The sequence below is a fragment of the Micromonospora matsumotoense genome (assembly GCF_050951065.1).
Classification (GTDB): domain Bacteria; phylum Actinomycetota; class Actinomycetes; order Mycobacteriales; family Micromonosporaceae; genus Micromonospora; species Micromonospora matsumotoensis.
In genome coordinates this window covers 2918736-2974212 of record NZ_CP192025.1, presented here as the reverse complement: position 1 = coordinate 2974212, position 55477 = coordinate 2918736, and the positions used below count along the sequence as shown (strand labels likewise).

General features: G+C 73.7%; 55 protein-coding genes and 1 pseudogene (2 of these 56 only partly in view). 23 read left to right on the top strand and 33 right to left on the bottom strand.

Features of this window, described 5'->3' with window-relative positions:
• The 5 genes in view from pcaB to ACQP1S_RS13100 are tightly spaced (at most 46 nt apart) and all read right to left on the bottom strand, a layout consistent with a single transcriptional unit that may run on beyond the window.
• Positions 1–893, bottom strand: partial view of a 3-carboxy-cis,cis-muconate cycloisomerase gene (pcaB, locus tag ACQP1S_RS13120; protein WP_432906658.1) — the 5' portion only. The gene continues 448 nt to the left of window position 1, outside the view; the window shows 893 of its 1341 coding nt (coding positions 1–893); it begins with the start codon at positions 891–893; its stop codon lies off the left edge, out of view.
• Positions 868–1440, bottom strand: coding sequence for a protocatechuate 3,4-dioxygenase subunit alpha (gene pcaG / locus ACQP1S_RS13115; RefSeq protein ID WP_432906656.1), 573 nt, complete (start codon positions 1438–1440; stop codon positions 868–870). Before pcaG ends, pcaB begins: the two co-directional genes overlap by 26 nt.
• Positions 1433–2185 (bottom strand): protocatechuate 3,4-dioxygenase subunit beta, encoded by a 753-nt coding sequence (gene pcaH, locus ACQP1S_RS13110; protein WP_432906654.1) that lies wholly within the window; start codon positions 2183–2185, stop codon positions 1433–1435. Before pcaH ends, pcaG begins: the two co-directional genes overlap by 8 nt.
• Positions 2182–2967: a CoA-transferase subunit beta gene (locus tag ACQP1S_RS13105; protein WP_432906652.1), complete on the bottom strand. Its 786-nt coding sequence runs from the start codon at positions 2965–2967 to the stop codon at positions 2182–2184. The genes pcaH and ACQP1S_RS13105 overlap by 4 nt, the downstream gene beginning before the upstream one ends.
• 46 nt (positions 2968–3013) lie before the next feature.
• Complete coding sequence (locus tag ACQP1S_RS13100) at positions 3014–3832, bottom strand: CoA transferase subunit A (RefSeq protein WP_432906650.1); 819 nt, start codon at positions 3830–3832, stop codon at positions 3014–3016.
• A gap of 259 nt (positions 3833–4091) precedes the next feature.
• On the opposite strand from ACQP1S_RS13100, the gene ACQP1S_RS13095 reads away from it, so the two are divergent.
• The 6 genes from ACQP1S_RS13095 (at position 4092) to ACQP1S_RS13070 (ending at position 9931) form a co-directional block, all read left to right on the top strand.
• A complete protein-coding gene (locus ACQP1S_RS13095) occupies positions 4092–5264 on the top strand; it encodes a 4-hydroxybenzoate 3-monooxygenase (RefSeq protein ID WP_432906648.1) in 1173 nt (390 codons plus the stop codon).
• Positions 5265–5558: 294 nt separating this feature from the next.
• The gene (locus tag ACQP1S_RS13090; protein ID WP_432906646.1) at positions 5559–6521 is read left to right on the top strand and encodes an ABC transporter substrate-binding protein; all 963 of its coding nucleotides are present in this window, start codon (positions 5559–5561) and stop codon (positions 6519–6521) included.
• 73 nt (positions 6522–6594) lie between these two features.
• The gene (locus ACQP1S_RS13085) at positions 6595–7395 is read left to right on the top strand and encodes an ABC transporter permease (protein ID WP_432906644.1); all 801 of its coding nucleotides are present in this window, start codon (positions 6595–6597) and stop codon (positions 7393–7395) included.
• Positions 7392–8216, top strand: coding sequence for an ABC transporter permease (locus tag ACQP1S_RS13080; protein WP_432906642.1), 825 nt, complete (start codon positions 7392–7394; stop codon positions 8214–8216). The genes ACQP1S_RS13085 and ACQP1S_RS13080 overlap by 4 nt, the downstream gene beginning before the upstream one ends.
• Entirely contained in the window at positions 8209–9054 is an 846-nt protein-coding gene (locus ACQP1S_RS13075; RefSeq protein ID WP_432906640.1) for an ABC transporter ATP-binding protein, read from the top strand. The genes ACQP1S_RS13080 and ACQP1S_RS13075 overlap by 8 nt, the downstream gene beginning before the upstream one ends.
• Positions 9041–9931, top strand: coding sequence for a PaaX family transcriptional regulator (locus tag ACQP1S_RS13070; protein ID WP_432906638.1), 891 nt, complete (start codon positions 9041–9043; stop codon positions 9929–9931). The genes ACQP1S_RS13075 and ACQP1S_RS13070 overlap by 14 nt, the downstream gene beginning before the upstream one ends.
• On the opposite strand, the gene ACQP1S_RS13065 is transcribed toward ACQP1S_RS13070, so the two are convergent.
• The 4 genes from ACQP1S_RS13065 to ACQP1S_RS13050 all read right to left on the bottom strand — a co-directional run bounded on the left by ACQP1S_RS13065 (position 9855) and on the right by ACQP1S_RS13050 (position 13787).
• Entirely contained in the window at positions 9855–11381 is a 1527-nt protein-coding gene (locus ACQP1S_RS13065) for an acyl-CoA synthetase (RefSeq protein WP_432906636.1), read from the bottom strand. The genes ACQP1S_RS13070 and ACQP1S_RS13065 overlap by 77 nt on opposite strands.
• Positions 11382–11428: 47 nt before the next feature.
• Positions 11429–11881, bottom strand: a complete 453-nt coding sequence (locus tag ACQP1S_RS13060) for a MaoC family dehydratase (protein ID WP_432906635.1) — start codon at positions 11879–11881, stop codon at positions 11429–11431.
• Positions 11878–12780: an amidohydrolase family protein gene (locus ACQP1S_RS13055; RefSeq protein ID WP_432906633.1), complete on the bottom strand. Its 903-nt coding sequence runs from the start codon at positions 12778–12780 to the stop codon at positions 11878–11880. The genes ACQP1S_RS13060 and ACQP1S_RS13055 overlap by 4 nt, the downstream gene beginning before the upstream one ends.
• 80 nt (positions 12781–12860) lie before the next feature.
• On the bottom strand, positions 12861–13787 hold the full coding sequence (locus tag ACQP1S_RS13050) for an SDR family oxidoreductase (protein WP_432906631.1): 927 nt from the start codon (positions 13785–13787) through the stop codon (positions 12861–12863).
• A gap of 82 nt (positions 13788–13869) precedes the next feature.
• Between ACQP1S_RS13050 and ACQP1S_RS13045 the strand changes: the two genes are divergently transcribed.
• Positions 13870–14337: a MarR family winged helix-turn-helix transcriptional regulator gene (locus ACQP1S_RS13045; protein ID WP_432906629.1), complete on the top strand. Its 468-nt coding sequence runs from the start codon at positions 13870–13872 to the stop codon at positions 14335–14337.
• 25 nt (positions 14338–14362) lie between these two features.
• On the opposite strand, the gene ACQP1S_RS13040 is transcribed toward ACQP1S_RS13045, so the two are convergent.
• Genes ACQP1S_RS13040 through ACQP1S_RS13025 form a run of 4 tightly spaced genes read right to left on the bottom strand, consistent with a single transcriptional unit; the run spans position 14363 to position 17354 of the window.
• Positions 14363–15091, bottom strand: coding sequence for an IclR family transcriptional regulator (locus tag ACQP1S_RS13040; protein WP_363670065.1), 729 nt, complete (start codon positions 15089–15091; stop codon positions 14363–14365).
• 54 nt (positions 15092–15145) lie between these two features.
• Entirely contained in the window at positions 15146–16099 is a 954-nt protein-coding gene (locus tag ACQP1S_RS13035; RefSeq protein WP_432906626.1) for a PDR/VanB family oxidoreductase, read from the bottom strand.
• Positions 16096–16314 carry a hypothetical protein gene (locus ACQP1S_RS13030; RefSeq protein ID WP_432906625.1) on the bottom strand — a complete coding sequence of 73 codons (219 nt, stop codon included), beginning with the start codon at positions 16312–16314 and terminating at the stop codon, positions 16096–16098. Before ACQP1S_RS13030 ends, ACQP1S_RS13035 begins: the two co-directional genes overlap by 4 nt.
• Complete coding sequence (locus ACQP1S_RS13025) at positions 16311–17354, bottom strand: Rieske 2Fe-2S domain-containing protein (protein WP_432906623.1); 1044 nt, start codon at positions 17352–17354, stop codon at positions 16311–16313. Before ACQP1S_RS13025 ends, ACQP1S_RS13030 begins: the two co-directional genes overlap by 4 nt.
• Before the next feature lie 165 nt (positions 17355–17519).
• On the opposite strand from ACQP1S_RS13025, the gene ACQP1S_RS13020 reads away from it, so the two are divergent.
• On the top strand, positions 17520–18314 hold the full coding sequence (locus tag ACQP1S_RS13020; protein ID WP_432906621.1) for a class I SAM-dependent methyltransferase: 795 nt from the start codon (positions 17520–17522) through the stop codon (positions 18312–18314).
• 227 nt (positions 18315–18541) lie between these two features.
• Here ACQP1S_RS13020 and ACQP1S_RS13015 read toward each other — a convergent pair whose 3' ends face one another.
• The 5 genes and pseudogenes from ACQP1S_RS13015 to ACQP1S_RS12995 form a co-directional block, all read right to left on the bottom strand.
• Positions 18542–19516: a nitroreductase gene (locus ACQP1S_RS13015; protein WP_432906620.1), complete on the bottom strand. Its 975-nt coding sequence runs from the start codon at positions 19514–19516 to the stop codon at positions 18542–18544.
• Positions 19517–20605 carry a GNAT family N-acetyltransferase gene (locus tag ACQP1S_RS13010; RefSeq protein WP_432906618.1) on the bottom strand — a complete coding sequence of 363 codons (1089 nt, stop codon included), beginning with the start codon at positions 20603–20605 and terminating at the stop codon, positions 19517–19519. It lies immediately after the preceding gene.
• The gene (locus ACQP1S_RS13005) at positions 20602–21042 is read right to left on the bottom strand and encodes a DUF4188 domain-containing protein (RefSeq protein ID WP_432906616.1); all 441 of its coding nucleotides are present in this window, start codon (positions 21040–21042) and stop codon (positions 20602–20604) included. The genes ACQP1S_RS13010 and ACQP1S_RS13005 overlap by 4 nt, the downstream gene beginning before the upstream one ends.
• Positions 21043–21044: 2 nt before the next feature.
• Positions 21045–22625, bottom strand: coding sequence for a phenylacetate--CoA ligase family protein (locus ACQP1S_RS13000; RefSeq protein WP_432906614.1), 1581 nt, complete (start codon positions 22623–22625; stop codon positions 21045–21047).
• 169 nt (positions 22626–22794) lie between these two features.
• Positions 22795–24178, bottom strand: a pseudogene (locus ACQP1S_RS12995) (FAD-dependent monooxygenase).
• 695 nt (positions 24179–24873) lie between these two features.
• Between ACQP1S_RS12995 and ACQP1S_RS12990 the strand changes: the two are divergent.
• The gene (locus tag ACQP1S_RS12990; RefSeq protein ID WP_432906612.1) at positions 24874–26337 is read left to right on the top strand and encodes an endo-1,4-beta-xylanase; all 1464 of its coding nucleotides are present in this window, start codon (positions 24874–24876) and stop codon (positions 26335–26337) included.
• Positions 26338–26593: 256 nt separating this feature from the next.
• Here ACQP1S_RS12990 and ACQP1S_RS12985 read toward each other — a convergent pair whose 3' ends face one another.
• Both ACQP1S_RS12985 and ACQP1S_RS12980 read right to left on the bottom strand, forming a co-directional pair.
• Positions 26594–26806: a hypothetical protein gene (locus ACQP1S_RS12985; RefSeq protein WP_432906610.1), complete on the bottom strand. Its 213-nt coding sequence runs from the start codon at positions 26804–26806 to the stop codon at positions 26594–26596.
• Positions 26807–26965: 159 nt separating this feature from the next.
• Positions 26966–27946, bottom strand: a complete 981-nt coding sequence (locus tag ACQP1S_RS12980; RefSeq protein WP_432906608.1) for a S1 family peptidase — start codon at positions 27944–27946, stop codon at positions 26966–26968.
• 119 nt (positions 27947–28065) lie between these two features.
• On the opposite strand from ACQP1S_RS12980, the gene ACQP1S_RS12975 reads away from it, so the two are divergent.
• On the top strand, positions 28066–28725 hold the full coding sequence (locus ACQP1S_RS12975; protein ID WP_432906606.1) for a response regulator transcription factor: 660 nt from the start codon (positions 28066–28068) through the stop codon (positions 28723–28725).
• Positions 28722–29834, top strand: coding sequence for a HAMP domain-containing sensor histidine kinase (locus ACQP1S_RS12970; protein WP_432906604.1), 1113 nt, complete (start codon positions 28722–28724; stop codon positions 29832–29834). The genes ACQP1S_RS12975 and ACQP1S_RS12970 overlap by 4 nt, the downstream gene beginning before the upstream one ends.
• A gap of 36 nt (positions 29835–29870) precedes the next feature.
• Here ACQP1S_RS12970 and ACQP1S_RS12965 read toward each other — a convergent pair whose 3' ends face one another.
• The gene (locus ACQP1S_RS12965) at positions 29871–31313 is read right to left on the bottom strand and encodes an RICIN domain-containing protein (protein ID WP_432906602.1); all 1443 of its coding nucleotides are present in this window, start codon (positions 31311–31313) and stop codon (positions 29871–29873) included.
• 631 nt (positions 31314–31944) lie between these two features.
• On the bottom strand, positions 31945–32418 hold the full coding sequence (locus tag ACQP1S_RS12960) for a septum formation initiator (RefSeq protein WP_432906600.1): 474 nt from the start codon (positions 32416–32418) through the stop codon (positions 31945–31947).
• Positions 32419–32635: 217 nt separating this feature from the next.
• Here ACQP1S_RS12960 and ACQP1S_RS12955 point away from each other — a divergent pair, with 217 nt between their 5' ends.
• Both ACQP1S_RS12955 and ACQP1S_RS12950 read left to right on the top strand, forming a co-directional pair.
• Positions 32636–33937: an ATP-binding protein gene (locus ACQP1S_RS12955; RefSeq protein ID WP_432906598.1), complete on the top strand. Its 1302-nt coding sequence runs from the start codon at positions 32636–32638 to the stop codon at positions 33935–33937.
• 76 nt (positions 33938–34013) lie between these two features.
• A complete protein-coding gene (locus tag ACQP1S_RS12950) occupies positions 34014–34508 on the top strand; it encodes a PepSY domain-containing protein (RefSeq protein ID WP_432906597.1) in 495 nt (164 codons plus the stop codon).
• Positions 34509–34604: 96 nt separating this feature from the next.
• Here the strand turns inward: ACQP1S_RS12950 and ACQP1S_RS12945 are convergent, their stop codons facing one another.
• Complete coding sequence (locus ACQP1S_RS12945) at positions 34605–35990, bottom strand: PQQ-binding-like beta-propeller repeat protein (protein ID WP_432906595.1); 1386 nt, start codon at positions 35988–35990, stop codon at positions 34605–34607.
• 223 nt (positions 35991–36213) lie between these two features.
• Here ACQP1S_RS12945 and ACQP1S_RS12940 point away from each other — a divergent pair, with 223 nt between their 5' ends.
• Both ACQP1S_RS12940 and ACQP1S_RS12935 read left to right on the top strand, forming a co-directional pair.
• Complete coding sequence (locus ACQP1S_RS12940; protein WP_432906593.1) at positions 36214–36414, top strand: hypothetical protein; 201 nt, start codon at positions 36214–36216, stop codon at positions 36412–36414.
• Complete coding sequence (locus ACQP1S_RS12935; protein WP_432906591.1) at positions 36411–37139, top strand: isocitrate lyase/PEP mutase family protein; 729 nt, start codon at positions 36411–36413, stop codon at positions 37137–37139. Before ACQP1S_RS12940 ends, ACQP1S_RS12935 begins: the two co-directional genes overlap by 4 nt.
• 63 nt (positions 37140–37202) lie before the next feature.
• On the opposite strand, the gene ACQP1S_RS12930 is transcribed toward ACQP1S_RS12935, so the two are convergent.
• Positions 37203–37643, bottom strand: coding sequence for a hypothetical protein (locus ACQP1S_RS12930; protein ID WP_432906590.1), 441 nt, complete (start codon positions 37641–37643; stop codon positions 37203–37205).
• A gap of 134 nt (positions 37644–37777) precedes the next feature.
• Between ACQP1S_RS12930 and ACQP1S_RS12925 the strand changes: the two genes are divergently transcribed.
• The 6 genes from ACQP1S_RS12925 (at position 37778) to ACQP1S_RS12900 (ending at position 42663) form a co-directional block, all read left to right on the top strand.
• Positions 37778–38287 carry an O-acetyl-ADP-ribose deacetylase gene (locus ACQP1S_RS12925; protein ID WP_432906588.1) on the top strand — a complete coding sequence of 170 codons (510 nt, stop codon included), beginning with the start codon at positions 37778–37780 and terminating at the stop codon, positions 38285–38287.
• A gap of 151 nt (positions 38288–38438) precedes the next feature.
• On the top strand, positions 38439–39008 hold the full coding sequence (locus ACQP1S_RS12920; RefSeq protein WP_218108226.1) for an RNA polymerase sigma factor: 570 nt from the start codon (positions 38439–38441) through the stop codon (positions 39006–39008).
• A complete protein-coding gene (locus tag ACQP1S_RS12915; RefSeq protein WP_432906585.1) occupies positions 39005–39808 on the top strand; it encodes a hypothetical protein in 804 nt (267 codons plus the stop codon). The genes ACQP1S_RS12920 and ACQP1S_RS12915 overlap by 4 nt, the downstream gene beginning before the upstream one ends.
• 76 nt (positions 39809–39884) lie before the next feature.
• Positions 39885–40685: an ABC transporter ATP-binding protein gene (locus ACQP1S_RS12910; RefSeq protein ID WP_432906583.1), complete on the top strand. Its 801-nt coding sequence runs from the start codon at positions 39885–39887 to the stop codon at positions 40683–40685.
• A 53-nt stretch (positions 40686–40738) separates the two neighbouring features.
• Positions 40739–42076: a hypothetical protein gene (locus tag ACQP1S_RS12905; RefSeq protein WP_432906581.1), complete on the top strand. Its 1338-nt coding sequence runs from the start codon at positions 40739–40741 to the stop codon at positions 42074–42076.
• On the top strand, positions 42073–42663 hold the full coding sequence (locus ACQP1S_RS12900; protein ID WP_091247106.1) for a hypothetical protein: 591 nt from the start codon (positions 42073–42075) through the stop codon (positions 42661–42663). Before ACQP1S_RS12905 ends, ACQP1S_RS12900 begins: the two co-directional genes overlap by 4 nt.
• Before the next feature lie 117 nt (positions 42664–42780).
• Here ACQP1S_RS12900 and ACQP1S_RS12895 read toward each other — a convergent pair whose 3' ends face one another.
• The 3 genes from ACQP1S_RS12895 to ACQP1S_RS12885 all read right to left on the bottom strand — a co-directional run bounded on the left by ACQP1S_RS12895 (position 42781) and on the right by ACQP1S_RS12885 (position 45998).
• Positions 42781–43623 carry an AfsR/SARP family transcriptional regulator gene (locus ACQP1S_RS12895; protein WP_432906579.1) on the bottom strand — a complete coding sequence of 281 codons (843 nt, stop codon included), beginning with the start codon at positions 43621–43623 and terminating at the stop codon, positions 42781–42783.
• Between the two features lie 471 nt (positions 43624–44094).
• Positions 44095–45453, bottom strand: coding sequence for an FAD-dependent oxidoreductase (locus ACQP1S_RS12890; RefSeq protein ID WP_432906577.1), 1359 nt, complete (start codon positions 45451–45453; stop codon positions 44095–44097).
• Positions 45417–45998, bottom strand: a complete 582-nt coding sequence (locus ACQP1S_RS12885; RefSeq protein WP_432906576.1) for a 4'-phosphopantetheinyl transferase family protein — start codon at positions 45996–45998, stop codon at positions 45417–45419. The genes ACQP1S_RS12890 and ACQP1S_RS12885 overlap by 37 nt, the downstream gene beginning before the upstream one ends.
• 404 nt (positions 45999–46402) lie before the next feature.
• Here ACQP1S_RS12885 and ACQP1S_RS12880 point away from each other — a divergent pair, with 404 nt between their 5' ends.
• Positions 46403–47422, top strand: a complete 1020-nt coding sequence (locus ACQP1S_RS12880) for a methyltransferase (RefSeq protein ID WP_432906575.1) — start codon at positions 46403–46405, stop codon at positions 47420–47422.
• Positions 47423–47465: 43 nt separating this feature from the next.
• On the opposite strand, the gene ACQP1S_RS12875 is transcribed toward ACQP1S_RS12880, so the two are convergent.
• Genes ACQP1S_RS12875 through ACQP1S_RS12860 form a run of 4 tightly spaced genes read right to left on the bottom strand, consistent with a single transcriptional unit; the run spans position 47466 to position 51583 of the window.
• Positions 47466–48401, bottom strand: coding sequence for an acyl-CoA thioesterase domain-containing protein (locus ACQP1S_RS12875; protein ID WP_432906573.1), 936 nt, complete (start codon positions 48399–48401; stop codon positions 47466–47468).
• A complete protein-coding gene (locus ACQP1S_RS12870; RefSeq protein WP_432906572.1) occupies positions 48398–49657 on the bottom strand; it encodes a glycosyltransferase in 1260 nt (419 codons plus the stop codon). Before ACQP1S_RS12870 ends, ACQP1S_RS12875 begins: the two co-directional genes overlap by 4 nt.
• The gene (locus ACQP1S_RS12865; RefSeq protein WP_432906570.1) at positions 49620–50552 is read right to left on the bottom strand and encodes an SDR family oxidoreductase; all 933 of its coding nucleotides are present in this window, start codon (positions 50550–50552) and stop codon (positions 49620–49622) included. The genes ACQP1S_RS12870 and ACQP1S_RS12865 overlap by 38 nt, the downstream gene beginning before the upstream one ends.
• A complete protein-coding gene (locus ACQP1S_RS12860) occupies positions 50549–51583 on the bottom strand; it encodes a ketoacyl-ACP synthase III family protein (RefSeq protein ID WP_432906567.1) in 1035 nt (344 codons plus the stop codon). Before ACQP1S_RS12860 ends, ACQP1S_RS12865 begins: the two co-directional genes overlap by 4 nt.
• 465 nt (positions 51584–52048) lie before the next feature.
• On the opposite strand from ACQP1S_RS12860, the gene ACQP1S_RS12855 reads away from it, so the two are divergent.
• Entirely contained in the window at positions 52049–52327 is a 279-nt protein-coding gene (locus ACQP1S_RS12855) for a phosphopantetheine-binding protein (RefSeq protein ID WP_432906565.1), read from the top strand.
• 190 nt (positions 52328–52517) lie between these two features.
• Here ACQP1S_RS12855 and ACQP1S_RS12850 read toward each other — a convergent pair whose 3' ends face one another.
• Both ACQP1S_RS12850 and ACQP1S_RS12845 read right to left on the bottom strand, forming a co-directional pair.
• Positions 52518–52787 carry an acyl carrier protein gene (locus ACQP1S_RS12850; RefSeq protein ID WP_432906563.1) on the bottom strand — a complete coding sequence of 90 codons (270 nt, stop codon included), beginning with the start codon at positions 52785–52787 and terminating at the stop codon, positions 52518–52520.
• Positions 52772–55477, bottom strand: partial view of an SDR family NAD(P)-dependent oxidoreductase gene (locus ACQP1S_RS12845; RefSeq protein ID WP_432906561.1) — the 3' end only. 3588 nt of this gene lie beyond the right edge of the window; only the last 2706 of its 6294 coding nucleotides appear in the window; the start codon falls outside the window, past its right edge; it ends in the stop codon at positions 52772–52774. Before ACQP1S_RS12845 ends, ACQP1S_RS12850 begins: the two co-directional genes overlap by 16 nt.

The window sequence follows — 55477 nt, the reverse complement described above, 5'->3', positions numbered from 1 at the left end:
CGGCGCGCGGCGGCGCCGATCAGGATCGAGTCCACCGGGTTGCGCTTGTGCGGCATGGCCGAGGAGCCACCCCGGCCGGTGCCGCCCTCGGCGACCTCACCGACCTCGGTCCGGGCGAGCAGCCCGACGTCGAGCGCGACCTTGCCGGTGGCCGTGAGCAGCCCACCGAGGGCGGCGGCCAGGTCGAGGCGGGGCTGCCGCTGGGTGTGCCAGGGCAGCGGGCTCGCGGGCAGCCCCAACTGTGCGGCGAACCGCGCGGCGATCTCGGGGCCGGCCGGGCCGAGCGCGGCCAGGGTGCCGACCGCACCGCCGAGTTGGGCGGGTTGCCCGTCCGCCGCCTGCCGCAGCCGGTCCCGGGCCTGCGCCAGGCCGGTCAGCCACCCGGCGGCCGTCAGCCCGAACGTGGTGGGTGCCGCCTGCTGCCCGAGGGTCCGGCCGACCAGCACGTCGTCGCGGTGGGTGGCGGCGAGCCGGGCGGCGGCGTCGACGGCCGCGTCGAGGTGGCGCAGCACCGGCCCGAGCGCCCGTACGGCCACCAGGCTCAGCGCCGTGTCCATGATGTCCTGGCTGGTCGCGCCGAGGTGCACCCATGGTCGGGCGGGCTCGGGCACGGCGGCGGTCAACTCCCGCACGAGGGGGACGACCGGGTTGCCGGCGGCGTCGGCGGCCCGGCCGAGCGCCGCCGGGTCGTACCGCTCGGCGCGGCACCGGTCGACGATCGCGTCGGCCGCCGCTGCGGGCAGCACCCCGGCCGCCGCACCTGCCCGGGCGAGCGCGGCCTCCGCGTCGAGCAGTGCCCGCAGCAGGGCCGGATCGTCGAGTTCCCGGTCCACGTCCGGGCTGCCGGACAGGCCGGAGAGCAGGCCGTCAGACGGCGAAGAAGACGGTCTCACGGTCGCCCTGCAGGTGGATGTCGAAGCGGAACCCGTCCGGCGCGGTGCCGGCCACCAGCGTGTCGCGGCGCCCGGCGTCGATGCCGGACAGCACCGGGTCGGCGGCGTTGGCCGTCCGCTCGTCGGGAAAGTAGAGCCGGGTGACCAGGCGGTGCAGCAGCCCCCGCCCGAGGACCGACAGGGTCAGGTGGGGGGCCTCGACGCCGCCGTCCGGGTCGGGCAACGACCCCGGCCGGACGGTGAGCAGCCGGTAGCGCCCCTGGTCGTCGGTCTCGCTGCGGCCGAATCCCCGGAAGCCCGCGAGTGCCGGCGGGTGGGCCCCGCGTGGGTCGTCCGGGTGGTCGAACCGGCCGTCCGGGTCGGCCTGCCAGCTCTCCACCAGCGCGTCGACCACCGGTGCGCCGGCGCCGTCGACGATCCGGCCCCGGATCCAGAACGCGCCGGGGGTGCCCTCGGGGACCACGTACGGGCCGTCGGGCCAGCGCAGACCGATGCTCAGGTACGGCCCGACGGTCTGCGCGGGGGTGACGGCCAGCCGTTCACTCATCGTCGTCGCCGTCCTCGAAGGGGGTGCTCTCCCGGCCGCGCAGCACGATGTCGAACTCGTAGGCCAGCGCCCACTCCGGCGCGGTGGCGGCGTGGTCGTAGCGGGCGATCAGCCGCTGCCGGGCCCCGGGGTCGCGGACCGAGTGCAGCACCGGGTCCTGGAAGAAGAGCGGGTCGCCGGGAAAGTACATCTGGGTGACCAGGCGTTGGGTGAACGCCCGACCGAAGAGGGAGAAGTGGATGTGCGCCGGTCGCCAGGCGTTGTCGTGGTTGCGCCAGGGGTAGGCCCCGGGCTGCACGGTCACGAACCGGTAGCGCCCCCGGTCGTCGGTGAGCGCCCGGCCGACCCCGTCGAAGTGCGGGTCGAGCGGGGCCGGCCAGGTGTCGCTCGCGTGGCGGTACCTTCCGGCGGCGTTGGCCTGCCAGATCTCGATCAGCGTGTGGGGCACCGGGCGGCCGTCGCCGTCCCGGACCCGGCCGTGCACGATGATCCGCTGGCCCTGCGGCGGCCCGTCGTGCTGGCGGGTCAGGTCGTGGTCGAGGTCGCCGAGCCGTCCCTCGCCGAGCAGCGGCCCGGTGATCTCGGTCAGCCGCTGCGGCAGGTGGGCCAGCGGCTGCCGGGGCGCCCGCGCCACGGTCGACCGGTAGTCGGGACTGAGCAGGGGCGGGTGGACGTCGACGTCGTCGCGCCGGTAGGTCGGCAGCACCGGTGCACGGTCGGCCCGGCGGGCGGTGTCCTCGGTCATCGTCGGCTCCCGTCAGTCGTCGCCTGCAACGCGCGCAGCACCGCCAACTCGTGAGCAGTCGGCGGGTCACCCGTGGTCAGTGACTCGGCGACGGCGAGGTCCCAGCCGGTCGCCGCCCGCGCCTGCTCCCGGGTCACCCCGGGATGCAGCCGGGTCAGCGTCAGCTCGCAGCTCACCGGATCGGGTTCGAGGACGCCGAGGTCGGTGATCACCAGCCGGGGGCCGCCGCCGCGCAGGCCGAGCCGCTGCCGGTCACCGGGGCCCGCCCCGTACCCGACGGAGGTGACGAAGTCGACCCGTTCGGTGAAGGTGCGGAGGTTCTGCCGGACGATCACCACGACCTCGCCGCAGGAGGCCGCGATCTCGGGCGCCCCGCCGGCGCCGGGCAGCCGGACCGCGGGGGTGGTGTAGTCGCCGCCGACGACCGTGGTGTTGAGGTTGCCGTACCGGTCGAGCTGCGCGGCGCCGAGGAACCCCACGTCGATCCGGCCGGGTTGCAGCCAGTAGTTGAACACCTCGGGCACCGACACCACCGCGTCGGCGGTGTCGGCGAGGATGCCGTCCCCGATGGACAGCGGGAGTCGGTCCGGTTTCGCGCCGAGGCAGCCGGACTCGTAGACGAGCACCAGGTTCGGGGCGTGGGTCACCCGGGCGAGGTTCGCCGCGGTGCTGGGCAACCCGATCCCGACGAAGCAGGCGGTGCCGTCACGCAGTTGCCGGGCGGCGGCGACGGTCATCATCTCGTCGGCGGTCCAGTCGGCCGGCGGGTGCGGACCGCTCACGTCGACGCCCCGCGGCGCGGCCGGTGACGGGGAACGACCGGCAGGGTCATGTCGTCGCCCCGGCCCGGTGCACGTGCCGGTCGAGCCAGTCGCGGAAGGTGTCGCGATCCCGGCTGACGGCGTCCCAGGCCCGGTAGAAGTCGTTGTCCCGCACCGAGTAGCCCTGGGCGTACGAGGGGTGGGCGCCCCCGGGCACCTCGGCGACGGCGGTGACCGCCCAGCCGGGCAGCACGACCTGGCCGGGCACCGGCGTCAGCTCGGCCACGATCTCCTCGACGGTGACCAGGGACCGGTGGGCGGCGAGCACCGCCTCCTTCTGCACCCCGGTGATACCCCACATCTGCACGTTGCCGGCCCGGTCGGCGCGCTGGGCGTGCACCACCGTCACGTCGGGACGCAGGGCCGCCACGGCGGTCAGGGTCTCGCCGGTGAAGGGGCAGTTGACCGGCCGGATGTTGGCCGTGTGCCGGGGCAGGTCGGTGCCGGTGTAGCCGCGCAGCACGGCGAACGGCAGCCCGGACGCCCCGGCCACGTAGCGGTTGGCCATGCCGGCGTGGCTGTGCTCCTCCAGCTCCAGCGGACCCGGCCAGGCGTGCTGCACGGCGTCGCGGAACCGGTGCAGCGACCCCACCCCCGGGTTGCCGCCCCAGGAGAAGACCAGCCGACGGGCACATCCCGCCCCGATGAGCTGGTCGTAGATGACGTCGGGGGTCATCCGCACCAGGGTCAGCTCCCGGCGACCCTGGCGGATGATCTCGTGACCGGCGGCGAACGGGATGAGGTGGGTGAACCCCTCCAGGGCCACCACGTCGCCGTCGTGGACCAGCTCCGCCACGGCGTCGGCCAGCGGGACGAGCTTCGCCATGGGCCTCCCGCCTCGGATGGGGCACGTGTTCGCCATGCGGACTGTCGTACTCATGTCGAACGTACGGCCGGCGGCGGCATCCGTCAATGTCCGCCGCCGGCCGTGGCACCGGAGGCGACCACCGTCCGGACCGGGCGTTGACGCGGGCCCGGCTACGTGCCAACGTTCAATGGGAGAACACTCGTTCGCTGAGCGAACACTTTCGGTGCCCGGCGCAGGTGCCCGGCGGCGGATCGGTGTCCAGAAGGGACGGACCGGGATGCGTACCCAGGTCGGTATCGTCGGCGCCGGGCCGGCCGGACTCATGCTGTCGCACCTGCTGCACCGGCACGGCATCGACTCGGTGGTGCTGGAGAGCCGCAGCCGGAACCACGTCGAGCACCGGGTCCGCGCCGGCGTCCTCGAACAGGGCTCGGTCGACCTGCTCTGCCGCACCGGCCTGGGCGAGCGGTTGCTCCGGGAGGGGTTGCGACACGAGGGCATCGAGCTGCGCTTCGCCGGGGAGTCGCACCGGGTGCCGATGACCGAGCTGACCGGGCGGGCGATCACCGTCTACGGGCAGCAGGAGGTGGTCAAGGACCTGATCGCCGCCCGGCTCGCGGCCGGCGGCACGATCCTGTTCGAGGCCGACGTGGTCCGCCTGGACGGCCTCGACTCCTCCTCGCCGGTGGTCCGCTACCGACGCGACGGCCGGGAGGAGGAGCTGCGCTGCGACTTCGTGGCCGGCTGCGACGGGTTCCACGGGGTGAGCCGGGGTGCGGTGCCCGAGGGGGTGCTGACCAGCTACGAACGGGCGTACCCCTTCGCCTGGCTGGGCGTGCTCGCCGCCGCCGCGCCGGCGGTGCAGGAACTCGTCTACGCCCACCACGACCGGGGTTTCGCCCTCTACAGCATGCGCTCCCCCGAGATCTCCCGGCTCTATCTCCAGGTCGCCCCCGACGAGGATCTCGCCGCCTGGCCGGACGCGCGGATCTGGGCGGAGCTGCGGGCCCGGCTGGAGACGGTGCCGGGCTGGTCGCTCACCGAGGGGCCGGTGCTGGAGAGGTCCCTCACCCCGATGCGCAGCTTCGTGGTGGAGCCGATGCAGTGGGAACGGCTGTTCCTGGCCGGGGACGCCGTGCACATCGTCCCGCCGACCGGCGCGAAGGGGATGAACCTGGCACTGGCCGACGTCGCGCTGCTCGGCGACGCCTTCGCCGCCTGGTACGGCCACGGGCGCACCGACCTGCTGGCCAGCTATTCGACCACCGCGCTGCGCCGGGTCTGGCGGGCCCAGCACTTCTCCTGGTGGATGACCTCGATGCTGCACCGGCTGGCGCACGACGACCCGTACGAGGCGAAGTTGCAGACCGCGACCCTGCGGTACGCCGCCACCTCCCGCGCCTATGCGACGAGCCTGGCCGAGAACTACGTGGGCCTGCCCGAGGTCTGACCACCTCGGACCCGCCCCGGCGGAAGCGCAGCCACCAACGTGGCCGCCGCGCGACACCCCCTGCCGCCCGGGTGCCGGCGGGAGCGACGCCACCACGACACAGCGTCGTTCAACTCATTCCTGACGGGCGTCAGAAATTCTTGACTTTCGATGCCGGGGTGGCTGACCATGGCCAACACAGCGGCGTGCGCCCCCACGCAGCGGTTGGTTCCCCCGCAGATCCGAGGCATCTCGCCGGCTTCCGACGCACCCCACCACCCCCGCCCAGGAAGGGCCTCGTCAATGAAGAAGGTCATGGCTCTCGGGTTGATCGCCGTCACCGCGATCGCCCTCACCGGATGCACCGACTCCGACGCGTCCACCCCGTCCCCCCAGACCTCGGGCGACCTGCGCAAGGTCCGGGTCGCGGCGCTGCCGATCACCGAGACCGCCGCGCTGTGGGGCGGCATCAAGGCGGGCATCTTCGCCGAGCGTGGGCTCCAGGTCGAGGTGCTTCCCGCCCAGGGCGGCGCGCAGGCCATCCCGGCGCTGATGAACGGCGACATCGACTTCGCGATCGGCCAGCCCTTCGGCCCGTTCCGCGCCGACCTGCAGAACCTCGGCGTCGTCATCATCGGCAACTACGCCTCGTCCTACGCCGACGGCGACGACATCAACGCCGTGGTGGCCTCGGCGAAGTCCGGAGTCACGCGGCCGGCCGACCTGGCGGGCAAGCGGGTCGCGGTGAACAGCCTGGGCGCGGCCGGCGATGTCACGATCATGGCGGCGGTGGAGAAGGACGGCGGCGACCCCAAGCGGATCAAGTTCGTCGAGGTGGCCTTCCCGGACGCCCCGGCCCAGCTCGCCGCCGGCAACATCGACGCCGCCTGGGTGCCGGAACCCTTCGTCACCCAACTCAAGGGCCGGGGCGACACCTTCGTCGTCGCGCCCTACCAGTCGGTCGTGCCCGGCCTGGCCACCCTCACCACGATCACCACCACCACCCGCATGGACAAGGACGCCAAGCTGGTCGAGGACTTCTCTGCGGCGATGAAGAAGACCCTGGAGTGGGCGCAGGACCCGGCCAGCATGCCGGCCGTGCGGCAGGCCATCAAGGACAACCTCCAACTGCCGCCGCCGGTGGCGGAGTCGGTCAAGCTCCCGGCGTTCGGTTGGGACGTCGACCGGGCGAGCCTGCAGAAGCTCGCCGAACTCGCGCAGAAACACCGGGTGCTCGACCGGCAGCCCGACCTCGACCGGCTCATCCGTCAGCAGTAGCCGAGGCGTTGCCGCCCCTCCCGGCCGGTGGGCCGGGAAGGCGGCGTCGCGCCCACGCCACCACGGAGGTGACATGCGCCCGTCCCCCACCCGACGCCTGCGCGCGGTACGCAGGGCGCTGCTGGGCGTCGTCGGCCTGGCCGGGTTCCTCGCCGTCTGGCAGACCGTCCCCACGCTGGGCCTGATCGACCCGCAGTACCTGCCGTACGTGACGGACGTGCTGGCGCGGCTGGCCGAGCAGCTCGTCGACCTGGCGTTCTGGCGGCGACTGGGCAGCACCATGACGTCCTGGGCGATCGGTCTGACGGTGGCGACGGTCGCCGCGGTCGGGCTCGGCACGGTCGTCGGCCTGGTGCCGTTCCTGCGGCGGGCGACCCACACGATGGTGGAGTTCCTGCGCCCCATCCCGTCGGTGGCCCTCATCCCGCTCGCCGTGCTGATGTTCGGCATCCAGCGGCAGGCCGCCCTGGTGATCATCGTCTACGCGTCGTTCTGGCAGGTGTTCGTGCAGGTGATCTACGGGGTGGCCGACGTCGACACGGTCGCCCGGGACACCGCGCTCAGCTTCGGCCTGCGCCGCCGGGAGCAGTGGACGCAGCTGGTCCTGCCGACCACCCTGCCGTACCTGATGACCGGTCTGCGGCTCGCGGCGGCGGTGGCGCTGGTCCTGGCCATCACCGCGGAGATGGTGATCGGCAACCCGGGTCTCGGCCGCATGATCGAGCTGTCCCGGTCCGCCGGGGACGCCGTCGGCCTGTACGCCCTCGTGGTGGTCACCGGCCTGCTCGGGCTGGTGGTCAACCTCGTCTTCCGGTTCGTCGAACGCCGGACGCTGTCCTGGCACCAGTCGGTACGAGGGGAGCAGACGCCGTGACCGCGTACCCCGGTCGGATCGCCGCCGCGCCGCGCCGCCGTGGGGTCGGCTCCCGCATCGCGGCGGCCGGGCGGCACGCGCTCGGGCTGCCGATGCTGCTACTGGTGGTCTGGGCCCTGGTGGCGACCAGGGCGACGAGCCGGTTCTTCCCCGACCCGGTCACCATCGCCGACGCCTTCGTCGACACCTGGGTCGGGCCCGCGTTCGTCGAGGACGTGCTGCCGAGCCTCGCCCGCCTCGGTCTCGGTGCCGCCGCGTCGATCGTGGTCGGCATCGCCGCCGGCACCGTCATCGGCCTGACCCCGTGGCTGCGGGAACTCCTCGAACCGCTGCTGGAGTTCCTCCGGGCCGTCCCGCCGCCGGTGCTGATCCCGGTGATGATGATCCTGCTCGGCATCACCGACACCATGAAGGTCGTGGTGATCGTCTCCGGCGCGGTCTGGCCGATCCTGCTCAACACGATCGAGGGGGTCCGGTCCACGGACAGCGTGATGACGGAGACCGCGCGGTCGTTCCGGGTCACCTGGTGGGAGCGGCTGTGGTTCCTGGTGCTCCCCGCCGCCAGCCCCCGGATCATGGCCGGGGTCCGGCAGGCCCTCTCGGTCGCGCTCATCCTGATGGTCATCTCCGAGATGTTCGCCTCGTCGTCCGGGCTCGGCTACCGGATCGCCTACTTCCAACGCAACTACCTCATCGCCGAGATGTGGAGCGGCATTCTGCTGCTCGGCCTCGTCGGCGTCTTCCTCGCCGTCGCCTTCGGCCTCGTCGAACGGCGCGTCCTGCGCTGGTACCACGGAATCAGGGAGGTCAACCGTGCCTGATCGGGGCACCCTGCTGCGGGTGGAGCAGCTACGCAAGGTCTACGAGTCCCCCACGGGCGACGTCGAGGCGATCGGGGACCTCAGCTTCACGATGGACGCCGGCGAACTCGTCTGCATCGTCGGACCGTCCGGGTGCGGCAAGACCACCCTGCTGAAGTGCCTCGCCGGCCTGCTGCGCCCCACCAGCGGCGTGGTCGAGATGCACGGCGCGCCGGTGACCGGACCCAGCCCCGCCATGGCCGTGGTGTTCCAGGAGTACGGCCGCAGCCTCTACCCGTGGCTGACGGTACGCGGCAACGTCGAGCTTCCGCTGCGGCACAAGAAGCTCTCCCGCGCCGACCGGGACACCCTGGTCGCCGACGCGCTTGACGCGGTGGGCCTGGCGCACGCCGCCCGCAGCCACCCCTGGCAGCTCTCCGGTGGGATGCAGCAGCGGGTGGCGATCGCCCGGGCCCTCGCCTACCAGCCCGAGGTGCTGATCATGGACGAGCCGTTCGCCGCGGTGGACGCGCAGACCCGGGCCGACCTGGAGGACCTGGTCCGTGAGCTGCACGCCCGTCGCCGGATCTCGGTCCTGTTCGTCACCCACGACATCGACGAGTCGGTCTACCTCGGCCAGCGGGTCCTGGTGTTGTCCCAGTCGCCGACCCGGGTCCGGGAGGATCTCGCGATCGATCTGCCGGCGGAACGCGACCAGATCAGCACCCGCGCCCTGCCCCGCTTCACCCACCTGCGCACGCACGTCTACGGCGAGATCCAGCGGGCCAAGCGCGGGCAGAATGTGGCCGCGCGGCCCGCGCCGGGCGACACACCCGTCGGAGGGGATGACTGTGGGTAGGCGTCAGCCGAAGCAACTGGTGCTGGCCTTCTTCGGCGAGCACGTCGTCGACGGCGACACCGGGCCGATCCGGGCGAGTGTGCTGATCACCGTGCTGGAGGGTGCGGGGGTGGCCGCCCCGGCGACCCGGGCCACCCTCGACCGGCTCGTCCGCAGCGGCGTCCTCGCCCGGGGCCGCAGCGGCCGGGAGACCCTGTTCTCGCTGACCGAGCACGGGGCGGCGGTGCTGCGTGAGGCGACGTACCGGGTACGCGGGCCGAGGCCGTTCGACCCGCAGGGCAGCGGGTGGACCCTGGTCACCTTCTCCATCCCGGAGGGGCAGCGGACGCTGCGGCACCGGCTGCGCTCCACCCTCACCTGGGAGGGCTTCGCGCCGATCCGCGACGGGCTCTGGCTGGCACCCGGCGAGGTCGACCTGGCCGGGTCGTTGGAGCCGCTGCGGCAGGACCTCGCGCCGCACGCCGTGGTCGCCTTCCACGCCCGTGAACTCGCCGGCTTCCCGATCGGCGAGAGCGTCCGCGCCGCGTGGGACATCGAGGCGATCCGGCGCGAGCACCTCGCGTTCATCGAGGAGTGGGCCGAGCCGGCCACGCCGACGGCGGCGAGCGCCCTGACCGTGCGGACGATGCTGGTGGCGGACTGGCTCGCGCTGTTGCGGGCCGACCCGAGGCTGCCGGCCGAGTTCATGGACGCGCAGTGGCCGGCCGCCCGGTCGGCGGAGACCTACCGTCAGGCACACCGGAGGCTGGCCGAGGCGTCCACGGCGGAGTTCGCCGCGCTCGTCGCGGCCCGGCCCACGGTCAGCGGGCGAAACGCGCCCGCAACTCGGCCTTCCGCACCTTCCCCGACGCGGTCCGCGGCAACTCGTCCACGATGACCACGTTCTTGGGCAGCTTGTAGCGGGCGATCCTGCCGTCCAGGTGTGCCCGCACGGCGTCGGTGTCCACGGCCGCCCCCTCCCGTACGGTCACGATCGCCCACGGCACCTCACCCCAGCGGTCGTCGGGCACCCCGATCACGGCTGCCGAGACGACTCCGTCGATCTCGCCGAGCAGCAGTTCGAGTTCGGCCGGGTAGATGTTCTCACCGCCCGAGATGATCATGTCCTTGAGCCGGCCGGAGACGTAGAGGTAGCCGTCGGCGTCCAGGTGCCCCAGGTCGCCGGAACGGAACCACCCGTCGGCCGTGAACGCCTCGGCGGTCGCCGCCGGCAGCCCGTGGTAGCCGGGGAAGACGTTGGGCCCGGCCACCTCGATCTGACCGATCTCGCCGGCCGGCAGCACCACCCCGGCCGGGTCGGTGATCCGCACGTCGGTGAAGAAGTGCGGCAGACCGACGCTGCCCTGCTTGGCCCTCGTCATCGCCGGGGGCAGCGCGGTCGCCCCCGGCGCCGCCTCGGTCATGCCGTACCCCTGGGAGAACGACAGACCCCGTTCCTCGTACGCGTGCAGGATGCGGGCCGGCACCGCGGAGCCGCCGCAGGTGAGCTTCGCCAGGGTCGACAGGTCGGTCGAGGGCCAGTCGGGATGGTCGGCCATCAACTGGTACGTGGTCGGCACGCCGCTGAGCATGGTGACCCTGTGCCGGGCGATCTGGGCGAGCGCCCGACCCGGCTCGAAGCCCTTCTCGACGACCATCGTGGCGCCCTTGAGGATGACGGGCAGCGCCCCCATCCCCAGCGAGGCGACGTGGAACAGCGGCGAGATCATCAGCGCCACGTCGGTCGAGACGACGTCGTAGTCGACCACACAGTTGAGGGCGACCCAGGTGAGGTTGCCGTGGGTCAGCACGGCACCCTTGGCCCGGCCGGTCGTGCCCGAGGTGTAGACGATCGCCGCCGGGTCCTGCGGGCCGATGTCGACCTGACCGGTGCACCCGGGCTCGACGGTCCGGGTCAGGTGGGCCAGCCCCGGCCGGTCCGGGGTGCCCTCGCCGGTGACGACGACGTGCGGGGGCCGGGCGGCCGGCAGGGCGGTGGCCACCGGCGTCGCGAAGTCCGGGTCGTGGATCAGCACCCGGGCGGCGCAGTCCGCCAGGACGTAGCCGACCTCGGGGGGTGCGAGCCGGGTGTTCACCGGCACGAAGACGGCACCGACCTGTGCCGCCCCGAACATCACCTGAAGGAACTCCGGACTGTTCTCACCCAGGTAGGCGACGGTGTCGCCGGCCCCGACCCCGTGCTCCCGCAGCACCGCCGACACCCGGTCCACGGCGTCGGCGAACTGCGCGTACGTCACGGTCGCGCCCGCGCCGTGGATGAGGGCGATCTTGTCCGGGGACCTGAGCCGACGCCGGGCCACCCAGGCGCCGATTCCGTGCTGGTGCATCAGCAGTCTCCTGGTGGTGGGGGTGGTGGTGGGCCACCCGGCCCGGCTCAGGCGTGGAAGCGGTACAACCCGCGCGCGACGACCGCCGGCTTGGCCGCCCCCTCGATCTCGATGGTCTGGTCGACGGTGAGCTGGTAGCCGCCCCGGACCTCGACCACCTCGGCGACGGTGGCCCGCATCCGCACCCGCGCTCCGACCACCACCGGCGCGGGGAACCGCACCCGGTCGAGGCCGTAGTTCACCTTGGTGGACACGCCCTTGACCTCCAGCAGCTCGGTCCAGAACGGCACCGCCAGGGACAGGGTGAGGAAGCCGTGCGCGACCGGCGCGCCGAACGGGCCGGCCTTCGCCCGTTCCGGATCGACGTGGATCCACTGGTGGTCGTCCGTGGCGTCGGCGAACAGGTTCACCTGGTCCTGGGTGACCGTCCGGTATCCGGTGTGTCCCAGATCGGTGCCGGCGAGGTCGGCGAGTTGCTCGTAGGTGATGGTCGTCGTCATGGCGCTTCCTCTCGTCGTTCCCGGGCGAGGCCCAGCAGCCGGACCGCGTTGTCCTTGAGGATCCCCGGGAGCACGTCCGGTCTGAGGTCCGTGGCCGCCACGTCGCGCAGCCACCGCTCGGGGGTGAGCAGGGGGTAGTCGGTGCCGAAGAGCACCCGGCGCTTGAGCACGGAGTTGGCGTGGCGCACCAGCTCGGCCCGGAAGTACTTCGGGCTCCAGCCGGACAGGTCGATCCAGGTGTTGGGCTTGTGCGTGGCCACCGACAGCGCCTCGTCCTGCCAGGGCACCGACGGGTGGGCCATGACGATCTGCAGGTCGGGGAAGTCGGCCGCGACCGGGTCGAGCAGCATCGGGTTGGACAGGCCGAGCCGCAGGCCGTAGCCGCCCGGCAGGCCCGCGCCGATGCCGGTCTGCCCGGTGTGGAAGATCACCGGGAGCCCGGCCCGCGCGATCAGGGCCCACAGCGGCGCGTACTCGTCGTGGCTGGGGTCGAAGCCCTGCACGGTGGGGTGGAACTTGAAGCCGCGTACCCCCTCCTGCTCGATCAGCCGGGCGGCCAGGTCGAGGGCCGCCCCGCCGGTGCGTGGGTCGACCGACCCGAAGGGGATGAGGACGTCGGCGTGGTCGGCCGCGGCGCGGGCGATGTCGACGCTGGACAGCGGCGGGTGCTTCAGTTGGGTGCCCGCGTCCACGGTGAAGACGACGGCGGCCATGTCGCGCTCGCGGTAGTAGCGCGCCACCGCGTCGACGGCGGGCCGGGGACCATCCGTCCGGAAGTACTTCGACACGGCCGCCACCAGCGGTGCGGGCAGCGAGGCGTGACCGTGGTCGTCGACCTCGATGTGCACGTGCATGTCGATCGCGGTGACGGCATCGAGGTCGATCGCGGGCCGGTACATGGGGTGGCAGCCTCCGTCAGGCGGGTCCGATCCGGCGGGTCGGGCGGACGGTCTCGTCGATCAGGTGCCGGTCGGCCGGGTCAGGGGTTCGCCGGCTGGAACCGGGCGGGGAGTTCCGGGAAGCGCTCACCGACGCTCTGCGCGGCCCCGTCGAACGTCGTCGGCCATGCCTCCAGCAGCGCGTCGTAGGTCCAGCCGCCCTCGCGGTACGCGGTCAACGCCGCCTCCGGGTGGGTCCAGATCTGGAGGCGGTCACCCCCCACCCCGAGCACCTGCCCGGTCACCCGGGCCGCCGCGTCGGAGGCGAGGAACGCGACCAGACCGGCCACGTCGGCGGCGGTGCCGAACCCGAGGTCGTGCCGGAAGAACGCGGGCATCGGTTCGCCGTCCGCCTCGGCCCGCACCGCTGCGGCGAAGTAGGGGACGGTGGCGGTCATCGCGGTGGCGGCGACCGGGACGACGGTGTTGGCGGTGATGCCGGCCCGCTTCAACTCCAGCGCCCAGGTCCGGACCATGCCGACGATGCCGGCCTTGGCCGCCGCGTAGTTGGTCTGGCCGAAGGTGCCCCGCTGACCGGTGGGTGAACCGATGCAGATGATCCGTCCGCCCCCGCCGGCCTGCCGCATGTGCTGCACCGCCTCGCGCACGCAGGTGAACGTGCCGCGCAGGTGCACGTCGACGACGGTGTCGAAGTCGTCGTCGGTCATCTTCCACAACACGGTGTCGCGCAGGACACCGGCATTGGTGACGAGGATGTCCAGCCGGCCGAAGTGCGCGACCGCCGTGCTGACGAGTTCCTTGGCGGTCTCGGTCGGGCCGACGGGTGCGGTCACCGCGACGGCCCGACCGCCGGACGCCTCGATCGCCGCCACCGCGTCGGCCGTGGCGCGCGCGTCGATGTCGTTGACCACGACGGAGGCCCCCCGCCACGCCAACTCCCGGGCGTAGGCCAGGCCGAGGCCGCGTCCGGACCCGGTGACGATGGCGACTTTGCCGTCCAGTGACATGGGCACTCCCTTTCGTCGATGCGATCTGAGCACGAACCGTTGAGAATGTCAATTATTCAGAAACCTTGCTACCATCGTCGCCATGGCCCCCGCCGAACGGACCCCGTCGACCGGACGCGACCGGCTGCGGGACAGCGTGCTCGCCGGCGACCTGAGCTTCCTGCTGGCCCGCGCCAACGCGCGCGCGCTCGCGGCGGCGAACACCGCCCTCGCCCCGCACGGCCTGAAGGCCCGTTCCTACTCGGTGCTCGCCCTGGCCGCCGACGAGGCCCGCCCGACCCAGCGGGAACTCGCCGAGTTCCTGCACCTCGACCCCAGCCAGGTCGTCGCCCTCATCGACGGGCTGGAGCAGCGCCACCTGGTCGAGCGGCACGCCGACCCCGCCGACCGCCGGGCGAACGTCCTCGTCGCCACCGAGGCCGGGCGGGCCCTGTTCGCCCGCGCCCAGGACGCCGTCCGCGCCGTGGGGCTCGACTCGCTGGCCAGCATGACGCCCCGGGACCACGAGCGGCTGGCCCACCTGCTGCGGCTGCTGGCCTTCCCCGACTGACACCACGACCGCGCCCACCCGGTGGTCACCGGTGCGCGCCGCCCAGCGCCCGGGACAGCACCCGGCCCGCAGCCTGCACCAGCGGGGCCAGCGCCACCGGGTCCGCCCGGTCGTGGGCGACCACCAACGACAGCGCCGCCACCACCCCCTCCGGGGCACGGATCGGCGCGGCCACCGACAGCGCGTCCAGGGTGACCTGACGGTCGCTGACCGCGTACCCGGCCCGGCGCACCTCGGCGAGACAACGGCGCAGCCGCCCCGGGTCGGTGACGGTCAGGTCGGTGTACCGCTCCAACGGCGCGGCCAACACCCGCTCCTGCACCCCGACCGGCGCGTGGGCGAGCAGGACCAGCCCGACGCCGGTGGCGTGCAGGGCGAAGCGGCCACCCACCCGGGTCAGCACCGGCACCGCGTGCCGCCCGGCGATCCGTTCGATGAAGACGAGTTCGAGATCCTGCCGGACGGCGAGCTGCACGTTCTCGTGGGTCACCTCGTACAGGTCCTCCATCACCGGCAGGGCCACCTCCCGCAACCCCAGCCCCCGCGGTGCCAGCGAACCCACCTCCCACAACCGCAGGCCGATCCGGTACCGCCCGTCGACGCCGCGTTCCAGCGCCCCCCAGGCGAGCAGTTCGGCCGCCCTGCGGTGCACGGTGGACAGCGGCAACCCGGCGCGACGGGCCAGCTCGCTCAGCGTCAGGGCCGGGCTCGCCGGGCTGAACGCGTCGAGCAGCGCCAGCACCCTGCTGGTCACCGACCGTCCCGGTTGCCCACGCATCCCGCCATCCTCCCCGCCCGCGCCGGCCGGTCACAGCTCCAGGACGAGCCGCGGCGTCCGGGCCCGGGAGACACAGATCATCATGGTGTCCCCGGCGGCCCGCTCCTGCGCGGTGAGCAGGCTGTCGCGGTGCTCCGGCACCCCGGCGAGCACCGGGGTCTCGCAGGTGCCGCAGGTGCCCTCCCGACAGGACGACAGGACCGGCACCCCGGCCTCCTCCACCGCCCGCAGGATCGGGATGCCCGGCGGCACGGTCACCGTCCGCCCGGAGAGCGCCAGTTCGACCTCGATCGCCGTCTCCGGCTCCCCCGTGTCGCCCCGAGGGGCGAACCGCTCGACGTGCAGTCGGCCGGGCGGCCAGTCGGCACAGTGTTCCTCCACCGCCCGGACCAGGGATTCCGGGCCGCAGCAGTAGACGAGGCCGTCGCCGGGCCGGCCCAGCAACCCGGCCAGGTCGAGCAGCCCGGTCTCGTCCTGCGGACAGAGGCGCACCCGGTCGCCGTACCGCTCCCGCAGGGGCGTGGCGAAGGCCATGGTGGCGCGGCTGCGTCCCCCGTACGCCAGTCGCCAGTCGGCGCCGGCGGCGTCGGCCGCGGCGACCATCGGGTGGATCGGGGTGATCCCGATGCCGCCGGCCACGAAGAGGTACCGCCGGGCCGCGACCAGCGGGAAGGTGTTGCGGGGCCCGTGCACCCGGACGGTGACCCCGACGGTGAGCCGCCCGTGCGCCCGCCGGGAGCCGCCGCGCCCGTCCGGTTCACGCTGCACCGCGATCCGCAGCACGGACCGGTCCGCCGGGTCGCCGCAGAGGGAGTACTGGCGGACCAGCCCCGGGCCCAGCGCCAGGTCGACGTGCGCGCCCGGGGTCCACCCGGGCAGGTCACCACCGTCGGGGCGGGCCAGGCTGAGTGCGACGACCTCCGCCGCCACCTGTTCCCGGGCCACCACCGTCAACTCCGTCCCGGCCAGCCCGTCGCCGGTCACGCCGGCACCGCCAGCCGGCCGGGCGGCCCGGACGCCGGCACGGCCGCCGCCGCGTGGCCCTGCGGGTGGCCGAGCAGCCACTCCCACAACACCACCGGCTCGTCGGCGAGGCGCTCCGCGCCACAGTGGCAGGTCCCGCGCAGGATGTCGGTGCCCGGCACCCAGTGCACCCGGTAGACCCGGTCGCCGCTGCGCCCGCCGGCCCGGGAGGTCACCGCGGCGCTCCCGCCGTCCCCGACCCGACCAGCCGGGCCAGCAGCCGCCGGGCGGCCAGCCCACCGGTGTCGATGTTGATGCTCAACTCCTGGTACCGCTCCGGCTCGGCCGCGATCACCCGCTCCAGGATGTTGAGCGCCGCCACGTCCTGCATCACCACGGTGTGGTTGCTCTGGTGCAGGTAGTCGCTGACCGACTCGTCGTCGACCGCGAAGTCGCGCGCCACCGCCCAGAAGTCGTACGTGGTGTGCGCGGTGGACGGGGTGATGGCGTAGACGATCTCGGCGTGGAAGGCGTCGCTGTCCTCCCCGTCGACCGGCGGATGGACGCCCTGCGGCGCGATCCGGCTGTGCAGCAGGTAGAGGCAGGGCGGGTGGTACTCGATGTCCTGCCAGCGGGTGATCCGGCCCTGGATGCCGGTCGAGCGGGCATAGAACGGCGGGCACTCGGCGTCGTCCATGTGCCGGCGGACGTGCACGATGCCCCGCTCCTCGTCCACCTCGGTGGTGATCGGGGTGTTCGCCACCTCCGGTGTGCCGATGTAGCCGCCGTGCAGGTAGGTCTCGTGGGACAGGTCCATCAGGTTGTCCACCAGCAGGCCGTACCGCGCGTCCAGCGGGGCCATGCCGCGGACCACCGCGTACCGGGGGTCGGCCAGCCAGGGCGCGCGGGGGATCGTGGCCGGGTCGGCCCGGTCCCGGTCGCCGATCCAGACCCAGACGAGGGAGTCCTGTTCCACCACGGGGTAGGCCGCGACCCGCGCGGTGCGCGGAATCCGCTGCTGACCGGGTACGAAGACGCAGGTGCCGGTCGGGTCGTAGGTGAAGCCGTGGTAGCCGCAGACGATCGTGTCCCCGTCGAGCCGGCTCTCCGACAGCGGGTAGCGCCGGTGCACACACCGGTCGGCGAGCGCCACCGCCTCCCCGGCTCCGGTGCGGTACAGCACCAGGGGTTCGCCGAGCACCGTCCGGGCGAGCAGGTCCCGGCCGACCTCACCGCCGTGGGCCGCCACATACCACTGGTCACGGGCGAACTCCATCCGAACGACCTCCCGCCGGGCGAACATCGATGGAGCCGAATCATCCCGTCCCACGCCCAGGACCGGGACGGGGGCTTTCACTGAGTGGAAGCTGGGGCGTCGAGGCCCCGCCCGCGGACGCGGACCGGGGCGCAACGGTGCCCGGATTTCCGGCAGGATGGTGGGGTGAGCACGAGGGGCTACGCGTTCGACAATGCGAGCGACCAGGCGGGCGAGCACCACGACGCGCTGGCCGACCTGCTGGACGAGCCGACCCGGGCCGCGCTCGGGCAGTGGGGTGACCTGACCGGCAGGCGGTGCCTCGAGGTGGCCGCCGGCGCGGGCAGCATCGCGGTGTGGCTGGCCGACCGGGCGGCCGAGGTGGTCGCCACCGACGTCGCCCCGCAGCACATCCCGACGCACCCCCGGCTCGTCGTGCGCCGCCAGGACATCGTCACCGACCAGCCGCCGGGCGCCTTCGACCTGGTGCACGCCCGCCTGCTCCTCGGCCACCTGCCCCGCCGCGGGGAGGCCCTCCGCCGGATGGTGGCCGCCCTGGCACCCGGCGGCACGCTGCTCATCGGTGAGTTCGCGCTCCCGCCCGGAGATTTCGTCTCGTCGGCGCCGGACGAGACGACCGCCGACCTGTTGACCCGTTACCTGGCGGCCCACACGGCAACTCTCGTCGCCAGCGGCCTCGACCTCACCTGGGCGCAGCGGGCGCCCGAGGTCTTCGCGGCGGCCGGCCTCGTCGAGATCGGGTCCCGCACCACGACGGGCCGCTGGCGCGGTGGCGATCCGGGTTGCCGGCTGCTGCGGGCCGGTATCCCGCAACTGCGCGCCGGTCTCCTGGCCCACGGGTTGACCGACGCCGACCTCGCGGCGACGATCCGGGCCTTCGACGACCCCCGGGTGGTCGTCGGGGGCTTCCACTTCGTCCAGGTCGGCGGTCGCATTCCCCGACGGTCCGGCCCCGCCTGACGACCGGGCCCCGCGCCCGGCCGGCATCCCCGGCGGCGGGATGCCGGGGAGATGGGCGACTCGGCGATGGTCCGGGTGGTGACGGACTCCTCGGCGACGGCGTGCGGCCGGGCGTCGGCGGGCGCACCCTCGACGGCGAGCCGGCGCGGCCACCGTACGCCGGCCGGCGAGGATGCGCGGTCGGCAACCGGACAGTGACCCGGGCCACCGGGCGGAGCGTGCCGTGGTCAGGCCCGCGCGCCGACGACCCGGCGGGCCGACCGGGGTGCGGGCCGGGTGGGCCGGCCCACCCGGGCGACGTGCAACAGGCGCTGCGGCGCGACGCCGAGCAGCGCGCCGAGCACCGTCCGGGTGGCGGGGACGTCGATGAGCTGGCTCAGCGGATGTGCCGCCAGCCCCGCCGTGTGCAGGACCAGCCAGTTGCGCAGCAGCACCCGACCGAAGTCGACCTGGCCGGGCTCGTCGAGCTGTTCCGGGGCGACCAGCACGAGCACGGTGCCACCGTGGGCGAGCGGGTCACCAGCGGCGGCGGCGAGCAGCCTCGGCAGGCCCAGCGGGCGCAGTGCCGGGTATCCGGCCAGCGCGACCCGCAGCCCGGCGGCGGCGGGGCGGGACAACCCGAGGCACCGGTCGGTGAGCCCGTCGGCGCGGTAGTCCGGGTGCGCCGGGTCCAGCCGCAGCCAGCGCCGCAGCTCGGCGACGACCGGCGGGTCCGCATAGAGCCGGCGGTCGGCGGCGCGCAGCAGGGCCCCGAGCCGGCCGGCGTCCGGCACGGCTCGTACGCTGCCGCCTGCCTGTCGGGCGACCGCGTCCACCGCCGCCAGCGTGTCCTGGTCCACGCCCCCGGCGAGGTGGCCCCGGTCGGTCCGGCGTTCCCACACGTCGGTGGTGCGAAACGGTGTCGGGTAGCGGTCCGGGGCGGGCCGCAGCCACCCCACCCGGCGGTGCCGTTCGTCGTGGTCGGCGGCGTACTCCAGGCGCAGCCCGGCGTCGGCCGCGACGATCAGGCAGGTCTCGACGAACGCGCCGAGGGACAGCCGCAGGTCCCGGCCGGTGGGGTCGGCGGCGGGCAGGGCGCGGGCGGGGTCCCAGCCGATCCGGATCGCGTCGGGCCCGTGGCGCAGCCGCCAGGGTTGGGTGTTGTGTGCGCTCGGGGCCCGCCAGCACCACGGTTCGAGCGCGCGGAACGCGTCGAGGTCCACCTAGCGCTCCTTGGCGTAGAAGGTGTAGCCGTGCAGCGGGCGACCGCCGAGCCGCCGGTACTGGGCGGCCGACGCGGCGTTGTCCCGCTCCACGTACGTGCTGCGCAACGTGGTGTATCCGGCGGTGTGCAGGTTGCGGTGCAGGTGCGCGGCGAGCAGTCGTTGGTAGCCCCGGCCCTGGTGCGGTGGGACCACCCCCTTGACGATCAGCACCGCCTCCCGCCGGTACCGGCGGCGGGCGGCCAGCAGCCGCGCCTGGTTGACCAGGTGCAGGTCTCCCCGGACGGCGACCAGGAACTCGCTGATGTCGGGCACGCAGAGCACGAACGCCACCGGGCGGTCGTCGCGGGTCAGGTAGAGCAGCAACGACTCGTCCAGCAGATAGGCCAGCCCGTCGGTCTGCCGCCGCAGTTGCGCGGCGGAGATCGGCGTGTAGTAGCCGAGCTGGGCGAAGGAGGCGTTGAGCATCCCGCGCAGCAGGTCGAGCTGCTCGTCGAGGCGTCGGACGTCGCCCCGGTGCAGCGCGATCCGCGCGCCGTCCGGGTCGACGTCGACCGGTGGGGTCGGCTCCGGCGGGACGGGCACCGGGCAGATCCAGGTGTCGGACTCGAACCGGCGGCTGAACCCGTACGCCTCGTAGGCGGTCGCGTACCACGGCGGGTTCCAGGCGCTGTCGATGAAGCCCCGCTCGGCGTGCCCGGAGGTGATCACCCCGCCGGCCTGGTTGGGCAGCAGCGCCACCGGGCCGAACAGCAGGTCCCGGTCGGTGTCGGCGTGTGCCGAGATCGCGTCGAACAGCGGCTGCGCAGCCGGCTCGGTGAACTCGGTGAGCCCGAAGAGCTGGCACCGGCGGCCGAGCTTGGCGTCGAAGTCCGCGTCGGTGTGCAGGGTGGTCCGGCCGACCACCGTGCCGACGGCGTCACGCAGCAGGTAGAGCGGCACGCCGGCCCGCCACCAGCGCCGGATCTGCTGTCGTGGCACGGGCACGTGGCGCGGCTCGCCGGCGTACAGCCGGTCGCCGAAGGCCAGGAACTTCCGCAGGCCGCGCCGGTCGGTGACCCGCTCGAACCGGTGGTCGGGCGCGCTCATCGGCGGACCACCGGCCCGGTCGTCTCCGTGCCCAGCGGGGTGAAGGTGTCGATGTGCCCCAGCTCGGGGCCTTCGGCCCGCCAGGCGCCGTTGGAGTAGCCGTCCGGGGCGGCGGTGTAGAGGCGGATGAAACCGGCGGTGGCGTTGCGGGTGCCGTCGGTCAGCCAGATCATCAGCCGGCGGTGGTGCCGGGTCCGGGCGAAGCGCAGCATCGCGTCGCGGTCGGTGAAGAACGCGATGGTGCCCAGCGTCAACGGGAACTGCCAGTAGACCGTGTGCCAGCAGTAGCCCTTCATCCGGCGCAGGTCGCGGACCATCCGGAACCAGGACGGGGCGAGCCGCAGCAGCACCAGCGGGTTGGCGTAACGGGTGCCGCCGATGAACATGGCGCCGGCACGGGCCTGCGCGGGGGCTCGGGAGAAGTCACGGGTACGCATGGTCACCTCACCAGGTAGCTGTTCTTGATCTTCTGTTGCCCGGCGAACGGGCCGGTGCCGGGTGCGTGCAGCTCCACCCGCAGGTCCCCGGCGGTCGAGTCCTCCACCAGGGACTGGGCGAAGTCCCGGGAGACCGAGGTCAGGTGTCGGCGCACGCCCCGGCGGCACGCGTCGGCGAGCGCGTCGCGTTGCGGGGCGGCCAGTGGGCGGCGCAGTTCCAGGTGGATCACCGGTCGGGTCTCCAGCGCCGTGTCCTCGACCAGGGCGAGACAGAACCGGCTGATCTCGGGGGCGTACGGGTTGCCGACGTAGAGGCCGTACTCGACGTCCTGCGGGTAGAGGTTCGCGCCGAGGTAGGAGATGGTGGAGTCGCTGCGGCCGAAGAGCAGCAGCAGCGGCAGGGTCATCCGCTCGGCGCAGACCGCGGTGCGCAGCTCGGCCCGGCGTACCGGGTCGGCGCACACCAGCTCGACGACCCGCTGGTACGACACGAGCAGCGCCTCGTCCCCGACGTTGTACCGCAGCCGGGGCTGGAGCACGTCACCGCCGGTGACCGTGCAGACCAGTTCCCGTCGTTCGTTGGTCTCCAGGTAGGTGGCGAACGGGTTGTACTGGAACACCATCGGCAGCCGTTGCTCGTCGACGCCGAGCAGCGCCGCCCGCAGCCCCCGGTCGGTCTGCAGCCGCCTGCGCAGCCACACCGTGAACCGGGTCTCCGCACCGATGCCGATGCTCAGGTCCGACGCCCCGTACGCGGACCGGACGAGGGTGAAGCGCTGCTCCAGGTAGTCGCGCAGCGCCTCGGTCATCCCCTCGCCGCCGCAGCTGGCGGAGACGCGGTAGCGCGACCAGGGGAAACCCTCGGCGTCGAGCCGGTCCCGCAGGTGCTTGAGGAACGGCGGGTAGGCGGTCACCAGGTAGTCGAAGTCGGGTCCGAACTCCCGCAGCGTGTCGATGATCTTCCCGAGGTCGGGGCCGGTGTTCTTCACCACCGCGATCCGGGCCATCGCCGCGCCGGTCGTCGTCCCGGTCGCCCAGGCCCCCATCGAGTAGGCGTTGATGACGAACGGCCGACGCATCGGGAAGACCAGCCCGGTGTAGCCGGCGATGTCCCGGTGCACGGCGCGCAGTTCCCGGTCGCTGCGGGGCCAGTTGAACGGCTGCCCGGCCGAGCCGGCCGACTCGTCGACCACCACCCCCCGGGTGGGGAACCGCCCGTGCCGGCAGCGCGCGGCGGCGTCGTGGGCCGTGACGTAGCTGGCCTTGTCGGTCTCCGGGAAGTCGGCGAGCCGGCGGCGCACGCCCGTCGGGCGGGCCCGCAGGAAGGCCCGGTAGGCGGGGACCTGGCGGGCGGCCCGCGCGCACACCGCTCGGGCGTGCGCGGCGGCCAGCCCGTCCAGCACCGGGTGGTGCCGGCGCGCCGTCCAGCGCCAGCCGGCGGGATGGCGACCGGCGAGCCGACCCAACCCGGCCACCGCGCGGCCGAGGGCGCCCAGGACGACCTGCCGGCCGTGCGCCACCACGGCCGGCAACGGCGATTCGACGGTACGCAGTGCGAGGGGGCGGTGCGGTAGCTCGGCCATGCGGAACACTCTGTCCGTGCCGCCGCGCCGAGTCCTGAGGCCGGGTGCGGGGCGTACCTGAGTATCCCTACTCGGTCGGCTCACCCGACCGCCCGTGGCCAGCGTGTCCCCGGTGTCGTGCCGGGGTGTTCCCGGCACGACACCCGCTGACCGGGCGGTGCGGCCGGGGTCAGGTGGTGGGTCTGCCGAACCAGCGGCTCAGCTGGTCGTCCAGGTCGGGTTGGTCGTCGCCGATCCAGGCGACGTGGCCGTCGGGGCGCAGCAGGACGGCCGGGGCGTCCAGCGCCGCCGTGGGGTCGGGGAGGTGGTCGACCCGGTCGGCCCAGCGGGCGACGCCGAGCCGTCCGGTGCGGTCCAACAGCAGGCCCCGGCCGTGGCGTAGCAGGTCATAGAGGCGGCCCGACCGCACGTCGATGTCGCGCAGCCGCCGGCCGAGCAGGTCGGGCCCCGCACCGAAGTCGTAGCGGACGCCGATCGCGGTGATCTTCTCGGTCAGGTGGCGGTTCACCGCGTCGAAGGCCATCAGTTCGGTGAGCAGCCTGCGGACGGCCTCCGGGCCGGGTCCGGTGGAGAGCAGCTCCGTCTGGGCGCGGGTGTTGTCCAGCACGTCCGCGGCGACCGGACGACGTTCCGCCTGGTAGGTGTCCAGCAGTGGGTCCGGTGCCCAGCCGCGGACCTGGGCGGCCAGTTTCCAGCCGAGGTTGACCGCGTCCTGCACACCCAGGTTGAGGCCCTGCCCGCCGATGGGCGGATGGATGTGCGCCGCGTCGCCGGCCAGCAGCACCCGCCCCACCCGGTACGCGTCGGCCAGCCGGGTGGCGTCGCCGAAGCGGGACAGCCACCGTGGGGAGTGCGCCCCGAAGTCGGTGCCGGCGACGTCGCGTAACCGCTGCCGGACCTCGGCGATGGTGGGCGGTCCGGCGCGGTCGGTGACCCCGGCGGCGGGGACCACGACGCGCCAGTTCCCGCCGCCGAAGGGGGTCAGGCTGAACCGTCTGTCGACCTCCCCGAGCCCGGCCAGGGTGGCCGTGATCTCCTGCGGCGACATGCCGACCGCCAGCTCCCCCATCAGCGTCTCGGTGCGTGCGGGCTCGCCGGGGAAGCCGACACCGAGCAGCTTGCGCACCGTGCTGCGCCCGCCGTCGCAGCCGACGAGATAGCGGGCCCGCAGGTGGTGCCCGTCGGCCAGCGTGACGGTCACCTCCTCGGCGTCCTGCCCGAGGCCGACCACCGTCGCACCATGGCGGATCTGCGCCCCCAGGTCGGATCGCGTGCTCTTCGAGCAGTTGCACGACGACCGGCTGCGGGATGCCCAGCAGGTAAGGGTGGGCGGTGTCCAGATCGGCGGGCGCGGGTGCGGCGATCGCGGCGAAGAAGCCGGCGGCCGGTCGTCGCCGGCCGTGTTCGTGCAGGCGCGTGAGCAGACCGCGCATGGCCATCAGCTCGACGCTGCGGACGTGCAGGCCGACGATGCGCACCATCGACGAGGGCTCGGTGTCCCGCTCCAGGACGAGCACCCGCACGTCGTGCAGCCGCAGTTCGGCGGCCAGCATCGCGCCGGTGGGTCCGCAGCCGGCAATGATCACGTCGGCGTCCCGGGGTGGCCGGTCGGTGCCGGCCGGGGGCGGAGAGCCGGGGGCGGTGTCCCCGACGGGGCGGGGCGCGGCCGGGCCGGCGGACGTGGTGGTGGTGAACTGCGACGGATGCACAGGGAGTGCCTTTCGGGAGAGCCTGGTGGGTGGGGCGCTCCCGGGCGACAGCTGCCTCGGTCACCCGACCGCGACGGAAAGAGGGAGCACCCACGTCGGTACGGCGTTCATGGGTCTCACCTCCTCGGGCGGTGTCACGGGCAGCAGCAAAGTACGCGCCCGGTCGGTGGCCTGTCCAGCGGCTTTCCCGCCGCCTGACCAGTGACCTGCCCGGGTTTCGAATGTTTCGCCGCCCGCCGCATCCACGGTGGCCCCTCCCGCGAGCCGTCCTGGTGGTGACGTGCGACCTCCCCCTCATCCACCTGCGAGAACCTGACTTCTGTCCGCCCCGGGCACCGGAACAGGTTTCCGGAATATTTCCGAAAGTTGTTGACAGTACGGTCGGCAGGTATCGATACTGACCCTTCGATAGGCATACACATGCATCGATTATTGGCGTCATGCAGCAAGGAGGGCCCGTGAGCAGCAGCCTGAGGCAGCGAATGAGAGTCAGCAGAATAGCCTTGCCAGCGGCGGTGTTGATGCTGGTCGGGGGTGCCGTGACGGTCCAGTCCATCACCCCGGCCGCCGCGGCCGAGACCACGCTGCGCGCCGCCGCCACCAAGGCCGGGTTGTTCTTCGGCACCGCGTCCTCGCCCAACCGGCTCTACCCGATCCTCGGTCAGGAATTCAGCCAACTGACCCCCGAGAACGACATGAAGCCCGACCGGATCGCCACGTCGAGCGGTGGGCTGCAGAACACCAGCGGCGCGGACCAACTGGTCAACCACGCGCAGAGCAACAACATGGTGGTCCGGGGACACACGTTGGTGTGGCACTCGCAGGCCGGCGCGCTCCAGGGTGCCAGCCAGTCCACGCTGAACACCTTCATCGGCAACGCCATCAACCGCTGGGGCAGCAAGATCGCCTACTGGGACGTGGTCAACGAGTCGCTGGAGGACAACAACACCGGCCGCCGCCGCAACCAGTGGCCACACACCATGAACCGGGACGCCAACGGTGACGGTGACTTCTTCGACGCCGGCGACACCGACGTCATCCGGGACTCGTTCATCCGGGCCAAGCAGGTCGTGCAGGCCGGCGGGTTCTCCACCAAGCTCTGCATCAACGACTACGACGTCGAGGGCCTGACCGTCAAGGGCGGCGGTCCGAACCGCAAGGCCAACGCGCTGTACGACATCGTCCGCACCTACCGGCAGTACATCGACTGCGTCGGGTTCCAGTCGCACTTCAACGACAACCCGAACAGCATCATCACCAACGACCTGCAGGCCAACATCCAGCGCTTCGCCGACCTCGGCGTCGAGGTGCACCTCTCCGAGGTGGACATCGACGACGACCTGAGCAACAACGACATCGGCGCGGGCCAGGCGGAGAACTACCGCAAGGTCGTCCGGGCCTGTCTGAACGTCGCGAAGTGCACCGGCATCACGGTCTGGGGCATCTCCGACAGCGAGTCGTGGCGCTCCTCCGAGCGGGGCCTGCTGTTCACCGGCAGCAACGGCAGTTACCAGAAGAAGGCCGCCTACCACGCGGTCCTCGACGAGCTGAACAAGGGCCGGGGCAGCACGCCGACCACCCCGCCGCCCACCACGCCGCCGCCCACCACCCCGCCGCCGACCACGCCGCCGCCCACCACGCCGCCGCCGACCACGCCGCCGCCGACGACCCCGCCGCCGACGACCCCGCCGCCGACCACCCCGCCGCCGACCACCGGCTGCACGGCGACGGTCTCGCTGAACTCGTGGACCGGCGGCTTCGTCGCCACCGTACGGGTCACCGCCGGCACCGCACCGATCCGCGGCTGGAACGTCCAGCTCACCCTGCCGTCGGGCGCCACGGTGACCAGCGTCTGGAACGCCGACCGCACCGGCACCAGCGGCAGCGTGCAGTTCAGCAACGTCAACTACAACGGCACGGTCAACGCCGGCCAGTACACGGAGTTCGGTTTCCAGGGCACCGGGGCCACCAGCGGCCTGACCCCGGTCTGCACCGCCTCCTGAGCACCGACTGTCCTGGACGGGCGCGGGTCGTCCGTCCAGGACAGGTCAGGGACCGGCCCTGACCCGTGTCGTCGGCCACGGCGACGCGGGTCGGCCGGTCCCGCTTCGCGTTCCCCGGCCGGCGGGCCGTCAGCCGAGTCGGGGGCGCGCGGCCGGGCTGCGGCACCCCGCCCACGGCCCGTCGGTACGGCGTCCGCCAGGTAGGCCCGCGCCGGGCCGACCGTCCGGCTGCCGCCGCCCGACGACACCCGGACCGTCAACTCGGCAGGGTGTCGCCCCCCACCGGCCCCGGGGCGACTGCCGTGGCCGTCGGCCAGCGCAGGTCGACCCCCCGCCGCGTCAGCGCGGACTGGAAGTCCTCAAGGGCCTTGGCACTGTCGCGGACCCCGTGCGGCGAGGTCTGCCGGTCCAGGCAGTAGGCGGCCAGCGCGCCGGCGGCCTCACCGATCGACCACTCCGCCTGGTGCACCCGCTAGCAGCCGTTGGTGATGTAGGTGGGCCTTGCCGGCGGCGATCACGTTGGTGACCCGCTCGGGCAGCAACGTGACCCGCTCGGGCAGCAACGCGCTGCACGCGGCTCCGACCTGCGGGATTGCGGAATCCGCCCGTACCGCATCGAGGTCGACGACTACCGCACCCGGCCGGCCCGCCGCCCCACCCGGTCGACGTCCTGCCCGGCCCGCGCCCGCACCGACGCCGCTCGTCGGCGTCGGCGGGTCACCAGCGCCACCGGGGTAAGCAGCAGGAGCGCCAGGGCCGTGCCGATGCCGGCCGACACCCAGCGGGACGGGCCGTTGGCCGGATCGGTCGTGTCGGTGATCCAGTCGCGGAGCGTGTCGGTGCGGGCGCTGAAGTCGGGGCCCGGGTGCGGGCATCCCGGGCCGGTGCTGACCACGGCGACCAGGACGGCCGTGCCGTCCGCCTGCTCCCGGAAGTAGGGCCCGCCGGAGTCGTGCGGGCACGGGCTGGTGTCCGCACGGGGCTGCCGGCCGGAGGTCTCGATGACGTCGGCACCGACCCGGCCGACGGTGAACTGCCCGGTCTGGAGCCGGTCCGTCGGCGTCGGCCCGTCGGCGGTGGTCAGGCCGTACCCGGTCAGCCGGAGGACCTCGCCCACCACCGGCGGGGTGTCGCCGATCCGCACCGGCGTGACGTCGGTGATCGCGGTGCCCAACTCGACGAGGGCCACGTCAGCGGCGTCCGACTGGCGGACCCCGACGACCTCGCTCTGGTGTCCGGCCCGACTGCCGAGGTCGGTGCGGCCGACCGTGACCAGGGTCCGGCGGGCCACGGCCCGGCTGACCCGTTGCCCGCCGGGGTTGCGGAAGCAGTGCCCGGCGGTGATCACCCAGCGGGGCGCGATCAACGCGCCGGAGCACCAACTGTCCCGGGTGCCGCCGCCGGTCGCGGGCAGATCGACCATGGTCAGCCGGACCGAGAACCGGTACGCGCCGTCGGCCGCGTCCTCGCCGTGGGCGATCGCCGATGCCGGTCGGACCGCGACGGGGGCCACGGCAACCGCCGTGGCGGCCAGCACGACCATGACACAATTCGTGGCGAGTCGGAGCAAGGTGTCACCAACCTGTGCGAGCAGGAGCAGGAACTGCACCGATGCTGCGGGGTCGGCCGTGGGTGCCGCGTCAGCGGCGCCCTTATCGGTTCTTTATGCGGCGGGTGCCAGCCTTGCCGACGGTCCCGGACACCACGGAACGACCGGCAGGAGACGTAGTGCGGGTGCTGATGGCGGACGACGAACGGGTGCTGGCCGACATGGTGGCCGAGGGGCTGCGCCGGTTGTCCATGGCCGTCGACGTGGTCTACGACGGCGACAGCGCCCTGGAACGGCTCGCGGTCAACCGCTACGACGTGGCCGTCCTCGACCGGGACATGCCCGGTCAGACCGGTGACGAGGTGTGTCGCTGGATCGCCGGGTCCGACACCGGCACCCGGGTGCTGCTGCTGACCGCCGCGGCCGGCATCCGCCAGCGCGTCGAGGGGCTCGGCCTGGGCGCGGACGACTACCTGACCAAACCGTTCGCCTTCGCCGAACTCGTCGCCCGGTTGCAGGCGTTGTCCCGACGCTCGGCCCCGGCGCTGCCCCCGGTGCTGGAGCAGGACGGCATCGTGCTGGACGTCACCCGGCACACCGCCTCCCGCGACGGTCTGGTGCTCGCGCTGTCCCCCAAGGAGTACGCCGTCCTGCACGTGCTGATGCGCGCCGGTGGCCGGGTGGTCAGTGCCGAGGACCTGCTGGAGCAGGCCTGGGACGAGCACACCGACCCGTTCACCAACACGGTACGGACCACCGTGATGACGTTGCGCCGCAAGCTCGGCGACCCACCGGTGATCCACACCATCCCCCGCGTCGGCTACCGGCTCGGCGCATGAGGTTCCCCTCACCGGCCCGGCGGATGCTCCTGGTCTTCGGGATACTCCTGCTCGCCGCCCCGTTGGTCACGCCGGCCGCAGATCTCCTGCTCTCGCTGTGGCGGGAGTTCGGCCCGTCCTGGTGCGCCAGACCCGAGTGGCAGGCGCCGGACGGTGACGCCTCGTTCGCCTGTGTGCAGGTGTTCCGCCGGCCCCGCATTCCCCTGGCGATCGCCCTGACGGTCGTGCTGCTGAGCATGCTGGCGGCCTGCTACCCGGCCGCCCGCTGGTGCCTGCGACCGCTGCGGGACCTGGTCCCGGTGATCGCCAACGTCGGACCGCAGAACCTGGGTCACCGGCTGAAGCCCGGTCCGGGCCGCGACGAACTGGCCGTCCTGGGCCGCACCATCGACGAGATGATGGACCGGATCGCGGTGGGGTACGAGGCCCAGCGCCGGTTCGCCGCCGACGCGTCGCACGAGTTGCGGACCCCGCTGGCCGTCCAGCGCACCCTGATCGAGGTCGGCCTGGCCCGCACCCTCAACGACGACCAGCTCGCCCTGCTCACCGCGCAACTGCTGGAGACCAACGAGCGCAACGAGCGCCTGATCGAAGGGCTGCTGGTGCTCAGCGAGAGCGACCGCGGGCTGCTGACCCGTACCCCGCTGCGGCTCGATCGGATCGTCGCGACGGTGCTCGACGCCCACCGGGCCCGGGCCGACGAGGCCGACGTCACCATCATCAGCCAGCTCGGCCCTCGACTGGTCACCGGTGAGCAGGTGCTGCTGGAGCGGTTGGTGGCCAACCTGGTGCAGAACGGCCTGAAGTACAACCGGCCCGGCGGCACCCTGGAGGTGCGGGTGGGCGCGGACCCGGCGCTGGTCGTCGAGAACACCGGCGACGACGTGCCACCGGACGAGGTCGCCGCCCTGTTCGAGCCGTTCCGGCGCAGGTCCGGTGTCCGCATCGACCACAGCGGCGGTGCGGGCCTCGGGCTGTCGATCGCCCGCTCGATCACCCGGGCCCACGAGGGCACCATCACCGCGTCCTCCCGCGGCCGGGACGGCCTCCGGGTCCGGGTCTCGTTCCCGGCGGCGGGCGACGACCCGGGGGCCGGGACCGGCGGCTGAGCCGCACCGCCGGTCCCGGCCCCCTGCGCCACGTCGTCAGACCGTCGTGCGGGACCACTGCTGGTTGGTGCCGGTGTTGCAGGTGTACTGCTTGAGGACCACGCCGTCGGCGGTCGACGCGGCCGGCACGTCCACACACTTGCTGCTGTGGCGGGCCCGCAGCTGGAAGTAGCTGCCGTTGGTGACCATCTGGAACTGCTGGTTGGTGCCGCTGCCGCAGGTGTACTGGACGAGTTCGGCGCCGTCGGCGGTGGAGGCGCTGACCACGTCGAGGCACTTTCCGCTGTGCCGGCTGACGATGCGCCAGTAGCCGCTGCCGGCGTCCTGGAACTGCCACTGCTGCCAGGCGTTGCCGCCGTAGGTGTACTGGCCGACCCGCGCGCCGTTGTCGGTGTTCGGTGCCTGGACGTTCATGGCCTTGCCGCTGTGCCGCACCGTGACCTGGTAGAACGTCCCGGTCGACGGCGGGGGCGTCGTCGGTTCGTTGCCGATGGTGTCGCCCCAGCCGTACCGGATCCGGTCGGCACCGGAGGTGTTGCGGATGGTCAGGTTGAGGTCGGTGCCGCTGCCGCTGAGCGAGTACATCGAGTACCAGTCGTAGCCGATGGTGCCGGGCTTGCCGCCGAGGGCGGGCCAGTAGGTGCCGCCCATCTGGTTGTTGCGCATGACCTGGGCCATGGCGCGGATGTAGCGCACGAAGTTGTCGGTGCTGTTGGGGTCGGCGTAGTTGCGGCCGTCGTTCATGGGCGCGCCGTACTCGGTCGCGACCGCGCGGGAGGCGCAGTTGCCCAGGCGGGCCTGGATGTGGCCGAGGAAGGCGTCGTAGGTCATCGCGCCGTAGAAAAAGGCGTAGTAGTGGAAGGAGAGCAGCGTCGCGTTGAAGCGGCTGTCGTTGCAGATGTCCCGCAGGTCCTGGCTGAAGCCGGTGCCACCGATCAGCACCCGGCCGGGCGGTGCCGAGGGGTGGGAGCTGAGCCAGTTCGCCGCGACGTTGCGCCAGTCCGCCGAGCTGTAGCCGTGCGGTTCGTTCATCGGCTCGAAGTAGACGTTGGGGTTGGCACCGTAGGTGTTGGTCACCGTGGTCCACATCGCGTTCCACGCGCCGAGATTGGTGATCCGGCCGCCGGAGGCGGCGCCGTCCTCCCAGTAGGCCAGGATGACCTTGAACCCACGGGCGGTGGCGGCGTCGATGGCCCCCCGGTACGCCTCCCACCACGCCGTTCCCACCGTGTGGGTGTTGACGGGCAGCCGCACGGTGTTGACCCCCATGGTGGCGGCCATGTCGTCATAGAGGGCGTTGGCCTTGGCCCGCACCGTCGCGTTGCTGTCGGAGGCGCTGAGACCCTGCACGACGAGGGGGCCCTTGCTGAAGTTGTCCCCCAGCACGGCCCAGTTCATGCCCCGGAACTGACTGGTGGCGGCGGTGGCCGGCGACGACGCGACGACGACCCCGCCGACCAGCGCGGTCGCCGCGGCCACCAGCGCGACCAGCAGCCGACGCGACGACCGGGCACCGCGTGACGGTCCTGGGACGCCCCCGGCACGCGCCGCGGTCCGGGGAAGGAATTGGTCGATCACGTGATCTGGCCTCTCTGGGGTCGGACCGCGGACTGATGTCGTCCGGGTGTCATCGGCAGCGGAGAACGACAGGGGCACCCCCGATCGGGGCCGGCCCCGGTGGAGCGGCACCAGCGGTCGTGCCCACCCGTACCGCGACACCCGGCCCCGGGTGTCGCGGTACGACCGACAGCCACGCTCCCCCGAGCCGCCCATGCCGGGGCGACCCTTCGGTGGTCGACCGGACCCACCGGTTGCCGCCGGGGGCCAGGTGCCGCAGGTGCATCACCGCCGCTGGGGGGTGCACCTTGTTAGCGTTAACAGCAGTACATCCGGCTCCATCCCCGGGACCTCGCGGCCCCGTGTGGGTGACATGCCGAACGAGCAGCTCCAGAGCACCTTCAGGGGCATTGCCGAAGTGTTCCAGTTGTTACGTACGCATTGCAGACAAGTGTTAGCGATCGCATCTGGAGTGTCAAGGCATCGAAGGACCTCGTCGCATCGAGGACCCGGCCCTCCTGACCGAGGACCTGCCGCAGGCCCGGGAGGCAGCTCAGTCGCCGTCCCCCGGGCGGACCACCGGCTCGCCGCCGATGCAGCCGACCTTCACCTCGAACTCCCCCGCGGGGCCGGCGAAGGTCACCTCGGCGTCGTCGTCCGGCCCCCGGTCCACGTCCTTCACCCGGTAGTCCTGTGCCGGCGCCCAGGAGACCAGCCGCACGTCGGCCCCCACGCACTCGGCGACCGCCGTACCCCCCGGGGTGGCGAAGCTGCGGCGCAGGCCCGGTGTCGCGGCGGCGCCCGGCGGGGACGTCGACCCGGAGCCCGCCGGGCTCGGCGACGCCGTCGGCGGGGACACCGGCACCGGGGCCGCCAGGGCCCGCTCGACCTCGGCCTGGCTGCGCACCCCACCGGGGGTGCCGGTGATGCTCTCGCCGACCAACCGGATCGCGGCCACCCCGATCAGGGTGGCGACCACGGCGGCGGCCAGCCAGCCGGCGGTGGCGAGGAGCGTGCGACGACCCATGCCCCGACTATGCCGGATCGGCGGCTAAGCCCCGCACGGCAGGAGGATAAGCGAGGGTTAACGAGTGACCCGCAGGCCAGGGGGACCGGCTAGCCTGCCTAGCGGTGGTATACCTGCTCCGCGCCGGTGCCGGTGACGCTCAACGGGCCGACGCCGCGCCGCCCACGCCCCGCGCGGTCGCCGGGGCGCGGCGGAGCGCTCCCGGACAGGAGGACGGATGAGACGGCGGTTGGCGCTCCTGGTCGCGGCGACCACCTGCCTGACCCTGGTCGCCTTCCTGGTGCCGCTGGCGCTGCTGGTGCGCACGGTCGCCGAGGACCGGGCCACCGTCCGGGCCACCGCCGACGTGCAGGGGCTGGTGCCGGTGGTCGGCACCGCCGACACCGCGACGATCCGGTTGACCGTGGAGCAGCTCACCGCCGAGTCGGGCCGACCGGTCAGCGTCTATCTGCCCGACGGCACGGTGCTCGGCGCGCAGGAGCCGCGTACCGCCGCGGTGGCCCTCGCCGCCCGGGGCCAGAGCCTCACCGCGGAGCTGGACGGCGGTCGGGAGATCGTGATCGCGGTGCAGGGCCGGCCCGACGGCACCGGCGTGATCCGCACCGTGGTCCCCCGGGCCGACGTCACCGCCGGGGTGGCCCGCGCCTGGCTGGTGCTGGCCGCGCTCGGCATCGTGCTCGTGCTGCTCAGCCTCGCCGTCGCCGACCGGCTGGCCCGGACCCTGGTCCGGCCGATCACCGAACTCTCCTCGGTCTCGCACCGGCTGGCCAACGCCGAGCTGACCGCCCGCGCCGAACCGGCCGGTCCGCCGGAACTGCGCGAGGTCGCCGGTGCGCTCAACCACCTGGCCGCCCGGATCCAGGTGCTGCTGCGCGAGGAACGCGAGCAGGTGGCGGACCTGTCGCACCGGCTGCGCACACCGCTGACCTCGTTGCGGCTGGAGGCGGAGTCGCTGCGCGACCCGGACGACGCGGCCCGGGTGGCGGCGGCCGTGGACGGGCTGGAACGGGCGGTCACCGGCCTGATCCGGCAGGCCCGCTGGCGCAGCGGCCCGGCCGACACCGGTTCCGGCACGGTCACCGCCGACGCCGCCGCGATCGTGGGCGAACGGGTCGCCTTCTGGTCGGTGCTCGCCGAGGACACCGGCCGCACGGTCACCCTCGACCTGGCGGCCGGACCGTTGCCGGTCGGGGTGCCCGCCGACGAGCTGGCCGCGGCCGTGGACGCCCTGTTGGGCAACGTCTTCGCGCACACCCCGGACGGCACCGGGTTCACCGTCCGGTTGACCCGGGAGGCGGCCGGCGCGGTGCTGTCCGTCTCCGACGCGGGGCCGGGGATTCCGGCCGGCCTGATCGCGCGGGGCGCCAGCCGGGCCGGCTCGACCGGGCTCGGTCTGGACATCGCCCGGCGCGCCGCCCAGGCCAGCGGCGGCCGGCTCGACCTGGGTGCCGGCGCGGCGGGCGGCGCGGTCGTGACGCTCCGGTTCGGACCGGCCGCAACGTCCTTAACCGGGCCTTAGCATTCGCACAGCGCGCCGCTATCCGCCGCCGGGGCAAGCTCGCTGCAACAACCGAGAAACCCCGGAGGTACGCACCATGAAGCGCACATCCCTGCTCCTGGCGGCAGCCGGCGGTGCCGTCGTCCTCGCCGTCACCGGCACGGCGCTCGGCGTATCCGCCGCAGAACGGGCACCGGTCGCCACGCCCACCGCCGAGACGACCGCTCCCGCCCCGGTCGACCCGAGTGCCGCCGCCCCGACGCCCGGCACGCCGAGTGGCACGCCGACGACCGGAACGCCGGCCCCGGGTGGCAGCACCGCCCCGGCCACCGACGATGCGGTCAGCCAGCAGCGGGCCGGCGAGATCGCGCTGGCCAAGGCCGGTGGTGGTCAGATCACCGAGATCGAGCGCGAGCGGGAGAACGGCCGCCCGGTCTGGAGCGTGGAGATCATCAACGGCGGCACCGAGCACGAGGTCGAGGTCGACCGGGAGAACGGCACCGTCGTCAAGTCCGAGCAGGAGAAGGCGGACGACGACAGGTCCGGCAAGGACGACGACGATGACGACTCGGATGACGGCGACGACGACTGACCGGTCGGCCGACTGAGCAACCGCACCACGGCAGTGAGCTGAGTGCCCCGGCGGATTCCGCCGGGGCACGTCGCTGTCCGGTGCCGGCCGGCCGGTTCAGAAGGTGTGCAGGTCCACCGCGAGGCCGCCGGCACCGGAGTGGCTGACCGCGACCCAGTCCCTGCCGGCCCCGGCGAGCCAGCCCGGATAGCGGCCGAGCAGGCGGCCGGTGCCCACCTCGTACACGAGCACCTGCGGTCGGTCGTCCTCGGCGCCGCTGACCGCCACCAGCCCGGCGGTCACCGCCGACCGCCAGCTCGCCGAGGTGCCGGCCAACCCCGGGTCCGGCGCGGTCCAGCGGGACGCGCCGGTGGCCAGGTCGAGCAACGCCAACTCCCCCGCGTCGGCCTTGCCCCGCACCAGCACCGACCGGTCGTCACCATCGATCGGTACGCCGGCGACGGCACCCTTCCAGACCGTCGCGCCAGTGCGCAGGTCGACCAGTTGCGGTCGCTCGTCGGCGGTGACCGCGACGAGCCGGGTGCCGCTCCCGATCAGGGTCTGCCCGTTGCGGTCGTGGGCCAGCCGCTTGGCGCACTCGCCGTCCTCCCGGCGGCCGCTGTAGACCGCGCCGGACCAGCCGCGGGCTCCGGTGGCCGTGTGGACGCTGGCGATGCTGACCGTGCAGCGCCGGTCACCCTTCGGCGGATCATTGTCGGTGCTCACCAGCAGGTCACCGGCGACGAACCCGTACCAGGCCCGGTTCGGCAACCGGCCGGCCCCGGTCCGGCCGGTGGTCGGGGCGACGGGGGTGTAGGTGGCCGGCCGGTCGGAGGTGCTGAGCCGTACCGCGACGTACCGGCCGGCGGCCGGCGCGTACGGCGTGCGCGCGCCGAGGGCCACGTCGCTCACCCGGGCGAACCGGTCGGAGGGCAGTTTCCACAGTTGCCGGCCGCTCTGCACGTCCCGGCCGATGATCGCGCAGGTCGCCGCCCTGCCGGTGCCGGCGCATTCCCTGGCGTAGACGGCCTGCGCGTCGACGACGACGTCCTGGCTCTCCGCCGCCCGCCACCGGGTGACGCCGGTGGCCGCGTCGAGCACCTCCACGCCGCCGTCGTCGTTGTCACTGGCCACGATCGACCCACCGGCGATCACGTAGCGGTAGCCGGTGGTGAACGGATGACGCCACCGGTCCTGCCCGGTGGCGCGGTCCACGGCGTGTAGTTCCCGCTCGTCGGGGACGACGATGAGCTGCCCGGTCGCACCCAACTCCTGGTCCAGCCGCCGGACCGGTGTCGACCAGGCCGGCCGGGGGCCGTCCGTGCCGGGCGAGGTGGTGCCGTCGCGCAGGCTCTCCTGAGTTTCCTCGATCTGGGTCTCCTCGACCCGCACAGGCGGCCGCTGCGCCCGCTCGGCCCGGGGCGCGGTGCAGCCGAGAAGCGCGAGAACCAGGCTCAGTGCCACGGCGATGCGCCAACGGGCGGGTCGGTGTGACGGCGACAACGGTCTTCTCCCTCGATCGGCGGTCAGAGCCGCCACCCTAGGCCCCGAACGCACACCCCGCCCGTCGATCTCCGGTGACCAGGCATGGCGGTCGGGCGGCGCGGGGCAGCGGGTCGTCCGCGGCTCGTCGGCCGGCGACACCAGCTCCGAGCCGGCCCCTCGCCCCCTGCCGGCCGGGTCCGCTCGACCGGCACCGCGCGGTGCGGGTCGTAGGGTTCACCACATGCCGATCAGCTGTCCCGACGCCGTCCTGAACGACTCTCCGTCCGTGCCGCCGCCCGCCCCGGCGGCGGCGCGGACCACGGTCGGCGACCTGCCGGGCGAGGTGGTGCGGGTACGCGGGGCCGGTGAGCCGACCTCCGGGGCCGGGCCGCGTCCCGACGGGGAGCACGTCCCCGCCCTCGTCGACGGCGGCCGGGCATGAGGGACTTCGCCGCACTCCACCGCACCGGCGATCCGCTGGTCCTGCCGAACGTGTGGGATGTCGCCTCGGCCCGCGGCCTGGTCGACGCCGGCTTCCCGGCGCTCGGTACGACCAGCCTCGGCGTCGCGGCCGCCCACGGTCTGCCCGACGGGGTCCGCGCCGCCGACGCCCACACCCTGCGCCTCACCCGCAGCCTGGTGACGCTCCCGGTCGACATCACCGTCGACATCGAGACCGGCTCGGTCGACGCCGCGGTCGCGGTGGCGCAGGCGGGCGCCGTCGGCGTGAACATGGAGGACGCCATGGGTCCGGCGCAGGCGCACGCCACGCTGATCCGCGCGGTGAAGCGGGAGGTCGCGCACCTGTTCGTCAACGCCCGGACCGACACCCACTGGCAGCGTCGCGGCGACCTGACCGAGACCCTGCGCCGGGTGCGGCAATACGCCGACGCCGGTGCCGACGGCGTGTTCGTTCCCGGCCTGGCGGAGCCCGCCGACATCGCCGCCGTCGTGGCGGCCGTCGACGTCCCGGTCAACGTCCTCTTCCTGCCCGGACGGCACACCGTCGCGGCCCTGGCCGAGCTCGGTGTACGGCGGATCAGCACCGGTTCCCTGCTCTTCCGCGCCGCGCTCGCCGCCTCGGTGGAGGCGGCCCTGGCCGTCCGCGACGGCCATCCGGTGCGCGGGAACCTGCCCTCCTACGCGCAGGTCAACAGCGCGCCCTGACGGCAACGGCGTCGGGCGGCGCACCTACCGGACGGGCGGGCGACCCGCCGACCGGGCCACCGGTCAACGGCGGCGGGTGGCCAGGGCGACGAGGTACTGTCCGCCGCCCTGCTCGACGCTGGCGGTGACCGGCAACCCGGGCGCCAGCCGGGAGAACCGGTCGACCAGCCAGTCGGCCGCCTCCTGGGCGTCCCTCCTGCTGGGGCAGCGGGCGACCAGCTCACGGCCACCCTTGCGTTCGAGCCGCTCGGCGACGGCGACCAGCGGCGCGGGTTCCACCACGTGCAGCCGGTCCGGCCAGGCGATGACCACCTTGACCGCGCCCTTGCGGGTGTTGCAGGCGCGGTGGGCGAGCCGCTCGACGACCTTGGCCTTCCGGTCGGCGGTCCGGCTGTCGACGCTGGGACCCCGGGGGTCGTTCACCGACCTGTCGGCGTCGACCGGCTCGTCGCACACCCAGCACCGCCAACCGTCGCGCTGGGCGACGTCATCGAGGAGACTCATCCGAGCAAACTAGCGCGGGTCAGCCCCCGCCGACCCGCAGCCCCGACCACGGCGGCCCGGCGGGAGCGCCGGACGACACCGGTGGCGGGCGGGCGACCCGGCGGGACTTCGCCCTGATGTGTCAGGATTGTGCGATGGCAGTGATCGAGGTCGTCAAGGGTAACATCACGCGGGAGAACGTGGACGCCATCGTCACCGCCGCGAACGAGTCCCTGCTGGGTGGTGGCGGTGTCGACGGCGCGATCCACCGTGCCGCCGGGCCCCGCCTGGCCCACGCCGGGGGTGCGGTCGGCCCCTGCCCGCCGGGCGAGGCGATGCCGACCCCGGCATTCGACCTCGACCCGCCCGTGCGGCACGTCATCCACACCGTCGGGCCGGTCTGGGAAGGCGGCGGCCACGGCGAAGCCGAGACCCTGGCCTCCTGCTACCGCCGCAGCCTGCAGGTCGCCGACACCCTCGACGCCCGCACCGTCGCCATCCCCGCCATCGCCACCGGTGTCTACGGCTACCCGCCTGACCAGGCCGCCCGCATCGCCGTCGCGACCATCAGGTCCACCCCGACGAGACTCGAACGGATCCGACTCGTCGCCTTCGACGACGACACCCACGCCCACCTGCGGGCCGCGCTGACAGCGGCCGGATGACCCGCCCGGACCGCCCGCCGGCCGGGACCGGTGGACGGGTCCTCCCCCATCACGGGTGGCCGGACCACCCCGCACCGACCCCGATCTTGAGTGTGATGGCGATCACACGAAAGCGGGACCCGGTCCGGGTGGGCCCGTCGTCTTACCGGGTGTGAGAACAGACCTGGACGCGGCCGACGAGGGCGAACTCGTACGACGCGTCGCCCGGGGAGACAGGCGGGCGTTCGACGAGCTCTACCGGCGTACCGCGCCGTGGTTGGAGGTGCGCCTGCGTCGCCGCTGCGCCGACCCCGACATCGTCGCCGAGGTGCTCCAGGACACCTACCTGGCGGTCTGGCGGGCAGCGGGCAGCTTCGCCGGCAGCCGGGCCAGGGACAGCGGCGGGGCGCAGGGCAGCGCCGTGGGCTGGCTGTGGACCATCGCCGCCCACCGCCTGGTCGACGCGTTCCGCCACCGGGCGCGCAAGGGCAAGGTGCCGCAGATGGAGCTGACGCCGAGCACGGCGCCCGCCGCCGAGGACGAGGTGATGGCCGCCCGGATCGGCCAGGAACTGGAGCAGGCCCTGCTCGTCCTGCCCCCCGAGGTCCGGGCCGCGTTGCGGGCCACCGTCCTCGACGGGCTCTCCTCGCGCGAGGCGTCGGTGCTGCTGGGCGTACCGGAGAACACCGTGAAGTCCCGCGTCCGCCGAGCCCGGATCGCCCTACGGGAGGCGCTGTCATGACCACCCATCCCAGCCTGACCCAGATCGACCGCTACGCCGCCGGGGATCCGGAACTCGACGAACCCGGCGTCTGGGCGATCGAGGTGCACCTTGAGGACTGCGCCGACTGCCGGGCCCGGCTGGCCGGCAGCACCACCGTGGCGAGCCGGGCCGTGATCGACCAGGTCGCGCTGGTGCTGGACCGCGAGATCGCGACAGCGTCGGCTCCCGCCCGCCGTGGCCGGTCCTGGTCGGTGCTGCGCCACCGCTGGTTCGTCGGCACCCTGCTGCCCTGGCTGGCGATGACCGGCACGGTGCTCGTGTGTGCCGCCCTGCTCGGCGCGCTGTGGGTCGGGATCCCCTCGCTGGTGCTGCTCATCGCCCCACTGGCTCCGCTGCCCGGGGTGGCCGTCGCCTGGCACCGTCGGGCCGACCCGGCCTGGGAGCTGATCGCCACCACGCCCGCCGCCGGCCTGACGATGCTGCTGCGGCGTACGGCTGCGGTGTTGGCATTCGTCATTCCCGCGCTCGCGGTGGTCGGTGCCGGCACCGGGCTGTCGTTGGCCCTGATGCTGCTGCCCTGCCTGGCGTTCACCGCCGCCACGCTCCTGCTGGGCACCCTCGTCGGGGTACGCCGCGCCGCGATCGGACTGATCGCGGTCTGGACGCTCGCGGTGATCGCCCCCAGCGTCATCGCCGCCCGGCTGCCGGTGGTGCTGTCGGCGCAGAGCGCCCGCAGTTGGGCGCTGGCGACGGTGCTCCTGACCATCATGGCCCTCCTGCGGGTCAACGGATTCCGGCGGCTCTCCCACCACGAGTAGCCCCCGCCCACGTCACACGCCCACCCGGGCCCTACCACCATGCCGCCTTTCGGCGATCACTGAAGGAGATACGACGATGCGTGCCGTGAGCGCGGTCGAGACGACCGCCACCACCCATCCCTGGGCGATCCACGCGGAGGGCCTCCAGGTCCGGGCCGGTCGGCACCTGGCCGTCAACGGCCTCGACCTGGCCCTGGGCACCGGCGTGCACGGGCTGCTCGGCCCGAACGGCGCGGGGAAGACCACGCTGATGCGCGCCCTGGCGACCGTCGTGGCCCCGGCCGGCGGCCGGTTGGCGCTGCTCGGACACCCGGTCGACGGCCGCGCCGAGCTGCGACCGGTACGCCGTGACCTGGGTTACCTGCCGCAGCATTTCGGCTACTACCCACGGTTCACGGTGCGCGAGTTCGTCGGGTACATGGCCTGGCTCAAGGAGATGCCCAAGTCCGCCGTGCCGGAGGCGGTACAGCGGGCCATCGACCGGGTCGGGCTCACCGCCAGGGCCGACGCCCGGCTCAAGACGCTCTCCGGCGGCATGCTGCGTCGGGCCGGCATCGCCCAGGCCATCGTCAACGACCCGCGGCTGCTGCTGCTCGACGAGCCGACCGTCGGTCTCGACCCGGAACAGCGACTCGATTTCCGTGAGCTGCTGCGGGACCTCGGCACCGACAGTTGCGTGCTGGTCTCCACCCACCTGGTCGAGGACGTGGCGGCGGCCTGCACCGACGTCGTGCTGGTGAACGAGGGCCGCCTGGTGTGGCGGGGCACCCCCGAGGTGCTCGCCGCGCAGGGCGACGCGAGCCACGCCGGCGACAGCCCGGCGGAGCGGGGCTATTCCGCGCTGCTGCGTCAGCACCGCGCGGAGGCCGCCCGATGAGCGGGCGAGTCGTCCACGCCGCCCCGCGGCCCGAAGGAAAGCGGAGAGCCCGGATGAGCATCATGGGAATCGAACTGCGCCGCTCCGCCGCGCTCGGTGCCGCGTTGATCACGGTGGTGGTCGGGGTCGGCTCGCTGTACACGGCGACCGGCCGCTGGTCGAGTGGCTGGATGGCCCTGGCCCTGGCCATCCGGGAGTACCTGCTCCTGCTGTGGCCGCTGGCCCTCGCGGCCGGCGCCTGGCAGGGCCGCCGGGAGCACCGGGCGAAGGTCGGCGAACTGTTCGCCACCACCGCCCGGCCCCGCGCCGGGCGGATGCTGCCGGTGCTCGGCACGCTGGGCCTCACCCTCGCGATCGCCTACCTGTTGGTGACCGCGGCGGGCATCGCCTGGATCATCACCACCGCCTCGTACCTGCCCCTGCTGCACTTCGTCGTCGTCACCGCGGTCGGTGCGCTGTCGCTGGTCGCTGCGGCGTGGCTCGGACTGGGGGTCGGGCGGCTGCTCCCCGCCCTGGTGACCGCCCCGGCGCTGGCGGTGGGCGGCATGCTGCTGGTCTTCTTCGTCACCATCGGGCCCTCGGACCGGGTGGCCGCGGCGGTCTCTCCGGCCCACGGTTCCAGCCCGTTCCACGACTACCAGACGATCGACAACCGGGTCAGCGGCGCGTTGGCGATCTCGATGATCGCGCTCGCCGTCACCGGTCTGCTGTTGTTCGTCGCCGACGGCTGGCGGGTCCGGGCGATGGCGGTGCTGCCGGTGCTGCTCGGGTTCGTGGTGGCGATGACGGTCCTCCCGCACGACCGGGACGTGCTCAACTGGCCGGTCGACCCGGTCGCGCAGGAGCTGGTGTGCACCGACGACACCCCGACGGTGTGCGTCAGCCGGGTCCACGCCAAGGTGCTCGACGCGGTGACCCCACTGGGCCGGGAGGGCCTCACGGCGCTGGCGAAACTGCCGGACGCGCCGACCGTCGTGCACGAGGACACCCGCACCATCGGGTACGACCAGACCTGGCCGGCCGCCCGGGACGGTGTCGTCACGATCGAGGTCCGGATCGACGACCGGGGCCGGCTCGCCCACCCGGCCGCCGTGGTTCCCGAGATCGTCAGGAGGCTGGGCGTGCCGTACGACGGCAAGTGCGACCAGGGCGACGAGGTGGTCGAACGGGCGGCGGCCTACTGGCTCCTGGGCCGTGAGCCGCGGTCCGACGTGGGGGTGGTGCCCGGGATGATCGAGGAGGACCCCGGGACCAACCCCGAGGCGGTCAGCCTGTGGCGGGGTCTGCGTGACCTGCCCGAGGCGGAGGCGCTGGCCCGGGTCACGGCGGTCCGCGACGCCCTCCGGGCCTGCCAGGACCCCACCGGGATGTTGTCCCGGAGTGCCCGGTGACCTGGACGCTGCTCTACCTGCGGTCGCGGCACGTGCCCCTGGCCCTGGCCGCCGCCGTCGGCGGGGTGGCGGTGCTCTGGGCGCTGTACCTGGCCTTCGCCAAGGAGCGGGACGTCACCCCGATGATGGTCGTCCTGACCGTCCTGCTGATGGTCGCGGCGCTCGCGCCCACCCTCGCCGGCCCGGACGAGAACCTGGAGCGGACCGCGTCGGTGCGCTGGGCCTGGCGGCGGGCGGTGCACCTGCTCGCCGGCCTGCTGATCATCCTGGCGGTCCTGCTCGCCACCCGGCACACCGGCGCCCGGTTCGGACCGGTCGCGCTGGTGGTGCGCGACGCCGCCGGGCTGCTCGGCCTGACGGCGCTGTGCGCCACGGTGGTCGGCGCCGCCCGGTCCTGGTTCCTGCCGCTGGGCTGGACCACCATCGCGGCCGTCTACCCGCAGCCGGGCACCTGGGGAGCGGTCGCGACGTGGCAGGGCCAACCGCCCGACAGCCGGGCCGCCACGGTGGTGGCGGCGGTGCTCGCCATCGGTGGGCTGGTCGCCTATGCGGTCGCCGGCCCGGCCCGCCGGGACCCGTCCGAGTAGCCCGCGCCGGGCCGGCACGCCTCCCGCACTGCCGGTGGCGTGCCGGCCCGGGCCGGTCGAGCAGCGCGGCTGGGGCTGCGTCACCCGGTCGCTCACGGCGCGGAAGGTCGGCCGCGGCTACCGCACGCGGGCACGCTGGAGCACGAGGTGGTCGAGCAGCTGGGTCAGCCCGTCGTCGCGGGGGGCCACCTCCAGCGCCGGATCGTCCGCGAGGACCGCCTGTTGGAGCAGGTGCAACCGCTTGGACGGCTCCAGCCCCAGCTCCTCCACCATCGACGTACGCAGCCGGTGGAAGACCGCCAGGGCCTCCCGCCGCTGGCCGCTGCGGTGCAGCGCGACCATCAGCTGCGCGCACAGGTTCTCGTTCAGCCCGTGTTCGGCGATCAGCAGGGTGAGCTCGGCCAGCACGTCCTGGTGGTGACCGAGCCGCATCCGCGCCTCGATGCACTGTTCGAGGGTGTTGAGCCGGACCTGTTCCAGCGCCTTGAGCCGGGGCTCGGCCACGGTGCCGGCCCGCACGTCGGCCAGTGCCGGGCCACGCCAGAGCGCGCAGGCGCGTACCAACAGCGCCGCCGCGTCGACATTCTCGCCGGCCGCCAGGGCCCGTCGGCCGGCCGAGGCGAGCTGTTCGAACAGGCGCAGGTCGAACTCGTCGGCACCGACCCGCAGGGCATAGCCGCCGGGCACGGTGACCAGCACCCGCTTGGCCACCTCGGAGACCGGCACGCCGAGCAGGCCGGCGAAACACTTGCGGATCTGCAGGACGTACGTCTGCAGCGTCGTCAGCGCGCTGACCGGCGGGGACCCGCCCCACAGCTCCTGGATCAACGCGGAGACCTGGACGGTCTGGTCGGCGTTGAGGAGCAACAGGCCCAGCACACTGCGGGGCTTCGGGGCGGTCGGTGTGGCGACCGTCCCGGCGTGGGCGAGCACGAGCGGTCCCAGGATCTGGATTTCCATGGCCCCTCCCCCGAGAGCGAACCGCCCTCTTGTCGACGTGCCGTTGCGGGGATCCGCATGAAAGCGACAGCCTTACCCATCACCATAGATAAGCGTCAGTTCCAAGCGGAATTCACGTCTTTTCGTACCGTGGTGGTACGAGGTTCGACTGAGAGGCTAGCCGGTTTTGGGGCGACCGTCGCAGATTGCTCAAGCCATCTTCGAGGACCGATGGAAAGCCTGAGGTCAGGCCGCTGAGAGGGGCCGAGACGATCGACCCGGCGGGCCCACCGACCAGGCGCCGGACCGCCGCCGCCCGGATTCCGCCCGCGACGGCACATCGGTTCGGCGGCCCCCCGCACCGCCGTTCGGCAACACCCGCACCGGGTGGCGGAACGCCCTTTTGGCCGTACATCCACACCATTGACGGCCTTCACTCGAAAGGGGTTGGTCGTCCGGAAGGCCCGGCTGCCGCGCCTCGGGCGAACGGGATCAGGGCCGGCGCAACGCGGCGGCGCCGACCCGCCAGAGGATGTCCGGACGGCGCAGCCGCGCGGGCCCGGCCGCCAGGTTGACGACCTCCAGGAAGGCCCGGTGCACCACCTCGTCGGTCACGGTCGCGTGCTGGACCGCCTCGGCCAGGCCCCGGCGCAGCCGCCAGCCGAACGGCCGGGCGGCGGTCACGTGCGGCAGGTAACGGTCCTGCGCGGCGGAGAAGTCCCAGGCGTCGTCCACCACCGCCCGGACCCGCCGGAAGTACGCGTGCGCCGGCCCGTCCACCGCGCCGGGCTCGGCCAGCCACTCGGCCAGCGCCACCGCCTGGAGGGCCGCCACCGAGATGCCCTGGCCGTAGGTCGGGTTGAACGAGGCGACCGCGTCGCCGACCGCCACCAGGCCCGCCGGGAACCGGTCCAGCCGGTCGAACTCGCGGCGGACGCTGTCCGGGAAGCGGTGCACGTACACCTCGCTGGCCGGCTCGCACGCGTCCGGCAGCATCCGCAGCGGGGTGGCCGGGTTCGACCGGCAGCGGGCCAGGAACTCGCCCAGGTCCCGGCCCGGTCGCCGGTCGCCGTAACCGCTGACCAACGTCAGCCAGCGATCGCCCTCGACGGGGGTCATCGAGCTGGGCCCGTTACGCGCCCGGCTCGGCGTGTGGACCGAGTAGACCGCCACGTGGCCGGCCAGCCGCTGGCCGGGTTCCCGGTGGAACAGGCAGGTGGCGTAGCCGAGGTCCAGGGCCATCCGGCGCTTGTCCGGCGCGGGATAACCGAGCCGACCGAGCCAGTCGGCCAACCGGCTGGACCGTCCGGTGGCGTCCACCACGAGCTGCGCGCCGTGCCGCTGCGCGTCGGTGCCGCCCGGCGGGCGGACCAGCGCGCCGTCCACCCGGCCGGCGGTCGCGGTGAGCCCGACGGCGGTGCCCCCGACCAGGGCCACGTTCGGCAGCGCCAGGACCCGCCGGCGGATGTGCCATTCCAGGAACGGCCGGGACACGCTGACCACACTGCCGCCGCGCACCGGGACCTTGGGCCGACCGTCGAGGAACCACTGCGCGCCACCGGGACCGCTACCGACCAGTTGGCCGCCCTCGCGCACCATCTGCCGGACGACGCCGGGCAGCAGCCGGTCGATGACGGTCCGGCCCCGGCCGAGCAGGGTGTGCGCCTGGCTGCCGTGCGGCGCGCCACGGCGGATCACCGGGGCGTCCGCCAACAGATCCGGCTCCACGATCCACACCTGGTCGGCGTGGTCGGCCAGGACCCGGGCGGCGATCATGCCGGCGACGCTGCCACCGAGGACGAGAGCGGTCTGCATCAGCGGCCGACGACCGACCGTGGGCGTCCGGAGCACGCCGACACGCTCGCGACCGCCAACACGTGGCCGGGCAGCTCCCGGTGGGTCACCAGGACCCCGGGAGCGTCGACGGCGGGCCGCCACGCGGGTGGTGCCGGCGGCGCGGTACGCCAGCGCAGCAGCCGGCCGCCGCGCAGCCCGGTGCCGTACACCTTGGCCACCGCCTCCTTGCCGGTCCACAGCGCCAGGAAGTCGACGCCGAGGCGGTCCGCCGGCCGGCCGCGCAGCCAGTCGGTGTCCTCGGGGGCGAACCACCGTCGGCTCAGACCGAGCGCGGGCAGCGGACGCACCTCCTCGACGTCGACGCCGACCGGTCCGATCCGGGACACCGCCACCGCGACCAGGCCACGGGTGTGACTGACGCTGGCGTGCCAGCCCGTGGCGACGCCGCGCAGCACCGGCGCGCCCGCCGCCGTGTGCTCCACCGCGATCGCGGCCGGCGGGGCACCGGCCATCGCCGCGGCCGTCTCGACGAGCAGCGCGCGGGCGGCCGGCCGCCCGTCGCCCGCCGTGCGGCGCAGCCGTACCACCAGGTCCGGCATCACCACGGCACGCCGTGCCGGCCGGGGACGGCCCCGGGTGCCCGCCGGGTCCTCCGCCGCCCGTGACGACCCCGGGCGACGTGCGGCCCGGGCCGGGCGACTCCGACGGCACCCATTCAATCCCCCACCGCCCGCATTTTCGATAATTGTCAGGACACCCGGGTTAATGCGAGGATGACCCGGGCCGAATTGACGATACCGAGGCGTGGGTGGGCCCGGCCCGCACGTATCTCGACATTCACTAGAGGCTCGGTGGAGAACGATTATGCCGCGGCAGCGACAGGGCACGGAAGGACACTCCCCACCGCGACGGGAACCGACCGCACCGCCGTGGGGACCGTCCTCGGGGTGGGCCCGGTCGAGAGGCCCGGCCCCGGTCCGGTCCCTGGCGCAGGGAGACGTCCGTGGCGCGTGACGACGAGTACTTCCGCAAGCGGCTGCTGAACGTCCTCTGTGCCACCTGGACGGCGCAGGCGTGCTCGGTCTTCGCCCTGCTCGGCCTGGCCGACCGGATCGCCGCGGGCACCACCGGCGGTGCCGAGCTGGCAGCGGCTGCCGGGCTGGACCCGGTCGCGCTGCGCCGGTTGCTCGCCGCGCTCGCCGACGCCGGCGTCCTGCGCCAGACCGGTCCGGACGACTTCGTCCTGTCCGGGATGGGGGAATACCTGCGCACCGACGTCCCCGGTTCGGTCCGCGACACGGCCGTCCTGTACGGCCAGGAGGTCTTCGCCTCGTTCGCCGGCCTGCTCGACACCGTACGCACCGGCCGGCCGGCGTTCACCGATCGCTTCGGTGAGCCCTTCTACCAGTACCTGGGCGGGCATCCGGAGCTGGCGGCGACGTTCAACGGGGCCATGTCCACCGCCCCGGAGCCGCCACCGCCACCCGCCCGGCTGTTCGACGACGCCCGTACCGTGGTGGACCTCGGCGGCGGCGACGGCGGCCTGCTCGCCGATCTCCTCCGGGCCCGCCCCGAGTTGCGCGGAGTCCTCGTCGAGCTGCCCGAGGCCGCCGCCCGGGGACGCGCCCGGCTCGCCGCCGCCGGGGTCCTGGACCGGGTCGACATCGTCGTCGGCAGCTTCTTCGACCGGGTGCCCACCCACGGGGACCGGTACGTGCTGCGGCGGGTCCTGCACAACTGGAACGACGGGAACGTCGCCCGGGTGCTGGCCCGGGTGCGCGCGGCGATGCCGACCGGAGCGCGGCTGCTGGTGCTGGAGGAGCTGCTGCCGGCACAGCCGCAGCAGGCCGGGGCCGGCGCGGGCACCTGGGGGGCGCCCCGCAACCGGATCGTGGATCTGCTGATGCTGGTCCTCATGGAGGGGCGGGACCGCACCGCGGCGGAGTACGGCCGGCTCCTCGCCGACGCCGGCTTCGCCGTCGCGGGCGTCACCGACGGCGCGATCGAGGCGGTTCCGGTCTGAGGGCGGCGGTGGGCCGCCGGGGCGGATCCGTCGCTCCCCCGGCTCACCGGGCGGGCCGGGTCAGCAGCAGACCCTCCTGGGCCACCGTGGCCACCAGGTCGCCGTTGCGCGCGTACAGGCGTCCGGTCGCCAGGCCACGACCGGTGGCCGCCCACGGGCTGTCGCAGTCGTACAGCAGCCACTCGTCCGCCCGGCAGGGTCGGTGGAACCACACCGTGTGGTCGATGCTGACGCCGAGGTCACCCGGCCCCCATGCCGTCCCGTGCCCGGCCACCATCGCACTGAGCAGCAGGGGCAGATCCGAGATGAGCACCAGCGCGCCGGCGTGCAGCGACACGTCGTCGGGCAGCGTCCCGGCCACCCGCACCCAGGCCCGGCGGTACGCCTCGCCCGCCCGTTCCCCGTCCGCCTGCTCCCCGGGCGGCGGGCCGATGTACCTGGCGTCGAACGCGAAGAGCATCTGCTCCACGGCGGCCAACCGATCGGGCGCGTCGGCGAGCAGCCGGGCCAGGGTCGGCACCTCTTCCGGTGGCGGGACCTTGGGCGCTGGCCGCTCGTGCGCGAGCCCGGTGCCGGGATCATGGAACGAGGCGGTCAGGAAGAAGATCGGGGTGTCGCGTTGGATGGCGACCACCCGTCGGGTGGACATGGACGGGCCGTCCCGAAGGGTCTCGACCAGGTAGGTGACGGGCCTGCGACTGTCGCCCGGCCGGGTGAAGTACGCGTGCAGCGAATGCACCGGTCGACCGGGGCGCACGGTGTGCGCGGCGGCGGTCAGCGCCTGTGCGGCGATGAGCCCCCCGTACCGGCGGGTGGTTCCCCGCGTCGTACCACGACCGGAGAACACCCCCGCGACGGCGACCAGCCGGTCCGTGGTGACCGTTGCGTCGGCGGGTTCGACAGTTGCCAGGTCGAGCAGCCCGACCACCTCCTCGACGGCCGCCCGGCCACGGTCGAGGGCGGTCGCTCCGCCGCTCATGCCGCGAGATACTTGTCGACCTCGTCGGCGGCGACGAGCGTGCCGTGGGGTTCCGCGCGTATCTGCTCGCCGAGCTGTGCCGCGCGCCGCCGGAGCGGATCGGTGGTCAGGCGGGACATGCCCGACCGCAGCACATCCTCGGACAGCTCGGTGAACCGCACGTGCACACCGGCACCGAGCCGTTCCAACTGGCGGCCCCAGAACGGCTGGTCGGCGTAGGAGGAGCAGACCATGGTGGGGATGCCGGCGCGCACACCGGCGGCGGTGATGCTGGCGCTGCCGTGGTGCACCACCATGGCGCAGTGGGGCAGCACCAGGTCGTAATCCACGTAGGGCACCACCCGCAGCTGCGGTGTCGAGGACGGCGCGACCCCGGACAGGCCCCAGCCCGTGGCCACCAGGGCACGCACACCCAGCGACCGGCAGGCCCGGCCGATCCCCGCCATCATCGCCGCCGGATCCGGCACGTGCGTGCTGCCGAACGTCAACAGGGCCGGCGGTTCGCCCGCCGCCAACCACCGCGCCAGCTCGGGATCGAGGGTGGACATGCCGGCGCGGTGCAGGTCGGCCGGGGTCAACCGGAGGTCACCGACGATCGGACGGTAGGCATCCCAGGTCAGGCCCGGCACCAGGGTGGGACTGTAGCCCTGCAGCTCCAGCGGTCGCCGCTGCTGCCTCGGGGGCGGCGGCATCGGGGGGAGCCCGAGCTGGCTGCGGAACTGGAACATCAGGTCGCGCCGGTACCGCCAGGCCCGCCGGGTGTAGTGCAGGTAGGTGGCCCGGTTCGCCGCGGCGGTCGGCAGCGGATCGGCAGCCACCAGCGGATGCGGCACCACGTCGTTCGGCCGGGCCGGTGTGAGGTCGTACGCGACGAGGGGGACGTCGTACGCCTCGGCCAGCGTCGCAGCCCACTGCTCGCTGACCACGGCGCAGACGATGGCCTCACAGCCGGCGGTGAACGTGATCGCCTCGTCGCCGAACTGGCGACCGTAGTCCCGGTACGCCTCGATCGTGAACTGGAGGAAGGAGTCGAGGTTGCTCATGGTGACCCACTCCCGGCCACGCTCGGACTGCATCATCGACTGCTGGTCCCACCCGACCGGCACCACGTCGAGCCCCAACTGTCGGGGCAGGTCCACCAGGTTCAGTGACGCCCCGACGCGTACCTCGTGGCCGTGGCGGGCCAGCTCGGCGGCGAGTGCCGTCAGCGGATAGACGTCACCGCGGCTGCCGAGCGCCAGGACGGCGATGCGCATCTTCGCTCCCCTCTGGTCCTCGGTGCGGCGTCGACGGCGTGGTCGATCCATCGTCTCCGTTCAGGTCGGTGGAGAACGCGATCTGCTGCTGGTCCTCCAGTTCCGCCAGCCGCGCGGTCAGTCCACGCCGGATCAGCCCGTACGCGTCGCTGCCGAGCGCGAGCCGCAGCGGGGCCCTCGGGCGGGTGGCGACGTCCACGATGGCGCCGGCCATCTTCGCCAGGTCGCCACGGCAGGACAGCCGACCGTCCTCGGCCCGGCGACGCAGGATCGCCGCCGGGGTGCCCGCATAGGCGGGCGACGCGGTGGTCACCTCCTTGCTCCGCCCGAAGAATCCGGTGCTCACGGTGCCGGGCTCGACGATCGTCACGCCGATCCCGAAGCCCTTCACCTCGGCGGCCAGCGACTCGAAGAAGCCCTCCACACCCCACTTGGTGGCGCAGTAGACGGCCGTGCCGGGTGACCCCCGTTGGCCGGCCATGCTCGAAATCTGGACGATCCGCCCGCCGCCCTGCGCCCGCAGGTGCGGCAGCACCGCCTGGGCCAGATGGATGGGCCCGGTCAGGTTCGTGCGGATCTGCCGGTCGATCTGATCGCGGCCGGCCTCCTCGGCCGCGCCGACCAACGCGTACCCGGCGTTGCTGATCACCACGTCGATCCGGCCGAGCGCCCGGGCGGCATCGTCGACCACCTGCCGGATCTGCTCCGGGTCAGTGACGTCCAGTCGGGCCGTCCACAGCGCCTGCGCCGAGGGCGGTCGCAGGTCCGCCAGGGCACGCGGGTCGCGGGCGGTGGCCGCCACCGTCTGCCCCCGGGCGAGCAGCTCGGTCACCAGCGCCCGGCCGAGACCGGCCGCGCTTCCGGTGACGAGCCAGGTACGTGCGGGCGCGGTCATGCCCCGGCCCACGCCGGGACGTCCAGGATCTCCAGGACCGCGCAGGACAGGGTGGCCGGTGCGCCGCCGTAGAGCAGCAGGTGGTCGCCGGCGGCGAGCTGCCCGGTGACCAGCAGGTGGTTGAGCGACAGCAGCTGGTCGCTCGCGCCGGTGTGCCCGACGCCGCGCCCGAACTGCCAGGTGGTGCGCTCCATGGTGATGCCCAGCGGCTCCACCAGATCGTGCTGCACCATGTAGGCGGCGGAGTTCCCGCAGATGACCCGGGTCATGTCGACCAGCTTGCGGTCCGCCTCGTCCAGCGTCCGTTCGATCAGGTCGAGCCGGGCGCGGGTCCTGATCTCGGCGGCGTCGGTCAGCGACATCACGTTGTTGCGGAAGTGCTCGGCACGTTCGCGCATGTCGATCGTGCGGCCCTGCGCCGCGAGCGGCGGATACAGCGGCTCGCCGCCCCGGTACAGCGGCTCCACCTCGGGCACGACGACGCTGCCCACGGCACGCAGCCGGGCGAAACCGGCGTCGCGGTCCAGCAGCAGCGCGCTGCCGGCGTCGCCCAGGATGAAGCCGGGCGCGGAGTTCCACCGGTCGATCAGCGGTGAGCCGAGGTTCTCCGCCGTGGTCACCAGCACCGGCCGGCCCGCCGCCGCGACGGCCAGGTGCCCGGCGGCGATCTCCAGCGCCGCGAACACGCCGTTGCAGCCCAACCGGACCTCGAACGCGGGGGTCGACGTGCCGACGACCTCCCGCTGGATGTACGGGCCGGGCAGCCACATCTCCGGACCCTGATGGTGGATGGACGCGTGCAGCACCAGGCCGATCCCGGCCGGGTCGACGGCGGCCCGCGTCAGCGCCTGACGGGCCGCGTGCACGGCCATCTCCGGCGGTGAGACGTCCCCGGCGACGCCGGCGCCGGTCAGCCGGTTCTCCAGGTAGGCGGCCGGGCTGTAGTCGCCGCGCCGGGCGGCCTGTCCGGCGTCCGTCACGGGCGGTTGGAAGACGCCCAGCCCGGACAGGTAAACGTTGGTGATCTTCAACCGCGTCTCCCGAATCGGCCGGCCACGGCGTCACGTCCGCCTTTCGAAAGGACTTTAGTGGCCCCCCGGAGGGACGCGGCGCACGTCAACTCAACGCCCGACTGAGAACTGCTTGAGTCTCGCCACCGCTCCTGCTGCAGCACGCGCCGGGGCCGTATACACCGCGTTGACCGACGCGAGCAACCGCTGATAACTTCGGGCAACGCATTTCGGAAATATGTCGCCGACAGGCGTGCTGGCGCGACGGAAATCGGTGACGGGGTGCGGGGCCGTCGATTGACTCCAGCCTATTCATGGATAGCGGATCCGTACCCGAGGTGGCTCGAACCTGTTCGACCGCCGGCCGCACCCGCCCGGCCCCGGTCGCGCGGCAGGGCCCCACGCCGGTGACCGGCTCCACACCGGGACGTCGGGACGGTCCGCCGAAGACGACGACCCGCCGCCCGAGAGGAAGGTAGCTGCACCATGTCAGCCGACGATGTCTTGGCGTTCACCATCCAGGCGCTCCGGGAGATGAACTACTACACCGACGACACCGACGCCGACTCCATGCTCGGGCCGTCCGGCGTCGACCTCGACTCGCTCGCCGTTTCCGAACTCGCGCTGCGGGTCGAGGACCGGTTCGGCGTGACGTTCGACGACGACGACATCGAGACCCTGGCGATCATGACGCTGGGCGAGTTCGCCGCCGAGGTGGCCAAGCGGGCGGAGCTGATCCCGCAGGCCGACGCGGCACGCGGCTGACGGCGGACCGCGACGAGCGGTACCTGACGCACGACCCGGTAGCGGTGACCGGCACGCCCGCGGTCACCGCCACCGGGTCGTGTCGTATCCGACGGACGGCGGCGGGGCGACCCGCCGCCGGTGGCCACGTCGCGCGTACGGCGCGGCGCGGGCCGGGTCGTCCGGTGCACCGGCCACGGGCCGGGCCCGGTCAGTGGCGGCCGGGGTCGCCCAGCTGGCTGAACACCTCGCCGGCCAACTCGGCGACGCTGTGGCCACCGAGCATCTTCGCGATCGGCAGCATCATGCCCAGGTCGCGCTGGACCCGGGTGCGGACCTCGACGGCCATCAACGAGTCCAGGCCCTGCCGCTTGAGCGGCCGCCGGGGGTGCACCTGCGCCGACGACATGCCCAGCACGTCGGCGAGCACCTGGGCGAGGTAACGCTCCACGGCGTCCCGGTCGGTCAGCGTGCCCGCCACCCCACCGCCCACCGCTGCGGGACCCGCCGCGCCACCGCCCGCCACCGCGCTGCGCACGACTTCGGAGCCCGCCTCAGCGGTGCCCACGACCGCGGTGCCCGGCACCGTCGCGAGGGCGGCGTCCGCGGTGCCGGCGTCCGTGCGGTGTCCCGGGGACGGGCTCGTGGGCGTCGGGCCGGCGGCGCCCACGGCACGGCGGGCGTCGGGGACGCCGGGACGACGGGCGTCGGGGACGCCGGGACGGCGCCGGCTGTGGCGGGGGTGGGATCGGCGAGCAGGTCACGCAGCAGCGGCGAGGCCGCCGCGTCCGGATGCGCCGTCGCCCACCGCCGCCAGTCGGCGGGCAGCACCACACCGTGGGTGGCGTCCCTGGCCAGCAGGAGGCGCAGGGCCTCGATGCCCTCCCGCGGGCTGAACGTGTCCATCCCGGCGGGATTGATCGCCCGGCCCTGCTGGTGCCCGACCCGCGCGGGCATGCCGACCGACCAGAAGCCCCAGTTCACGCTGAGCGCGGTCGACCCGGCGAGCCGGCGTTGGTCGGCCAGCGAGTCCAGGGCGGCGTTCGCGGCGGCGTACGCGCCGAGCATCGGGGAGCTGAGCACCGCCGAGCCGGAGGAGAACAGCACGAAGAAGTCCAGCGGCCGCTCGGCGAAGAGCCGGTGCAGCACGGCCGCGCCGGTGACCTTCGGCCGTAGGACCGCCGACAGCACCCGGTCGTCCAGCTCGGACAGTGCGCCGTACTCGATGACGCCCGCCGCGTGCACCACGCCCCGGATCGCCGGGCCGTCCTGCTCGTGGTGGCGCAGGACCGCCCGCATCGCGTCCTCGTCGGCCACGTCGACCGCCTCGTACGCCACCCGCACCCCGTGCCGCCGCAGGTCCGCCAGCCAGCCTTCGCCGCCCGTCCGGTCGAGCGGGGTTCGCCCGGTCAGCACGATGTGCCGGGCACCCTCGCGGACCAGCCAGTCCGTGACCACCCGGCCGAGGTCGCCCAGCCCGCCGGTCACCAGGTAACCGGCGGCCGGATCGATCCGGACCGGCCGGTGCGGGGCGGCGACCTCGACCGGTGCGGGCGCGGTGAGGTCCGTCGTGGACACCAGCACCTTGCCGATGTGCCGGGCCTGCGCCAGGTGCCGGAACGCCCCGACCAGTTCGGCAGCGGGAAAGACCCGGTGCGGCAGCGGTTCGAGCAGACCGGCCTGCACCAGGGTCAGGGTCTCCTCCAGGATCGCGCCGAGCCGGCGCGGGTCGCTGAGCCCGAGATCCACCACGTCGACCACGAAGAACGAGGCGCCCCGGGCCAACAGCCGCAGGTCCAACCGGGTGCCCTCGACCAGGTCACGGCGGCTCAGCTCGACGTAGCGCCCCCGGTCGGCCAGCAGCTCCACGCTCTTGAGCAGGCCCTCCCCCGCCAGCGTGTTGAGCACCACGTCGACGCCCTCGCCCCGGGTGGCTTCCCGGATCTCGTCGGCGAACCCGGTGCTCCGCGAGTCGGACACGTGCGCGACGCCCATCATCCGCAGCAGGGCGCGCTTCTCCGGGCTGCCCGCGGTGGCGTACACCTCGGCGCCGCGCCAGCGGGCCACCTGCACCGCGGCCAGGCCGACCCCGCCGGTGGCGTGGTGGATCAGCACCCGCTCGCCGGGTCGCACCTGCGCCAGGTGCACCAGCGACTGGTACGCGGTGACCAGGCCGACCGGCACGGTGGCCGCCTCCTGCGGGGTGAGCCGGGCCGGACGTCGGCGTACCAGGTGCGCGTTGACGCACAGGTAGCTGGCGGCGGGCGTCTCCAGGGCGATGGCCACCACCTCGTCGCCGGGCCGCAGCCCGGCCACGCCCGGTCCGACCCGGGTGACCGTCCCGGCGCACTCACCGATCACGGTCGCCGGCCGGTCGGACAGGCTCGGATACATGTCCATCGCGACCAGCACGTCGCGGTAGTTCAGCGCGAGGTAGTCGGCGCGTACCTCCACCTCGCCCGACCCCGGCGCGCGGCGCGGCACCGGCACCAGGCACATCCCGTCCAGCATGCCGGGCACGGTGGCCTGCACCTGGTGGGCGACCTCCGCCCCGTCCGGCCGGCGGGCGCCGACGGAGCTGGACCGCAGCCGCGCGGCGTACCGCCGGCCGCCCCGCAGCGCCACCTGGTCCTCCGGGCCGGCACCGGCCAACTCCCGGCCCAACGCGGCGGCGAGGTCGGCCGGCGACCCCGCCGGGTCCAGGTCGACCAGGGCGCAGCGCAGGTCCCGGTGCTCGTGGGCGAGCACCCGGCCCAGGCCCCAGACGGCGCCCTGCCACATCGACACGCTGCGGTCCGTGTCCCCCGCCCGGTGCGCTCCCCGGGTCACCAGTGTCAGCCGGGGCGGCTCGGCCAGGCCGGCGTCGGCGAGCGCCCGCAGCAGCCGCAGGACGCTGGCGCAGCCGAGACGCTCGGCGTCCTGCGCCTGCCGTTGCACCGGGACCGAGTCGTCGGGCTGGTCCACGTCCAGCGCCCAGAGGTGCACCACCTCGGTCGGCGCCAGGCCGTCGAAGTCGGCCCGCACGTCGGCGAGCAACCGGCGGTACTGCGCCGGTGCGGTCGGGTCGATCTCGTAGTGGTCGGCTGCCAGCCGCCGGTAGCCGGTGCCCGCGAACACCCGCACCTCGGCGTCGAGCGCGACGCCGACGCCGGTCCGGTCGGCGAGGAGCAG

What these genes read in the sequence shown, in the direction of transcription:
- ACQP1S_RS13100 (WP_432906650.1), bottom strand. Translation starts at nt 3,832, where the DNA reads ATGGCGAAGCTCGTCCCGCTGGCCGACGCCGTGGCGGAGCTGGTCCAC.
- ACQP1S_RS12935 (WP_432906591.1), top strand. Translation starts at nt 36,411, where the DNA reads ATGAGGGACTTCGCCGCACTCCACCGCACCGGCGATCCGCTGGTCCTG.
- ACQP1S_RS12895 (WP_432906579.1), bottom strand. Translation starts at nt 43,623, where the DNA reads ATGGAAATCCAGATCCTGGGACCGCTCGTGCTCGCCCACGCCGGGACG.
- ACQP1S_RS13005 (WP_432906616.1), bottom strand. Translation starts at nt 21,042, where the DNA reads ATGCGTACCCGTGACTTCTCCCGAGCCCCCGCGCAGGCCCGTGCCGGC.
- ACQP1S_RS12955 (WP_432906598.1), top strand. Translation starts at nt 32,636, where the DNA reads ATGAGACGGCGGTTGGCGCTCCTGGTCGCGGCGACCACCTGCCTGACC.
- ACQP1S_RS13025 (WP_432906623.1), bottom strand. Translation starts at nt 17,354, where the DNA reads ATGGAGTTCGCCCGTGACCAGTGGTATGTGGCGGCCCACGGCGGTGAG.
- ACQP1S_RS13065 (WP_432906636.1), bottom strand. Translation starts at nt 11,381, where the DNA reads ATGCACCAGCACGGAATCGGCGCCTGGGTGGCCCGGCGTCGGCTCAGG.
- ACQP1S_RS12915 (WP_432906585.1), top strand. Translation starts at nt 39,005, where the DNA reads ATGACCACCCATCCCAGCCTGACCCAGATCGACCGCTACGCCGCCGGG.
- ACQP1S_RS12865 (WP_432906570.1), bottom strand. Translation starts at nt 50,552, where the DNA reads ATGACCGCGCCCGCACGTACCTGGCTCGTCACCGGAAGCGCGGCCGGT.
- ACQP1S_RS13095 (WP_432906648.1), top strand. Translation starts at nt 4,092, where the DNA reads ATGCGTACCCAGGTCGGTATCGTCGGCGCCGGGCCGGCCGGACTCATG.
- ACQP1S_RS12875 (WP_432906573.1), bottom strand. Translation starts at nt 48,401, where the DNA reads ATGAGCGGCGGAGCGACCGCCCTCGACCGTGGCCGGGCGGCCGTCGAG.
- ACQP1S_RS12925 (WP_432906588.1), top strand. Translation starts at nt 37,778, where the DNA reads ATGGCAGTGATCGAGGTCGTCAAGGGTAACATCACGCGGGAGAACGTG.
- ACQP1S_RS13060 (WP_432906635.1), bottom strand. Translation starts at nt 11,881, where the DNA reads ATGACGACGACCATCACCTACGAGCAACTCGCCGACCTCGCCGGCACC.
- ACQP1S_RS13010 (WP_432906618.1), bottom strand. Translation starts at nt 20,605, where the DNA reads ATGAGCGCGCCCGACCACCGGTTCGAGCGGGTCACCGACCGGCGCGGC.
- ACQP1S_RS12960 (WP_432906600.1), bottom strand. Translation starts at nt 32,418, where the DNA reads ATGGGTCGTCGCACGCTCCTCGCCACCGCCGGCTGGCTGGCCGCCGCC.
- pcaH (WP_432906654.1), bottom strand. Translation starts at nt 2,185, where the DNA reads ATGACCGAGGACACCGCCCGCCGGGCCGACCGTGCACCGGTGCTGCCG.
- ACQP1S_RS12905 (WP_432906581.1), top strand. Translation starts at nt 40,739, where the DNA reads ATGAGCATCATGGGAATCGAACTGCGCCGCTCCGCCGCGCTCGGTGCC.
- ACQP1S_RS12870 (WP_432906572.1), bottom strand. Translation starts at nt 49,657, where the DNA reads ATGCGCATCGCCGTCCTGGCGCTCGGCAGCCGCGGTGACGTCTATCCG.
- ACQP1S_RS12970 (WP_432906604.1), top strand. Translation starts at nt 28,722, where the DNA reads ATGAGGTTCCCCTCACCGGCCCGGCGGATGCTCCTGGTCTTCGGGATA.
- ACQP1S_RS13085 (WP_432906644.1), top strand. Translation starts at nt 6,595, where the DNA reads ATGCGCCCGTCCCCCACCCGACGCCTGCGCGCGGTACGCAGGGCGCTG.
- ACQP1S_RS12885 (WP_432906576.1), bottom strand. Translation starts at nt 45,998, where the DNA reads ATGCCGGACCTGGTGGTACGGCTGCGCCGCACGGCGGGCGACGGGCGG.
- ACQP1S_RS12950 (WP_432906597.1), top strand. Translation starts at nt 34,014, where the DNA reads ATGAAGCGCACATCCCTGCTCCTGGCGGCAGCCGGCGGTGCCGTCGTC.
- ACQP1S_RS12940 (WP_432906593.1), top strand. Translation starts at nt 36,214, where the DNA reads ATGCCGATCAGCTGTCCCGACGCCGTCCTGAACGACTCTCCGTCCGTG.
- ACQP1S_RS13045 (WP_432906629.1), top strand. Translation starts at nt 13,870, where the DNA reads ATGGCCCCCGCCGAACGGACCCCGTCGACCGGACGCGACCGGCTGCGG.
- ACQP1S_RS13070 (WP_432906638.1), top strand. Translation starts at nt 9,041, where the DNA reads ATGACTGTGGGTAGGCGTCAGCCGAAGCAACTGGTGCTGGCCTTCTTC.
- ACQP1S_RS13000 (WP_432906614.1), bottom strand. Translation starts at nt 22,625, where the DNA reads ATGGCCGAGCTACCGCACCGCCCCCTCGCACTGCGTACCGTCGAATCG.
- ACQP1S_RS12910 (WP_432906583.1), top strand. Translation starts at nt 39,885, where the DNA reads ATGCGTGCCGTGAGCGCGGTCGAGACGACCGCCACCACCCATCCCTGG.
- ACQP1S_RS13050 (WP_432906631.1), bottom strand. Translation starts at nt 13,787, where the DNA reads ATGTCACTGGACGGCAAAGTCGCCATCGTCACCGGGTCCGGACGCGGC.
- ACQP1S_RS13090 (WP_432906646.1), top strand. Translation starts at nt 5,559, where the DNA reads ATGGCTCTCGGGTTGATCGCCGTCACCGCGATCGCCCTCACCGGATGC.
- ACQP1S_RS13055 (WP_432906633.1), bottom strand. Translation starts at nt 12,780, where the DNA reads ATGTACCGGCCCGCGATCGACCTCGATGCCGTCACCGCGATCGACATG.
- pcaG (WP_432906656.1), bottom strand. Translation starts at nt 1,440, where the DNA reads ATGAGTGAACGGCTGGCCGTCACCCCCGCGCAGACCGTCGGGCCGTAC.
- ACQP1S_RS12855 (WP_432906565.1), top strand. Translation starts at nt 52,049, where the DNA reads ATGTCAGCCGACGATGTCTTGGCGTTCACCATCCAGGCGCTCCGGGAG.
- ACQP1S_RS12930 (WP_432906590.1), bottom strand. Translation starts at nt 37,643, where the DNA reads ATGAGTCTCCTCGATGACGTCGCCCAGCGCGACGGTTGGCGGTGCTGG.